The sequence below is a fragment of the Thermosynechococcus sp. B1 genome (assembly GCF_030322985.1).
Taxonomy (GTDB): Bacteria; Cyanobacteriota; Cyanobacteriia; order Thermosynechococcales; family Thermosynechococcaceae; genus Thermosynechococcus.
This window is the reverse complement of sequence record NZ_CP096573.1, coordinates 1,707,001-1,764,671: the sequence shown is the minus strand read 5'-3', so window position 1 is coordinate 1,764,671 and position 57,671 is coordinate 1,707,001. Positions and strand designations below refer to the sequence as shown.

Sequence of the window (57,671 nt, the reverse complement as noted above, 5' to 3'; positions counted from 1 at the left end):
AGAATACAGGTTGCTCTGCCTTGCGGTGTGTCTATGCCGACGATGACCCTCGCCATTTCCTGTCCCGATCAGCGGGGGCTAGTGGCCAAGTTGGCGCAGTTTGTCTATCGCTACAACGGGAACATTGTCCATGCCGACCACCACACCGATGCCGTTGCGGGCATTTTTCTCTCCCGCCTCGAGTGGGAACTAGAGGGCTTTGAAATCCCCCGCGATCAAATTGCCGCGACTTTCATCAACTATGCGCAGCGGGAAAAGGTCTTTGCCAGTTGGCAAGGGGTGCGCTGGCAGTTGCGGGCATCGGATATTCCCTATCGCTTGGCCATTTGGGTGAGCCGCCAAGATCATTGCCTGTGGGATTTGCTGCTGCGACAGCGGGCGGGAGATCTCTTTGCGGAAATTCCCCTGATTATCAGTAACCATGAACATTTGCATCCCATTGCCGAGCAGTTTGGCATTGACTTTCACTATATCCCTGTAACGCCAGAGACCAAGCCCCTTGCCGAAGCCAAGGAACTGCAACTCCTCAAGGACTACAAGATTGATCTGGTGGTGCTGGCCAAGTATATGCAGGTGCTCAGTCCAGAATTTATTGAGGCCTTTCCCCAAGTGATCAACATTCACCATTCATTTTTGCCTGCCTTTGCGGGGGCGAATCCCTACCACCGTGCCTATGAGCGGGGAGTAAAAATCATTGGTGCCACGGCCCACTATGCCACAGCGGATTTAGATGAAGGGCCGATTATTGAGCAGGCGATTGTGCACATTAGCCATCGCGATACGGTGGCGGATCTGATTCGCAAGGGCAAGGATTTAGAACGGGTGGTCTTGGCACGGGCAGTACGGCTGCATTTGCAAAATCGGATTCTGGTGTATGGCAATCGCACGGCAGTCTTTGCCTAGGAGCTGATTAGGGGGCAGTTGCCTTTTTGCTGAGGAGCTTGAACTTTGGAAGCTGTTGGACAATCTGGACCGTTTCGACGCTCACTCGCACCACGCGCTTCAGTAAGTCAATAATGTAGCGGGGATCTGCTGACCAGTCGTTGGGGTCATTGCGAATTTGGCTGTCTTTATCCACAGTGACTTGATAGTGATCCATCACCCACTCGATGGCAGGCTTGCCATTCACCACATAGTCATAGGCTTGAAGAGGAATCCCCGTTAGGGTGACATAACGGTTGTAAATAATCGTGGTCTTATCCACCTGCTGCCCTTTTTTGGCAAAGCGCATCTTTTCAACGCGATAGAAGGTTTTGGCATCAGTGGTCAGGGGGGCTGCCAACTCAGTGAGGGGGTAGGGGTCAATGGTTTCATAGTGGAGATGCCAGTGAGCCAACTCTCGGCCTGCCTTGCTAAAGCCCCAAAAATCTTCAACGTAGGGAATGCGCGGCAGCATCTTTTTCAGGTCATTGGCGTAGCGTTGGCGATAGTCAGGACTGTGCAAAATGCCATAAACGTAGTAGAAAATATCCTCTTTACCGATTTGGGTATCCCCGTAGGTGTCGCGAAAGACTTTGAGGATGGCATCATTGATATTCTCTTTCTGGCGATAGCCCGTTGATGTGTTGCTCTCAAATAACGATCCCTGTGGCGTGGCTTCAACTTTTTCATAGGTATAGAGGGGAAAACATTGGCTATTGGAAATTAACTCTAAGTCGGGTACTGATGCTTTTAGGGTCTGTATTGACAAAAGAAACAAAGTTTTCAAACTCTGGATTGCGAGCATTGATCCAATCTTACTGCTCATTGGGTGTAACCTCTTGCCAAGGTAGGGTTGTGTAGTCACCAAAGGTGGCAATCTTGCTTAGTTTCTCTTCCCGACTCAGATAATAGCCAATATCGTGATAGTAAATTTCATGATTGGTTTTGGCAGGATTCTTGATCAACAGGGTAATGGCAACTGTATTTGTACAACCTTGACCAAAAATTTGTCCCCCCTCTTTCTTAGCTCGCTCACCAGAAGTTTTCTGTCCTCTTAGTCCCCGCAGATTAAAGACATAGACACTGGTAAACTCATCAGCAAGACATTTGCGCAAGCCATCCATTGCATTGCTGTCAATAAAGGAGCCGTTTGTCACAAAGGCAATCACGCCTTTTCCCCTAGACGATCCGTTGCCCAGCGAATAGCACGAATATATGAGTCATAAAGACTTCTTTTTGAAGTCGCGTTAGAAAATTTTGCATAAGTCTCAGCAATCTTTTTATCAAGTCTCTGGTATTTTAGATTTTTGTTACTATCATTTTCGCTCTTTTGCCCTGCGGAATAGGGCGGATTGCCAATGATCACGGTGATCTTTTCTTGTTTCTGCGCTAAAACGCGGCGATTGTTTTCAGGGAAGAAGGCTTCATTGAGGGTGTCCTCGTGTTCATACATTTGAAACGTATCGGTGAGGACAATGCCGTTAAAGGCCGTTAAAGGGGGCGTAGTGTCCTGTAAGGCTAGCGTAGGCGGTTTCAATGTTGATGGCCGCAATGTAGTAGGGCAGTAGCAGAATTTCGTTGGCGTGGAGTTCGCGGCTGTACTTGGTGGGCAAGGCTTCGCGGGGAATCAAGCCACTCTGGAGCAACCGCACAATAAAGGTTCCCGTCCCCGTAAAAGGATCGAGGATATGCACATTCTCTGAGGCTAGACTGAGGCCAAATTCCTGCTGGAGCGCTGCATCGGCACTGCGGATGATGAAGTCCACAATTTCCACAGGGGTATAGACAATGCCCAACCGCTCTGCCATTTTCGGAAAGGCCAGCTTAAAGAATCCCTCATACAACTCAATGACAATTTTTTGCTTGCCCTGTAGGTTGTCAATGCCGCTGGCACGCAACTTGACGCTGGTATAAAAGTCCTCTAACTTGGCGGTTTCCTTGTCGAGAGCCTGCCCCTCTAGCACCGCAATCATCGTCTCCATCGCTGCCGAAACGGGGTTGTACTGGCTAAAGGCATAGTCGGCAAAGAGGGCATCAAAAACGGGTTTGGTAATGAGGTGCTGCGACAGCATCTCTATGGTGGCGGCTGCGGTAATGCTGGGGTTGATGATCTCCTGCAAACTGGCGACAAAGGCATCAAATTGGGCCCTAACGCTGGGATTTTTGGCGATGATGCCCTCCATGCGCGTGCGATGGTGATCGGCAAGGATGGCCACATCCTTGGCCCAGTCCTCCCAATACTGGCGATCGCCACACTTTATGCACCACCTTGGCGTAGAGGGCTTCTTTCCACTCCTCCAGTTCTGGCCAGTGAAACGCTAACTGCACGGGTGTGAGGTCGTTGTCAATTTCTTCACTGTCTTCACGGCCACCCCCAATCCCAATCACATCAATTTGCGGGGGTCGCTGCTGATTGAGTGCCAGCTTGTTGACAATGGCATTAAAGCGATCGTCGTGCGCCCGTACGGCCTCACCAAAGCCCAAGCGGTGCAGTTCCTTGCCATAGATGGCTTCCTCATCCATCGAGCAAAGGGTGATGTTTTCTTCTGTGGAGAAAATCACCGTCATCTTGTTGGTTGCTGCTGCCCCCTTGCGAATCTTCTCGCTATCGGTGGTTGCAGGAAAGGGTAGATCACTGGCTTTGAGGTCTTCGCTGTCTGTGCGCCGCCCCACCTTCACATCGGAGCAGACGGCAATGGGATGTAGGGGAATTTCTGCTTCGGCAGTCCACTCCCGCAAACTCTGAGACAGCAACGAAATCGAGGGCACCAGAAAAAGCACCCGTCCCCCTTTGCCCACCATCCGCTCAGCAATTTTCAAAGCCGTAAAGGTTTTGCCCGTGCCACAGGCCATGATCAGCTTGCCGCGATCGGCGGTTTGCAATCCTGCGATCACATTGTCAACGGCTATTTGCTGGTGGGGACGCAATTCCTTGCGGGGAAGGCGTTTGAGAGAATAGCTTCCCTTGGCATCTTGGAGCCGCTGGCTACCTGTGGGTATGGTGTCGCTAGAAAACTGCTCCCAATCAATGGGGCTATTGGCGAGGTCGTGTACCGTGAGGCGATGGACGGGGACTTTTTGATTGTCAAGAGTTTTGTTCAGATTCTCTGACCAGCGATCGGTGGTGGAGACCAAGAGCCGGTGACTAAATTCCGCCTTGCCCGAGGCTGCCAAAAAGGAATCCACATCACTTTTGCTGAGAGTATGCTCAGGATGGTAAAACTTGCACTGAATCGCCCAAAGCTCGCCACTGATCCGTTCTTTGGCCACCAAGTCAACGCCAATGTCGCCACTATTGCCCCGCTGCGGATACTCCCACCACAGCCACACATCGCTAAATAAATCCTGATAGTAAGGGTCAGTGCGAAAGTAAGCCTGCATCAACCGCTCAAAGCGATCGCCCAAGTGCCGTTTTGACTCTGCTGCTGCTCGAAACTCCGCCAAAATATCATTGAATCGTAGCCATGAGACTTGTTGCACTGCTAATTTTTTCTATAATACAGCCCTTTTCTCAAACAGGCGATCATCTCGCCCTAGGGGCTTTCAAGGTTTGAGGCCTCTTGCCTTCAAGAATTGCAGGAGGTCACTCCTTTGAATGTGATTGAGCACGACTTCAGTGCGTTGAAGCGAGCGCGGATGTATGCAGGGTCAAACAATTCTATTGATGAAGTGATTCGCAATTATTGTGCCGAATAGCGTCTCATTCTTTATTGGAATAGATATAATTCTAACGACGACCCAATTCACCCATGCCTAGTGATTAGACTATAAAGCATCAGGTGGCTTGAGGACAGTTTCATGGTGCAAGATGGGTTACGCTACTGGTCGCTGGGTATTGTCCTTCTTTTAGGGGTGGCTCTTGAACCGGTTAGAGCAGCAGAGATGTCCCTACCCCAAACGGGTGTAGCAGAGGAGGAGTTGATTGCTCTCATTAAAGAAGACCCCTTTGCCCAAGCTCGCCTGCCGCAATCTGAAGGCGCTGCTGTCGATCTATTGCCGCTGCCACCCCAGCCCCCCGCAGAAGTCGTTCCGCCTGTAGAATCCCCTGCCCCCCTACCCACGAGCACTGAGATCAAGGGTGATTCAGCAGCCCCCTCTGTGGAACCTGCACTAAGAACAACTGACAATTCTTCAGAAGCTCCAACAACAGTGGAACTGACAGCAGAGCAAGCCGCACAGGAGGCGCGTTTAGCACTTCTACGGGAGGGCGATCGCCACTGGCAATTGGGAGATACCGTCACAGCCCAAACCTATTACCAAAAGGCCAAGGCTGACCTAGATTTGCCACCGCCCCGTGTCACCCCCCCTGCCGTACTGGAAATTAGTCAACTGCCCCCCGCTGCCCAAGTCTATTGGCGAGAAGTTCAAGGGGGTTCCCAACTCTACAGTGCCCAAGCCGTGCCCCTGCGGCTGTTGGTGGAGCAATTCCCAGAGTTTATCCCCGGCCAAGTGCGCTTTGCTGAGTTTCTAGCGCAGCAGGGTTCCCTCAAAGAGGCCTATGCCCATCTCGAAAAAGCCGCCAGCCTCTATCCTGATCAACCCGATATTCAACGTAGCCTCGTCACCCTCTACGATCGCCAGCAACAGTGGCTAGAAGCCGCCCTTGCCGCCCAACGTTTTGCCCTACTGAATCCTGACCACCCCGCCACACCCGAATTTCAGCAACTAGCCGCAGAGCGAATGCAACGGTTCCGTCGTCGCCTTCAGGGACAACTGCGCGAAGGCATGATTGTCGGCGCCCTCACTGGACTGGTGGGTGTGGCACTCACGGGCAATCCCTTACTATCGTTGGACTCAATTCAAATGATGGCCTTGATGATGCAGGGAGAATCTGCCCTAGGCCGTTCAGCAGCACAGCAAATTAGCCGCCAAGTCAAGCTCCTTGAGGATCCTGAGGTTCAAGCCTATGTCAATGAAGTGGGGCAACGCCTCGCCAAAGTGGCCGGTCGCAATGAGTTTGAGTATGAGTTTTTTGTGATAAAAGATAATGATCTCAATGCCTTTGCCCTGCCAGGAGGCAAGATTTTTATCAATTCCGGTGCAATTCTCAAAGCCAATACCGAGGCAGAACTTGCTGGCTTACTGGCTCACGAAATTGCCCACGCGGTGCTCTCCCACGGTTTTCGCTTGGTCACCCAAGGCACGGCCACTGCCAACTTGACGCGGTTATTACCTGCTGGTGGCTATGTGACAGGGATTCTCGTGACTAGCTATAGTCGAGAAATGGAGCGAGAGGCGGATATTTTGGGCACACGGATTCTGGCGAGGGCAGGCTATGCCGCTGATGGCCTACTGAACCTCATGCACACCCTCAAGAAGGAATACCGTCATCAGGAGCCACCGTTACCATGGTTTTCTACCCACCCACCGACCAATGAGCGCATTCGCTATATCCGTGGTTTGATGCGCGATCGCGGGTACACCCCCTTTGCCTTTGAGGGGGTCGAACGCCATCAACAAATTCAAGCGCGCTTGCGTACCCTTGTGGATCCCCCCAATCCCAAAAAGTCCAAACGGGAAACTGCCAAGACGCCGCAATAGCTGAGTCCGCTTTGAATGTTCTGAATGTCTCGACATTGCTTTCAAAACCTTGAGTACGAACCCGCATTTCTCTCCCTAGGGGAAGAGTACTGGGACGAGGTACAGGCGGCAACCTTTCCGCAGCATATTCTGCGTTTTCGCAATGATGCCCTCTTACCCCTGATGGGTCTGAATCCCGCCAAGGTAACTGATGCTGACTTTATTGCGGCCTTTGGCCAGTTTCAGGGGCGTGAACCTTTTTTAGCAATGCGTTACCACGGCTACCAATTTGGGGAATACAATGCTCGCTTGGGGGATGGCCGAGGGTTTCTCTATGGCCAGTTTCGCGGTGTGGATGGTCAACTGTATGACCTTGGCACGAAAGGATCCGGCACCACACCCTATTCGCGGGGGGGAGATGGTCGCCTGACACTCAAAGGCGGTGTCCGTGAGGTTTTGGCCAGTGAACTGCTGCATCGCTTGGGGGTGAGCACCTTTCGCAGTCTCAGCTTGGTGGAAACGGGAGAATCCCTCTGGCGAGGGGATGAGCCATCGCCGACGCGATCGAGTGTCTTAGTGCGCCTTGGCCGTTCCCATATTCGCTTTGGTACCTTTGAGCGGCTCCACTATCTGCGGCGACCGGACTTGATTCGACGGTTGCTCGACCACGTCATTGACTACTACTACCCCCACTTGCTAGAGATCCCAAACCCCAAGGAACGGGATTGTGCCTTTTATCGTGAGCTAGTGGCACGCACAGCGGATCTGGCGGCGCAGTGGTTGGTGGCGGGGTTTTGCCACGGTGTTTTGAACACCGATAATATGGCCATTACGGGCGAGAGCTTCGACTATGGTCCCTATGTCTTTTTGGAGCACTATGATTTGGGGTTTACAGCCGCCTACTTTGACTACTATGGCCGCTACGCCTACGGCAATCAACCAGCAATTTGTGCTTGGAATTTGGAGAAGCTGCAAATCCCTCTGTCTTCAGTAATGCCCCTTGAGGAAATGCAAGCTGCCCTAAAGACCTTTGGCGATCGCTGCCAAACCACCTACTTGAAACTCATGCTCAAGCGCCTCGGTTGGGCAGATCTTCCTCTAGAAATTGGCCGTCCCTTAGTGGCAGAGACCCAAGCTTTTCTCAGCCGCAGCACCATCAGTTATCCCCAATTCTTTGTCAGCCTGCGGCAAGAATTCTCCCCTGAGTGGGCTGTAGATCCCAGTCATATCTTTCGTAACAGCTCAACCCTCACGCCAGCAGATCAGAAATTGCTAGAGGCTTGGAAAAGAACCTATTTTGAGCTACTTCAGCAAGCCACGCCGTTACAACAAGCCGCACTTCCCCAAACCCTAGCGGCTGCCAATCCCCTTTTTATCCTGACTCGTCCGCAGATTGAACACATTTGGCAGGCCATTGATCAGGCGGATGATTGGTCACGATTTACTACAGCCCTTGAGTTGATGCAGGCATGAAGCGACTCCTTTGCCTGAGTAATGGCCACGGTGAGGACGCGATCGCCAGCTCGATTTTGCAGGCCTTGCGGCAGCGGTGCCCACACTTAGACCTAATGGCGTTGCCCTTGGTGGGCTTAGGGTCTGCCTATACGCGGCTGGGAATTCCTGTATTGCAGCCCGGAAAAATACTCCCCTCTGGGGGCTTTATCTACATGGATCTGCGACAGCTATGGCGGGATCTTAGAGCAGGGCTGCTGGGACTGTTGGGGGCGCAGGTTCGTGCTATTCAGCGTTGGCAGCGATTCTCAGTAGGGCATCTCTTAGCGGTGGGGGATATTGTGCCTCTACTGCTGGCCTATGGCACAGGGGGAACCTATAGTTTTATCGGCACTGCTAAGTCTGACTATTACCTATATGACCCGACGGGGCGTCCCTATCGTTGGGGCATGGGCTGGGCGGGGAGTGACTACCTGCCTTGGGAACGATGGTTGTGGCGATCGCCCCGCTGTCGAGGCATTTTTGTCCGTGATGAGTTAACCGCTAAAGGGTTGCGGCAATTCGGTTACACGGTTCACTACTGTGGCAATCCCATGATGGACTTAGTGATGCCACCCCCTGAGCGATCGCCTTTTACGACTAGAACCATTGTGCTACTGCCGGGGTCTCGTGCCCCTGAGGCCTACCGCAATTGGCAGCAGATCCTACGGGTACTGGCGCCCTATGCCGATCAGCCGCTGACCTGTCTTGCCGCTGTCAGTCCCAGCCTTGATTTACGGATGCTTGAGCAAAGCCTTGAGGGTTGGCAACCCATCGCCAGTGCATTACCCCAGACCAGCGCATGGCAGTTGGGTCAGCAACAACTGATTTTAAGTTCACATCACTTTCGTGAATTTCTGCATTGGGCCGAAGGGGGCATTGCCCTCGCCGGCACAGCCACAGAGCAGTGTGTGGGCTTAGGGAAACCCGTGATCACCTTTGCGGGTGCAGGCCCCCAGTTTACCCGTGAGTTTGCTAGTCGCCAAAAACGCCTTCTCGGAGACTCGATTTTCCTACTCGATGATCCTCAAGGAGCCATCCCGACCCTTTGGCAGATTTGGGAAGATGCGACTTTACTTGCGCGAATTGCCGCCAATGGCAAAGAACGCATGGGCGACCCCGGAGCGAGCGATCGCATTGCTGAGCAACTGTTAAAAATACTCGGCAATTGAGTCCTGCTAAAAAAAAGACCCCCATCCGTAGATGGGAGCCAAGAAGGATTGAGTTTAGTTAGATGAAGTCAGTGACTCTAATCAAGGCTCGGCATCGAGAGTACGGGTTCAGACTCACGGTCAATCCCCTTCTCGAAACCAGCCGCCGCGGCACGGGCACGACCCGCATGCCACAGGTGACCCACTAGGAAGAAGAAGGCCAAGACAAAGTGGGACGTAGCCAGCCAAGAGCGGGGTGACACGAAGTTCACCGAGTTGATTTCCGTGGCCACACCACCCACGGAGTTCAAAGAACCCAGAGGTGCATGGGTCATGTACTCAGCGGCACGACGCTCTTGCCAAGGCTGAATGTCATTTTTGATCTTGTTGAGGTCAAGACCATTGGGACCGCGCAACGGCTCCAACCAAGGACCACGGAAATCCCAGAAGCGCATTGTTTCACCACCGAAGATGATTTCACCCGTGGGAGAGCGCATCAGGTATTTACCAAGACCGGTGGGGCCTTGAGCCGAACCGACGTTCGCACCCAATTTTTGGTCACGGATCAAGAAGGTCATTGCCTGAGCCTGAGAGGCCTCTGGACCCGTAGGACCATAGAATTCACTGGGATAGACCGTGTTGTTGAACCAGACAAAGCAGGTGGCAATGAAGCCCATCATGGACAGGGCGCCCAAGCTATAGGACAGATAGGCTTCCCCAGACCAGATAAAGGCACGGCGTGCCCAACCAAAGGGCGTCGTCAGAATGTGCCAGATACCACCAGCAATGCAGATCAAACCGATCCAAATGTGACCACCGACAACGTCCTCAAGATTGTTGACGCTGACGATCCAGCCCTCACCGCCAAAGGGAGACTTCAGCAGGTAGCCAAAGATCACCGTGGGGTCAAGGGTGGGGTTGGTAATGACGCGGACATCGCCACCGCCGGGTGCCCAAGTGTCATAGAGGCCACCAAAGAACATGGCTTTGGCCACCAACAGCAGGGCACCAATACCGAGGACGATCAGGTGGAAACCGAGGATCGTCGTCATTTTGTTTTTATCTTTCCAGTCGTAGCCAAAGAAGGAGGAGTATTCCTCAAGGGTTTCAGGGCCACGAATGGCATGGTAAACCCCACCAAAGCCGAGAACAGCAGAGGAAATCAGGTGCACCACCCCGACCACAAAGAAGGGGAAGGTGTCCACGACTTCACCCCCAGGGCCAACGCCCCAACCAAGGGTGGCAATGTGGGGAATGAGGATCAGCCCTTGCTCGTACATTGGCTTCTCAGGAATGAAGTGAGCCAACTCGAACAGGGTCATGGCACCGGCCCAGAAAACGATCAGGCCAGCGTGGGCGACGTGAGCACCCAAGAGTTTGCCGGAGAGATTAATCAGACGAGCATTACCGGCCCACCACGCGAAACCGGAGGATTCTTGGTCGCGATTGGTGGCAAAAATCGAGTTACTAGAGAGCGTTACCACGGGGGAGTACCTCTTCTGGGAAGACAAAGTTTTCATGGGGTTGGTCTTGGGGCGCCATCCAAGCGCGGATGCCCTCGTTCAACAGCAGGTTCTTCGTGTAGAACGTCTCAAACTCAGGGTCTTCCGCGGCCCGAATCTCCTGGGAAATAAAGTCGTAAGACCGCAGGTTCAACGCCAGACCCACCACGCCAATCGCACTCATCCACAGCCCCGTTACGGGCACAAACAACATGAAAAAGTGCAACCAGCGCTTGTTCGAGAAGGCAATCCCAAAAATTTGGCTCCAGAACCGGTTCGCCGTCACCATCGAGTAGGTCTCTTCCGATTGGGTGGGGCTAAAGGCACGGAAAGTGCTGGCGCCTTCGCCATCTTGGAAGAGGGTGTTCTCCACTGTGGCACCGTGGATGGCACACAACAGGGCACCGCCGAGCACACCGGCCACCCCCATCATGTGGAAGGGGTTCAAAGTCCAGTTGTGGAACCCTTGGAAGAACAGCAGGAAGCGGAAGATGGCAGCCACCCCAAAGCTGGGGGCAAAGAACCAACTGGATTGCCCCAGGGGATAGATCAAAAAGACGCTGACAAAGACGGCAATGGGGGCACTGAAGGCAATGGCGTTGTAGGGACGGATGCCCACCAAGCGAGCAATTTCAAATTGCCGCAGCATGAAGCCAATGAGGCCAAAGGCGCCGTGGAGGGCGATAAAGGTCCACAGACCACCGAGTTGGCACCAGCGGGTGAAGTCCCCTTGGGCTTCGGGACCCCAAAGGAGAAGAAGGGAGTGCCCCATGCTGTTGGCGGGGGTGGAAACGGCAACGGTGAGGAAGTTGCAGCCTTCGAGGTAGCTGGAGGCGAGGCCGTGGGTGTACCAAGAGGTCACAAAGGTGGTACCGGTCAGCCAGCCACCGAGGGCAAGGTAGGCGCAGGGAAACAGCAGGATGCCTGACCAGCCGACAAAGACAAATCTGTCACGTTTGAGCCAGTCGTCGAGGATGTCAAACCATCCCCGTTCTGCTGGCGCTCGTCCAATTGCGATCGTCATGGAATTAAATCCTCTTGCAGATATAGATGCCAGATTTAGAACCTTACAGTTGCTGGTAGGGCGTGATCGGCTCTCTAAAACTTAGGAGCGATCGCTCCAGCATCCTGTTAATTTGGCTTCATAAATAAGAAACCCATCCCTCGCTAACGCTTGAGCTAGTAGGTGGTTTTACCTAGTTGCTGTTGGCGTTCACCAAGGGTAGGTTAAGCTTCCCATCAGCATTTGCTGCGGGAGAACTATATTAACGTGATAGCGGAATTCTTACGAAATATCAAGGTGATTGTTGCCTAGTTTCTCAGCTTTCTCATTTTTGAGCAGGGGTGGCAATCTAGCAAGAGAGCAGGAAATTCAGTCCTCAACTTGCAGAGAACGTCAGCAAGAAATGTTAACTTTTGTAACACTACTGCCAGCGGTTGCTGCCATAAAAGTCTTGAGCGATCGCCCGCCAACCAGAAACAGAGGGATAGCTGTCTTGATAAGATAGGAGAGTTGCAGGATAGTCTTTGCCAACAACCGAGAAAAGGAGGCCCGCCATGGCGACCGAACGACGGGTGGCACGGGTAGCAGAATTAATCAAACGGGAAGTAAGCCAGTTGTTAATGTATGAAATCCGCGATGAGCGCGTGGGGGCGGGCATGGTCAGTGTCACCGATGTGGAAGTTTCCGGTGATTTGCAGCACGCCAAGATCTTCGTCAGTATCTACAGCACCGACGAGGTACGCCGCTCAACGATGGCTGGATTGAAGGCGGCTTCAGGCTTTGTGCGACGGGAATTGGGGCAACGCATTCGCCTGCGGCGGACACCGGAGGTCGTCTTTATTGAGGATCGATCGCTGGAACGGGGCAGTCGCGTTCTTTCGCTACTCAATCAAATTGGGCAACAGCAGAGTGCTGCAGAGACTCCTGAAACAGAGTCTTAGGTGCGGCTTGGTCTTGCGGGAACCGATGCAGTAAGGTAGTGCCTCGGCGGTAGGGAGGAACTTTTGCTGCGCTGGGGAGGTGCCAGTAGGGTTTTCAGGATCACAAAGGCCGCAATGCCAATTAAGAAGTAACCAAAGCCCTGCTGCAGTCGCTTGGCAGAAATGCGGTGACTGAGATAGCTACCGATAACAGAACCACCCGCAGAGGCTAAGGTGAGCGTCAGGGTCAAGCGTGGATCCAAACTCACTGTGCCCAGATAGCCCCAAACCGCAGCCACGGAATTGGCGGCAATAATCAACAGGGAGGTGCCGATCGCCTGCCGCATTGGAATTTTGCCCAATAAAACAAGGGCAGGCACAATGGCAAATCCCCCACCCACTCCCACCAACCCCGTCAGAATACCCACACCAATGCCTTCGGTGGGTAGCCACAGCCAACAGTACTTACAGACTGGGGGGGCATAAAGCTGGCTTTCAAGAGAACTTTCCGGCGGGGTGAGTTCAGGGGCAGGGGGACGCTGTTGCCGCCGAATCATTAAAATAGCCGCCACCATCATGGCAACGGCAAAGAGTAAGAGTTGCACCGTATCGGTAATCCAAGGCAAGGCTGCCAGTCGCGCCCCGAGATAGGCACCCATCATGGTTGCGGAACCAAAAATCAGTGCTAGACGCAAATTAACGTAGCCGCGCCGCCACTGGGGAATCACTGCCAGTAAACTGACGCTGCCGACAATCACAAGCGTCATCGGGATCGCGACCTTGGTTTCAATGCCCATGACATAGACCAGCACTGGCAGGGCAAGGACAGAACCGCCGCCCCCCAATAGACCCAGACTCAAGCCGATGGCGATCGCCAGACCATGCCCTATCCAGTAGCTCAGCATGGGTTACAGCCCTTTTCACTAAGATTTATCACGCTCACCACTTTGCAAGCTAGGGTAGGAGAGGATCTCATCTCTCTGTTTTTCATGCTTCAGAAAAGGGCTGTTATTTCACCTGTGGGCGATTGAAGGGCAGCAGCGCCAACAGCCGCGCCAGGGTACAGACTCCTGTGACACCGGCAAAGACCAAGCCAGCACCGACAAAACCTGCTAGGAAGAAGAACCCCGGATGAACGGCAAAGCCGAGAATCACCCCGCTGAGAATCAGACTACCAGCCACAATTTGCACCTGCCGCATCAGGCTGATGGGGGCACCAACTGCACCCGTGATCGGATAGCCCCCCTGTTTCCAGCGTTGAATGCCCCCTTCAAGGTTTTTCAGGTTTTTGAAGCCCCGACTGGCAAGGGTTTCGCAGGCCATGCGCGATCGCCGGCCAGATTCACAATAGAGCACCACCGGGGTGTCAGAATTACAGGGGGGTTCAAGTTCCTTCACATTGGCCAAAGGACAGAGCAGCGCTCCCGGAATGTGGGCATTGTTGTATTCGCTTGGCTCCCGCACATCAATGAGCAGTACCTGCTGGCGTTGCAGGGCATCGTGCAGTTCAGCCGCAGAAATGAGGGGAGACTCAGTCGTTGTTGTGGTCATCGTCGTTGGTTCTCCAGTGGTTACTCAGGGTTGGCTAGACAGGGGCGATCAGGGGTCAAAGGACTAGACGGCAGCGGCAACCATGCCACACTGTTGGTTAGCGGGCACCGCTTCCATAATTTTCTTAGGATCCGGCAGGTTCAGGTTGGCCATGAACTCAATGAACTGCTGGCGATCGCGACCGACAAAGCGGGGATTAAAGCGTTTTTCTTCACCAATGGTGGAAACGGTGTGACCGCGATAGTCATGGCCGGGATAGACCAATGTGGTGTCTGGGAGCGTAAAGAGCCGCTGTGTTACCGCATCGTACATTGCGCCTGCATCGCCACTTTGGAAATCAGTGCGGCCACAGCCACGGATAAAGAGGGAATCCCCCGTCAATAGGTGGGTGCCATTCACGAGGAAGGCCATGTGGCTATCGGTGTGCCCCAAGGTGGCGATCGCCTGAATCGGAATACTACCGACGTGAATCACTTCACCGTCTTTAATATAGCCATCGGCGCAGTCCACATGGGCATTTTCGGGCACAAGGGTTTTGCAGCCTGTGCGTTCGCGGACTTTGCCCGCCCCGGTAATGTGGTCGGCGTGGACATGGGTTTCGAGGCAGTAGCGCAGTTTCAACCCCAATTGCTCAATTAACTGCACATCGCGATCCACCTGCTCAAGGACACTATCCACCAAGGCGGCCTCACCCGTGGCTTCATCGGCAATCAGGTAAGAATAGGTCCAAGTGTCGTAGTCAAAGAGTTGGCGAAATAGCATAGCGGACTCCTTTATGGGGTAAAGCGTGAGGGGACTCATTCAGCCTGAAAGCTAGACTTAAAACGGTTACTACTTCAGCTTAGTGATCCTAAATATAATTTTATAACTATTCAGTAAAGAAATGTCAAATCCCCCCTGCCCCCATTTTTCCAAGGGGGAGCCAATTTAGGATAAAAGAAGGCAGTTTCAGAGCACTGGGGATGTCCACACTACAGCAAATTACCCCTTGGCAGCGGGTCACAGAGGAGCTAACAGCCATTGTCGGCAAGGGGAGCGTCATCAGTGATGCAGCAGAAGCCCTTGTGTATGAGTGCGATGGGCTATCCATGTATCGGCAACGACCCAAACTGGTCGTGCTACCGCAAACCACTGCCCAAGTCTCTGCCATCCTCAAGGTGTGCGATCGCTATCGGATTCCCTTTGTTGCCCGTGGCTCAGGGACGGGGCTATCGGGGGGAGCCTTACCCCACACCGAGGGGATTCTCATCGTCACTTCTCGCATGAACCAGATTTTAGACATTGATCTGGCCAATCAGCAGGTGGTGGTGCAGCCGGGGGTGATTAATGCGTGGGTCACTCAAGCGGTAGCCGATCAGGGGTTTTACTATGCCCCCGATCCCTCGAGTCAAATTATTTGCTCCATTGGCGGCAATGTCGCCGAGAACTCCGGCGGTGTCCATTGCCTGAAGTATGGCGTGACCACGAATCATGTGCTGGGACTGACGGTGGTGTTGCCCAATGGTGAGATTGTTGAACTGGGGGGTGCGGCGCCAGAAATGCCCGGCTATGATCTTATGGGGGTTTTTGTCGGGTCTGAGGGCACTCTCGGGATTGCCACGGAAATTCGGCTGCGCATTCTCAAACAGGCGGAGGCAATCGCTGTGCTATTGGCGGACTTCACCACCATTGAAGCGGCCGGGGAAACAGTTTCCGCCATTATCCGTGCCGGTATCATTCCCGCTGGCATGGAAATTATGGACAACCTGAGTATCAATGCCGTTGAGGACGTGGTGGCCACCAATTGCTACCCCCGCGATGCCGGCGCGGTCTTGCTGGTGGAAGTCGATGGCTTGGAGTCAGAAGTACCGATTTTGCAGGAGCGAGTCACACGTATTTGCTATGAACAGGGGGCACGCCATGTAACCGTTGCTACAGAAGCTGAAGATCGCCTCCGCCTTTGGAAAGGGCGCAAAGCGGCTTTTGCGGCTGCTGGTCGTCTCAGTCCCAATTATTTTGTCCAAGATGGGGTGATTCCCCGCAGTCAACTGGCCACCGTCCTCAGGGAAATTGAACAACTGAGTCAGCGCAGTGGCTATCGCATTGCCAATGTCTTCCATGCTGGGGATGGCAATCTGCATCCCTTGATTCTCTACGATCAGGCAGTACCGGGCGCGCTTGCGGAGGTGGAGGCCTTGGGGGGGGAAATTCTCAAGCTCTGTGTGCGCTTGGGGGGCAGTATTTCTGGGGAACATGGCATTGGTAGTGATAAGGCCTGTTTCATGGGTGAGATGTTTAGCCCAGCAGATTTAGAAACGATGCAGCAGGTGCGCTGCGCCTTTGATCCCAAACGTCTGGCCAACCCTGAAAAAGTGTTTCCGACACCGCGAACCTGTGGGGAAGCGGCTCATCAACTCAAAGACTTTCCCAACATTGAGGCATTTTAATGAGTGCAAAAATCCCAGTCACGATTATTACCGGCTTTCTTGGTAGTGGTAAGACGACCCTGATTCGGCAGTTGCTTCAGAAGGCAGCGGGCAGGCGCATTGCTGTGATTGTGAATGAGTTTGGCGATGTCGGTATTGATGGCGAGTTGTTGCAGTCCTGTTGCGATCGCACAGCGGGCATTTGGGAACTCACCAACGGCTGTCTGTGTTGCACAGTGCAGGAGGAATTTTTGCCAACGATGCAGACCCTCTTGGCACGGCGGCAGGAGATTGATCACATTGTGATTGAAACCTCTGGACTCGCCTTACCCAAGCCGCTCGTGATGGCTTTTCGTTGGCCGCAGGTGCGCCATGCGGCAACCGTTGATGGGGTGGTGACAGTGGTGGATGGCGTTGCCTTAGCAGCTGGTCAAGTGAGTGCTGATCTGGAGGCGCTCTTTGCTCAGAAAGATGCAGATCCCAACTTGCAGCATGAGGACACCCCCCTTGAGGAACTCTTTAATGATCAACTGGCCTGTGCCGACTTGGTCATCCTCAGCAAGGCGGATCAACTGACTCCCGATCAGGCAGAGCTGCTCATCGCTGAACTGCGCACTCAATTGCCCCCACGGATTAAGCTGCTGGCGGCTCACCAAGGACAGGTGCCGGCGGATCTGCTGCTGGGATTTAATGCAGCGGTGGAGGAGAATTTGGGGCAGCGACCCAGCCATCATGACTTTGAGGAGGAGCATGACCACGACGCGGAGATTCAAGCGGTTTGTTTAGAGCTGGGGGCTTGGGATCTGCAACGCCTACGTCAATCCCTCGAGCGATTGCTGCAAGTACCTGACATTTACCGCGTTAAGGGCTTTGCGGCCATTGAGGGCAAGCCGATGCGTCTGGTGGTGCAAGGGGTGGGTCAACGGTTAGACTTGTTTTACGATCGCCCGTGGCAAGCGGCAGAGTCACGCCAAACTCGTGTGGTGGTGATTGGTCGTCAGTTGGATCCACAGGAGTTGCTGTCCCATTTTGGCTAGGAGGCTATGGCCAGCCTTGAGGATGTCATTGACCGCCAACTGCGCCAACTGTTGGGCAGCAAGGCCACTTGGTTCATTGATATCGGCGATCGCCACCTCAGCATCTGGGTTGAATCGACAACTTTAGAGCCAACAGATTTAGATCGCCTATCTAGGTGGGGCAAGACCCTTTGGCAGCAGTGGCAACGGGGTAGTGTTCTTATTTTTGCTGCTGAGCCTCGTCAACCGTTTCCCTACTGGTGGACATCCTGGTCTGTTGCCTCAGCCACACCGCAGGCCACTCAAATAGGTGAAACGACTGCGGGCGATCGCTTTATTATCTGCGGCCTTGGCAGTTTGGGGCAATTTTGTATCCAAAGTCTGCGCCGCTTTGCAGGTGAGCATTTGACCCTAGAGATTCGTGCCATTGAACGCCACGCCAACATTGAGTGGGAAATTCCGCAGTTGACGGAGTTGCTCAGTGAACCTGTGATCATCGGTGATTGCCGGCAAGAGGCGGTTCTGAAAGCGGCTGGGATTGATCGCTGTCGTACCTTATTAGCAGTTACGAGTGATGAGGCCACCAATATTGCCACGGCGATTGTGGCTCGGCGCTTAAATCCCGATGTCCATCTTGTGGTGCGCTCTAGTCGCGATAATCTCAACGCCCTTCTAGAGAAAAAACTGGGGAGCTTTGTGGCGCTCAATCCCACGGAACTACCAGCTCCTGCCTTCGCCCTTGCAGCCCTTGAGGAAAATATCCTTGCTGCGTTTACGATTGAGGGTCAGCAGTTTCGGGTGTTGCAACAAACGATTACCGCTGAGAGTCCCCTCGTGGGTACGCCTGCCCACCGCTGGCAGCGCCGTCACCAACGCCTGATTAGTATTCGCGCCTGCCATTCCCAATCCTCAATCTTCCAGCCGACTCGTCCCCACCGCCTTTTTAACCATTGGCCACCGGATTTGCTCTTTGAGGTGGGCGATCGCCCGATTTGGATTGAACGGGTAGAAGTGGTGAAATCCTTGCCCATCCCTGACCCCAATCCCATCCAGCGCCTCATTCAGCAGGTGCGCCAACTGCCTGAGCAGGTAGAACAATTCTGGCAGTGGATCCATGGCGATCGCTCTCGTGAGTTGATCTTCAATGGCCTTTGGATGGGCAGTGGTCTGTGGCTTGTGACCGCGATCCTGCTGCGCTACAACGTCCCCGAACTCACATGGCAAAAGGCCTTTGCTGCCGGCTTTATTCTCCTTTTGGGGGGCTTTGGCGATGTCTTTGGCGGGCTAGAAAACGATCCGATTCCCCCTTGGCTGCTGGTGGTCTGTATTTTGGTGGCGATCGTTAGTCTCCTCTTTATTGTCGGTGTCTTGGGACTTTTGGCGGAAAAGCTGCTGCAAGCGCGGTTTGACTTTCTCAAGAAACGTCCCCCCCTGCCCACGGCGGATCACGTGATTGTTGTTGGCTTAGATCGCATTGGTCAACAGGTGGTGCAAATCCTACGTGCCTTCCGTCAACCCCTCGTGCTACTGGTGGACAACCCAGAGCAAACTCAGCTTTTTGAAGACCTGCCCATGCTCCTTGGCAACATTCCAGAAAAGCTCCCCCAAGCCCATTTGGAGACCGCCAAAAGTGTGGTTCTCACCACTGCTGATGAAATGTTGAATCTAGAGGCAGCCCTAATTGCCCGCCAAGCCACGGAGCAGCGGGAATCCCCCATTGGGTTGGTCATTGGCATCTATGATCCCAGCCTTACTAATGATCTGCGGGATCTCCTACCCCGTGCCCGCCCCCTCTGTGCCTATGCCCTTGCTGCTGAGGCCTTTGCCGGTGCCGCCTTTGGCGAAACAATGTTGGGTCTGTTTCAAATTGATCAGCAGACGGTACTGATTGCCGATTACACCGTTACTGCCGGCGACACCCTTGAGGGCAAGTTGATTGGCGAGGTGGCCTATGGTTATGCAGTCATCCCCATTTTCTACAATCGCCATGAGCAGTTCCTCGGCGGTGAGATCAGTCATCAGTTTTTGCCCAGTGATACGCTGCAACTCACGGTGGGCGATCGCCTGATTGTTTTAGCAACCATTGATGGCCTACGGCGCATTGAACAGGGCAAAATGGCGCCCCGCCGTCTCTGGCGGCTTTGGGTCGGTCATCCTCGCAACGCGGAAGCTGCCCTAGAAATTGGCAATCTGATCACCAAGATTACGGGTCTGCCCCTGCTGCGATCGCGCACCTTTATCCAGCAACTGCCTGCGACATTGACCCTCGCACTTTACGAACCCCAAGCCTTTCGCCTCGGTCAACAACTGCAAGCCCTAGCCCCTGTGCGCCTCTTTCCTTTGGTGGCTCAGGAAACCGCGTAGGTGAAAATCGGCCTCACCTATCGCTCTACATTATCGAACAGATCGAATAAATTGCGAATAAATTGATTTTGGCATTATGACACAGAGTGCTAGTCTGATTATTTAGAACGATAAATGTTCTATCTAAATAATAGGGGTCGGAGTTTTGCGCTCCACGTTTAGGTTCTAGTTCCTGATGTTGAGAGGGGATGATTGTTGCCCTTAGCTTTTGTAGTATCTTTGGGAATTCTAGCCCTCAGGCTAAGATATTGATTAGCAATCGTCAATTAATCTAAGTTGTTCCCATGAGTGGTAACCGTGAGCACCATCTACTCAACATTGAGGATGAAACGGGTAAGCGCACGATCCCTTTAGATGCGGCAACCTACTCCATTGGCCGCGATGTCACCAATGCGATCGTGATTCATGGTCATACGGTTTCACGGCAACACGCCCTGCTGCTGCGGATTCCCTCACCAAATGGCTATCGCTATCGCGTCGTGGATGGGAATGCCGATGGTAAGCCCAGTGCCAACGGTATCCTAGTGAATGGCCAGCGGGTGCAAAGCCATGAGCTAAAAGATGGAGATGAAATTAACTTTGGCGGATCCGTTAAGGCGCACTATGCCACTGTGTCCATGGGCGAGGCGGAGTTTATTAAGTATTTGAAGAGCGTCAACTATCACAGCATTAAGGCCGTGCCCATGACCTCAACGATTACCCAAGCTGAGGAAGGTGCAGAAGAAGAAACGGAATTTAATGCCACGCCCCCATCGCTGCCAGCCAATGCTACCCCAGAGTCAGCACCCGCCCCTAAATCCTCTCCCCCTTGGTTACTGATTGTTGGCGGCATCGTCATTGTCCTTTTGATCACGGGAATTGGCGTTGTGACCATGAACCGACCACCTGCCCCCCAACCAGAGCCCCCCACGCAAACCCAGTGATGGCCTATTCCCAAAACTTAGCTGCTGCCTTGCACTCAATGTGGCAACCCCAACCCACAGCAGACGGCTCTTTTACGTTTTATTCTCCAGAGTTTGGCGAAACGTTCCATAGTCTTGGGGGAGCGCGTCAGGAAGCCTTTGAAAAGTTCGCGATCGCCACCGATCTGCCCCGCAAAGCCCAAGCTTCTCATCTGCGCCTTTTGGACATCTGCTATGGTTTGGGCTACAACACAGCCGCTGCGTTAGAGGTTATTTGGCAGCACAATCCCACCTGTCAGGTCACCGTCATCGGTCTAGAACTGGATCTGGGCGTTCCCCAAGCAGCTTTAGCGGTCATGCCCCCTTGGCCAGCATCGGTTCAAGGGATTCTTGAGGGACTCGCTCAGCAACAGCAGGTGACCACCCCCTCCTGTGAGGCACGGCTTTTAATTGGTGATGCCCGCCAAACCATTCAAGACCTTGTTCGCCAAGGATTCCAAGCAGATGCGATTTTTCTTGATCCCTTTTCACCGCAGCGCTGTCCGCAACTCTGGACGGTAGAATTTTTGCGTCTAGTGGCTCAGTGTTTGGCGCCTGCGGGGCATTTGGCCACCTATTGTCGTGCTGCTGCCGTTCGTGCCGCTTTGCAGGCGGCGGGTTTACACCTTGGGACGCTGCCGATTGTTGCCCCCCAGCACAGCCATGAATGGGCACAGGGAACCGTGGCTCGCTGGCAAGCCGATCAGCTTATTCCCCTGTCGCTGATGGAGCAGGAACATTTGCAAACCCGCGCGGGTATTCCCTACCGCGATCCGCACCTGCGGGATAGTGCGGAGATGATTCGATCGCGCCGCCAAGCGGAGCAACAAACCGCTAACCGTGAATCCACCAGTCGTTGGCGACACCGCTGGGGCATTACTTAGACCGGGTATAGGCCACCTTGAGACTCCACAGCAGCAACCCCAAGGTCATCACAGAAATCAGCGCCCCCCACAGCCAATAGGGGAGCCAGAGGTACTGTTGGAGAAGCCCTGTATCGGAAAGCTGCCCCCCCGGCATGGCATAGGTAAAGAGGTAGTCCACCTGCTGAAATGTGCTAATACAGGCCTGCACCCCAAGGAATTGAATCGAAATGCCCTTGAGCCAGCGATTGCCGCGATAGGCCACCAGCAGAACGGCAATCCCCACCAACGTCATGAAGACAATGCCAAAGAGCGATCGCACCCACAGCAGCACTGAGGCGAGAATCATTATTCCTAGGGCTTTGAGGCAAATATCTGTGGCGCGATGAGAGCGGCTCGACAAAATAAAGACACTGCCAGCGATCGCCGGTCCTAGAGGTCCGCCAATGGCGACTAAGCCATGTCCCAAATTGCCCAGCAGCACCTCGCCCCCATAGCGCGCAAATCCTGAACCACTGGGATAGATGACTAATTCGCGAAAGTAGCCCCCCAACAGAATCGCCGTCAGGCCATGCCCCATCTCGTGGAACCATGTGGCCAAGATTGTAAAGGGATACAGCAGATAGTTCCCCAAGGGAATCTGCCAAAGAAGAATCGTGACAAGGGCGGCGATCGCTAGCAGCAGTGCCGAACGGGGTTTCTCATGGTCTGAAATATCCAGCGGGGTAGATTTGGAGTCTGGACGAAAGCCAAACATACGCCCCCCAGCATTGATTACCGCTTCGGTGCCAAAAACATGATCATATTGCGCCCCTCTTGCTTTGGTGCCTGCTGCACTTCGGCCACCGCTTGCAGGTCATTGGCCATGCGGTTGAGGAGTTCTTCTGCCAAATGGGAGTGTTGAATTTCCCGCCCTCGGAAGGTCACAGTGGCCTTCACCTTGTCTCCAGCCTTAAGGAAACGCTCGGCGCGGTTGATGCAAACGTTGTAATCGTGTTCTTCGATTTTGTAGCGCATCTTCACCTCTTTGACATCGGAGGTGTGCTGCTTTTTGCGGGCTTCCCGCGCCTTCTTTTCCTGCTCAAAGCGAAACTTGCCGTAGTCAATAATTTTGCAAACGGGTGGATCTGCCTTGTCACTGACGAGAACAAGATCAAGTTCCTTTTCACGGGCGATCGCGATCGCCTCTTGGGACGACATAATCCCCAATTGGGAACCATCACTATCCACCACCCGCACCCGAGGAAAACGGATGCGCTCATTAATCATGGGTTGTTCTTGCTGTGTTTTCTTGGTAAGAGCCACTGGTACCTGTACTGTCGTTGATAAAGGTTGGCGCAAGGACTGTCCTAGCCTCTAAGGTGAGCCAGCAATGACCCCCTGCCCCTTGCTCTACATCTTAGCGGAGGAGTGCCAATAGGAGCTATTCTCTATTTCGCCTAGATACACAGAAACTAATTATTAAAGCAGCACTCGCCATAGGCGCCCCTAGGCTAGACTGAGGATATTTATTGCCCACTCTGGGTGACATTTAAGGTCTGAGGTATGGTGCAACGGCAACTGTTCACGTCAGCTCTCCTAGGCAGTCTTTGCTTCCTCGCTACCGCCTGTGGCCAACCAAAGGCAACGGCTCCCCCACCAGCGGCACGGGTGAAACTTGCGGCGGTTCAAACGGAAACCCTTTCGCAAACCGCTGTTTACAATGCCTCTTTGCAATCCCGTGAGTCGATCACGCTACAACCCCAAGTTTCCGGTCGAATTGCGCAAATCAATGTTCAAAACGGCCAGTTTGTCACTCAAGGTCAGCCCCTCCTTCTCATTGACCCCTCAGAACAGCAAGCCGTTGTGGCCAGCAACTTAGCTGCGATTCAATCCGCCCAAGCCAATGTAGAGAATGCCCGCTCGATCCTCCGCGCCCTTGAAGCCCAGCGCCGCTCCAATCTGGCCACCGTAGAGTTCAATCGGATTCAAGCGGAACGCTATACAGCACTCTTTGAAGAAGGGGCTGTTTCCAAAGACCAAGCGCAATCCTTCATCACCAGCTTTCGCACTGCCCAAGCAGCACTCCAACAAACCGAGGCGGATATTCGTGCCCAACAGGCTACCATTGCCCAGTTAGAAAAAGTCCTCTTGGCTGCCCAAGCCAATGCCCAGCAGCAGGCCGTTGTCCTGAATTGGTTTCAGGTGCGTGCTCCCTTTAGTGGTGTTGTCGGCAATATTCCCCCCAAAGTGGGCGATTTTGTAACGCCCCAAACCGACCTCCTCACCCTGACCTCAAATCAACCCCTAGAAGTCTATATCCAAGTGCCCATTGAGCAAATCCCCCGCATTCGGATGGGGACGCCAGTGGAATTAATAGACATGAATGGCAATGTCGTCGGTACGAGTTCCGTCTTTTTCATTGCCCCCAATACCACAAACAATACCCAAACCATTTTAGTGAAAGCGCTCTACGACAATACGCGGAATAATCTCCGTGCCGATCAACAAATTCAAGCCCGCATTATTCTCGATCAGCAACCGGGGATTTTGGTGCCGACCACGGCTGTCTCCAATCTTGCCGGCCAAAACTTTGTCTTTGTTGCCGAAAAAGACGCCGAGGGCAAAATGATTGCTAAACAAAAGCCCATTCAAGTGGGGGCAATCCAAGGAAATAGATATCAAGTTTTTGAAGGCCTCAAACCGGGAGAGCAAATTGTTGTCTCGGGAATTCAGCGCCTGCGCGATGGTGTGCCTATTACTCCTGAGTCTTAAAAGAGCATGATTAGCGATTTTTTTATTAAGCGCCCGGTTTTTGCCACGGTTTGTTCTCTGCTGATTATTCTGGTGGGGACGATCGCGCTGCCAACGCTGCCCATTGAGTATTACCCTAACGTTACACCGCCAACAATTCAGGTGTCTGCTAACTATGCAGGTGCCAACGCTGAAACCGTTGAAACGAATGTCACCACGATCTTAGAAACGCAAATTAATGGCGTGAAGGGGATGGATTACATTGACTCCAGCAGTAACAGCTTTGGCAACAGCAATATCACGATCACCTTCACTGAGGGCTATGACGAAAATATTGCTGCTGTTGATGTCAATAACTTAGTGGCATCAGTCACCTCCCAACTGCCACCAGAGGTCATCAACACTGGGGTAAATGTCAGCAAATCCACAAATCAGATTGTTTTGGCCTTAGCCCTATACCCAGAGGAGGGATACAACTACGACGCCACATTCATTAGTAACTACGCGACCCTCTACGTGGTGCAACCCCTGCAACGTCTGAAGGGGGTAGGGCAGGTTCAGGTCTTTGGTCAACGCACCTATGCCATGCGGATTTGGCTTGATCCCAATCGCTTAGCCAGTCGCGGTCTGACGGCTCAGGATGTGGTGCGTGCCCTCTCCGATCAAAATGTCCAGGTGGGAGCCGGGATTATTGGTGCCCCCCCAGCACCAGAGGGACAGGAGTTTCAAATTTCCATTCAAGCCCAAAGTCGCTTGGCCTCAGAAGAAGAGTTTGCCGACATTATTATTCAGCGCGGCGACGATGGTTCCGTGATTCGCATTCGCGATGTCGGTCGCACCGAGCTAGGGGCACAAAACTACAACACCAACTTTCAGTTTGATGGCCGTGACGCCGTTGGGATTGGTATCTATCAACTCAGTGGTGCCAATGCTCTCGACATTGCCCGCGCTGTCGCAGCGGAGATGGCTGTTTTAGCTGAGAAATTTCCCCCCGGTCTGAAATGGAGTGTGGGCTTTAGCACCACCGACGCAGTGCAGGAGTCGATCAAAGAGGTGGTCATTACGCTGATTGTGGCCATCATCCTTGTGATTGCCGTGATCTTTTTATTCCTGCAGGATTGGCGTGCCACGATTATTCCGTCGGTAACGATCCCTGTCTCCTTGGTGGGCACCTTTGCCTTTATGAAGGCTTTTGACTTCTCAATCAATAGCTTGACCATGTTTGGTCTGGTGCTGGCCACGGGGCTGGTGGTGGATGATGCCATTGTGGTCGTGGAAAATGTCACCCGTCTCATGGAAGACGAGGGCATGACCCCCCAAGAAGCCGCCAGTCGCTCGATGGAGGAAGTGACAGGGGCATTGATTGCCACCTCGTTGGTGATGATGGCGGTCTTTATCCCTGTGGCCTTTTTTCCGGGGGTCACTGGGCGGCTCTATCAGCAGTTTGCTTTGACAATCGTCTTTGCGATCGCCCTTTCTACGTTTAATGCTTTAACCCTCTCTCCCCCTTTGTGCGCCCTGCTCCTGCGGCGGGAACGTCCCCCGATGGCGAACTTTATTTTGTTTCGCTGGATTAACCGCTTTCTCGATACAATGCGACGGGGCTATGAACGCAACCTGACTGTGGTCGTGCGCCTAAAATACTGGGTGCTGGCAGGCTTTGTGGCACTGCTGGGGGTGACCTACGGGCTGTTTCAGATTGTCCCCGCTGGCTTTGTCCCCGAAGAGGATCAGGGCTATTTTGTCACCCTCGTACAATCGCCCCAAGGGGTCTCCCTAGAATACACGAGTAATATCGTCTTCAAAGCAGCGGACGCGATCGCCCAAAATCCAGCGGTCGAACATACCTTTGCCATTGGCGGTTTTAGCTTCTTCGGCACAGGTTCAGACAAGGGGATTATCTTTACGAGTCTCAAGCCTTGGTCACAACGGCCAACCCTTGATCAGTTGCTGCCCCAGTTTCAGAAGGCCGTCGTGGGTGAACTCGGAGCAGTGGTGTTTGCATCCAATGTGCCGACCATTAACCTTGGTGGCAGCGGCCTTGGCGGCTTTGATATGCAGGTGATGGATCAGCAGGGTCTCGGCCTTGAAGCCCTTGCGAGTTCAGTGAACGAGCTAATCCTCAAAGCCAATGCAACCCCCGGCCTTGTGTCAGTGAATACCCCCTTTGCCATTAATGCCCCCCAGTTAAATGTAACGGTCGATCGCACCCGCGCCCTTGCCTTGGGGATTCCCCTCAAGGACATTTTTAATGCCATGCAGATTTACTTGGGGTCGTTATACGTTAACCAATTTACGATTTTTGCCCGCAGTTACCAAGTGATTGTGCAGGCGGATAAGCAGTTTCGCTCGAATCCCGATGACATCAACCGCATCTATGTACGCTCGGAGCAAAATGCGCTCATTCCCCTCAGTAATCTCGTCACGATTGAACAGGTCTCGGCACCGCCGATTATTTATCACCATAACTTGTTCCGTTCGGCGGAGGTGACTGGTCAAAATGTGCCACCCCTCAGTGATAGTCAAGCGATGATGACAATGGCATCCTTGGCTCAGGAGGTTCTCCCCAATGGCATCGGCTATAGCTGGACGGGGTTATCCCTAGAGTCCACCCGCTCCGCAGGCCAAGCACCGTTGATTTTTGGCCTTGGTCTCGTGTTTGTGTTCCTCGTGCTCTCGGCGCAGTACGAAAGCTATATTGACCCCTTGATCATTATCCTTTCGGTGCCTTTGGCGATCATGGGCGCTTTGTTGGCACAGTGGTTGCGGGGGCTGAGTAATGATGTATTTTGCCAAATTGGTTTGGTGATGCTGATTGGCCTCGCCAGTAAGAATGCGATTTTGATTGTGGAGTTTGCCAACCAAATTCGCGAAAGCAAGGGCACGTCCATTGTCAAGTCGGTGATCAATGCCGCCGAGGAACGGCTGCGCCCCATTTTGATGACGGCCATCTCCTTTATTCTGGGCATTTTCCCGCTGGTCATTGCTACGGGTGCTGGGGCAAAATCCCGTCACTCCTTGGGAACAAGTGTCACAGGTGGCATGCTTGCAGCCACATTTCTCAGTTTCTTTGTGGTGCCGATCATTTACATCCTCATTAAGGAACTAGTGGCGCGGCTGACCAAGGAGAAGCTTGAGGAAGCAACCCCAACGGAGTCTTAACTTACTTTACAATTCGCAAAACTCTTGTATCGTGGGGAATGATCCTTTGGCTCGTTCGTGATCATGCCCAAACAACTGGATTTGCTGACCTCTGGACAGGTGATCCCAACACCACTGCACAGTGAAATGCAACGCTCCTATCTGGAGTACGCCATGAGTGTGATTGTGGGGCGGGCACTACCAGATGTGCGGGATGGGCTAAAACCAGTGCATCGGCGGATTCTCTATGCCATGTATGAGTTGGGGTTGACGCCCGATCGCCCCTTTCGCAAGTGTGCACGGGTGGTGGGGGATGTGCTGGGGAAATATCACCCCCACGGGGATCAAGCGGTCTATGAGGCACTGGTGCGCTTGGTGCAGCCCTTTAGCAGTCGCTACCCCCTCTTGGCAGGGCATGGCAATTTTGGCTCCATTGATGATGATCCTGCGGCGGCAATGCGCTACACGGAAACGCGCTTGGCAGCGATCGCCCACCGCACGCTACTGGAGAATATCAGCGACGCCATTGTGGATTTTGTCCCCAACTTTGACAGTTCCCAAGAGGAGCCCTTGGTGCTGCCGGCGCAACTGCCAATTTTGCTGTTGAATGGCGCAACGGGAATTGCTGTGGGCATGGCCACAAACATTCCACCCCACAATCTGGGGGAAGTGGTGGATGCTCTGATTGCGCTTATTGACCGTCCCCATCTCTGCCTAGAAGAACTGCTCACCCACCTGCCGGGACCGGACTTTCCCACGGGGGGTGTGATTGTGGATGGGGCAGAATTGCTGCGCGCCTACGCCACGGGTCGAGGGACGATCACCCTGCGGGGGGTGGCCACCCTTGAGGATATTCAGCCCGGACGCGGCCGCCACCGTCGCCAAGCAATTGTGGTGACAGAGCTACCCTATCAGGTGAATAAGGCGGCATGGATTGAGAAGGTGGCGGATTTGGTGAATCAAGGTCGCCTTGAGGGCATTGCCGATCTGCGGGATGAGAGCGATCGCGAGGGGCTGCGGGTGGTCATTGAACTGAAGCGGGATGCCTCAGCGGCACAACTCTTGGAGCAACTCTACCGCCTAACCGCACTACAAGTGACCTATGGCATCAACTTGATGGCACTGGTGGGCAATCAACCCCGCCAACTCTCCCTTAAGGAGATTCTCAGTGAGTTTCTTCAATTTCGCGAGCAGACCCTGCTACGGCAATATCGCCATGATCTCGAAACGGCTCAAGCCCGCCAGCATGTGGTGACGGGACTCTTAATTGGCCTCAATGCCGTGGATCAGGTGATTGAGATTTTGCGATCGGCAGCGGATGGCAGTACTGCCCAGCGGGAATTGATGACCCGCTTGGGTTTGAGCGATCGCCAAGCCAGTGCCCTGATTGCCATGCCCCTACGCCGCCTCACTCAACAGGAGCGCCAAGACCTGGAACGGGAACAGGCGGAGCTACAAGCGCGGATTGCCCAGTTGGAAACCCTGATTAGCCAGCGTCCTGAGCGCCTCAAGGCACTGAAGAAAGAATTGCGGCAGTTAAAGAAAGCCTTTGCCGATCCCCGCCGCACTCAAATCCTCACGGCAGCGCCGCTGCTCCCCACCCCCGTGGAGACCAATGATCGTGACGATACGCCCCTCTGGGTCGAAGTGAACCATCGCGGTTACGGGCGCTGTCTGTCCCAGCGCAGTCGGGGGAGTCTCCAATTGCAAACGTGGCTACCGTGGTCAGAGCCATTGCCTTTGGCCTTCTCGGTACAGGCCAAGGATCGCCTGTGGGTGTTTACGGAAAGTGGCAAGGTCTATCCGCTGCCCTTAGAGCGATTACCCGTTAGCAGCCGCCGTGAGAGCGATCGCGGTCAACCCCTACTGACTCTCTTGCCGGAGTCGGCGCAAGGGGAAACCCTCCTGACGGTCTTGCCCAGTCAAGCCCCAGCAGAGAAGCTGATTTTGCTGACGCGCCAAGGCCGCATTAAGGTCATTCCAATCTCAGATCTGCAAGACCTGAGCGGGCGCGGTCTGCAACTGATGAAACTCAAGGCGGGGGATGCCCTCGGTTGGGTACTGCCTGCAGATACGGATCACTTAGTGTTGGCCACCTCGCGGGGGCGGGTCTTTCACTTTTTCATCCCCGACATTCCCGCTTTGGGGCGGCTGAATCTAGGTCAAGCGGCGGTGCGCCTCAGTGGGCAAGAAACCTTGGTGGGGGCGATCGCCCTGTCGGAACCGGAGAATGTGATCCTCATTACTGCTTCAGGCCTTGGTAAACAAGTGCCGCTGCCCCTAATGGAAGTTGTGCCCCTTGGTCATTTAGGCCAGTTGGCGATGCCCCTGCGGCAAAAAGCGGATCGCTTGGCGGGCATTGGCCGTGGCGGTAGCCCCCTGGCACTGGTGACGAACCAAGAGCGAGCCTGGATCACCAACGGCGAAGAGATCCCCATCCTCAATAAAGAGGCGGTGGGGGTGGCGATCGCTCCCCTTGATCCGCAGGAACAGATTCAGGCGGTGGTGCCGTTGGCCTGATCAGTTCAAGCCACTGACCACAGACCCGCAGGTGGTACCCCCCCGGCAGCGTTGAGGTTTGGCTGCCATTACCTGCCGTGATCAGAGGACGCACCGCTTCAATTAGGCTGAAATCAATGCCCCGTTTCAGGTGCTGACGCAAAAATCGCTGGATCAAGCGGCGTTGCAGCGCAAGGGGCAATTCCCGTAGGCGCAGCCGCTCCAAGGCAGGGGGATGCTCGCGGATCACGGTGGGGGCAAGACGCTCCACCTCAGCCTCGAAATAGGCGCGATCGCTAGCCAGCAGTTCAGCGGTTTGGGCAAGCACCTCTTCCACATTCGGATTAAAGTGCGCTTGCAGATAGGGAATTAACTCCAAACGCAGCCGATTGCGGCGATAGTTGAGATGGTGGTTCGTTGCATCCTGCCAGACGGGTAACCCGTAGGTTTGGCAAAAGGCAGCCGTTTCCGCTCGCGTCATCCCTAGGAGTGGACGTACTAACTGAATCGCACCCAAAGCACGGCTAGGTAAGAGGGTGGCTAGGCCATCGGGGCTGGTGCCGCGCAGTAGATGTAGTAGGAGACTTTCGGCGCGATCGCTCTGGGTGTGGGCGGTCACCACATGGGTACAATTCAGAGCCTTGGCCACGGTCTCAAAGACTTGGTAACGCCATGAACGGGCTGCGGCCTCAGTTTTCGGCAGCGGCGGCGCACTCACCACCTCACAGGGCAGGTGCCATTGCTGCGCTAGCGCTTGGACGAAATTTGCATTGGCAGCGCTATCTGCCCGCCAGCGGTGATCACAGTGGACAGCCACCAAAAACCACTGCCAGTGGAGCTGTAGATCCAGTAGCAGGCGCGTTAAACAAACGGAGTCTTGACCCCCCGACAGAGCAATGAGGATGCGTGACCCCACAGGGAGCCATTGTTGGGTTTTTAAGGTGGTATGCAGGCGGGCGTGGTAGATGCCCCACACTTGCAATAACCGACTAGAAGAACCAACCGTAGGAGTGTAGGCCTTTCCCCAGTAGGTTCACCCCTAAGTAGCAGACCCAGACCACCCCAAAACCAACGGTAGCGAGAATCGCGGGCTTGCGTCCCTGCCAATCGCGGGTCATGCGGGCATGGAGATAAGCTGCATACACCAGCCAGACAATCAGTGCCCAAGTTTCTTTGGGATCCCAACTCCAAGGGGCACCCCAAGCCTCATTTGCCCAGACCGCACCGGAGATAATGCCGATGGTCAGCAGTGGGAAGCCAAGACCAATCATGCGGTAGCTCAAGTTATCGAGGGTTTCAGCTAAGGTGAGGCGTTGCAAACTCAATTGCAGGGTGGGTTGGGTGAGTACCGTGGTGCCGCCGCCCCCAGTCGAGGGTTCTAAGGAAGGTTCTGGCGTGCGACTGCGGAAGCTGCCTGTGCCCACGGAGCTGCCCTTAAGGCTGACGGGTTTGCCCCATGTGACCACTAGGAAGGCGATCGCCAGCAGTGACCCCACCATCAAGGTGGCATAGCTGAGCATCATCACACTGACGTGCATCATTAACCAGTTGGACTTCAGGGCAGGCACCAGAGGCGCTGACTGTTGCATTTCCGGGGGGAGCGAGAGAGCCGCAAAAGCCGTAATTCCCATGGCAACGGGTGCAGTAACAACCCCCACAAGGCGCTGGCCACTGATGGACTCGGCGACAAAGTGCATGGCTGTCAAACCCCAGCACAGGAAAAAGAGGGATTCATAGAGATTGCTGATGGGAAAGTAGCCCCCCTCAATCCAACGCGCCGCCAGCAGGCCCGTAATACAGAGATTGGCGATCGCCATCCCCGTGCGACCCGCAGCCGTGAGAACAGGCCATTGGGGAAACGCTGCCCCACACCAGTAGAGCAACATCGTGATCAAAAGCACCGCAAAGGCCGTGTTATCGAGCCAACCTTCTAGGGTTAATAAATCCATAGCTTTTTATTTTGCCAGCCTGCTACTCTTTTGTATTGTACTGTCCGAACCGTGCTTTTCTGGGATAGTGGCGCATCTCCCATTCTTGTGAAAAGGGTTGTACCACAATTTCAGCCTGAATCCCTATAATCAGGGGTGAAGAATCATCATGTTCTATTGTGCTGCTGCTGGAGCGAGAACCCCATGAACGAGCTACGGGCTGCGCTGGAATTGGCGACGGAGGAGGAGTTGCAAGACCTAACCGAAATTTTGTTTCGTCGTCGGCTCAATCCCTTGGACTATCTCACAACGCCGGATCCCATTGCCGTCCAAGCTCAGGATCGCCAAGCATGGCTGGATGATATTGAGGAGCGGTTTCGCTTTTTGGCGGCAGATGGTCTGACGGTGCTCAAGGGCAAAGCACAGCAAATCAGCTATCGGCAAACGTTGATGCGGGTCTGTCGCTATCTGAAAATTAAGTTTTCCCCCAGTTGGACAGTCCCCGAACTGGAAATGGAAATCTTCTTGAATGTGTTGCAGCGGATGTGGAAAAAGCTGGGGGATGAGGATCGCAAGGTCTTGGCTGCCCAAATCCAAGATAGCTTGCCCGAACTGCGCAACGGCCACCCGATTTCCATGGAAACTGTACGCCTGATCCTAGAGGGAGGCGCGGCGATCGCCATCAGTTCTGTTGTCCGCTCCATGGTGGTGCAGCAGGTGGCTCGTCAATTTGCCATTCACTTTGCTGGGTACAAGCTCTCCATCACTCCCTTGGTGTCTCGGGGCGCTGCCGTGGGAGCCGCTAAATTTGCCCTCGGTCGCAGCGTCTTAGCCTTTGCCAGTACAGCTTTGTGGGTGTGGTTTATTGCCGACTTGGGTTGGCGTGCCATTTCCACCAACTATGCGCGCATTATTCCCACCATTTTCGCGATCGCCCAAATTCGCCTCCTACGCGGTGAGCAGGCATCCCAGTGGGCAATGGCCTAGAGTGTGATCACCCGCTCTTTGTCCAGGGTGAGCAGTTGCCGCAGTTGATCGAGATTGAGTTCGGTTAACCACTGTTCGCCACTGCCCACAATCATGTCCGCAAGCGCTTTTTTCTGCTCAATTTGCTCGTGGATCTTTTCTTCAAGGGTACCCGTGCAGACAAATTTGTGGATTTGGACAGTGCGGGCTTGGCCAATGCGGAAGGCGCGATCGCTGGCCTGATTTTCAACGGCAGGGTTCCACCAGCGATCGTAGTGAAAGACATGATTGGCACGGGTGAGATTTAAGCCCACGCCCCCCGCTTTTAAGGAAAGAATAAAGACCGTGGGTGCCTCAGGATCGTGCTGAAAGCGTTCCACCATGAGTTCTCGCTGGGCTTTGGGGGTGCGTCCCGACAGGAAAAAGACCTCCATCTGTAGCGCCTTTTCGAGATAGGTTTTCAGGTGGGTGCCAAATTCGGCAAATTGGGTAAAGACAAGGGCGCGATCGCCCACTTCCTGAAGCTCTTGCAGCATTTCTATGAGGCGTTGCAATTTACCCGAGCGATCGGGGGCATAGTCTTCCTGCTTGAGATACTGCGCCGGGTGGTTACAGATTTGCTTGAGTTTGGTCAGCGTAGCCAAGATATGGCCGCGCCGCTGGATACCTTCACTATTTTCAATGGCAGCAAGGGAGTCTGCCACCACCGCAGTGTAAAGCTGCATCTGTTCTAGGGTGAGACCGCAATAGACCAGCATCTCCTGTTTTTCGGGCAGGTCTTGGATAATGCTGCGGTCAGTTTTCAGGCGCCGTAGAATGAAGGGCTGAACATAGGTGCGCAGGGCGTTGAGGGAGGTGGTGTCGCCATAGCGTTCAATGGGTCGCACATAGCGGTGCTGAAAGTAGGTGCGATTGCCCAAGTACCCCGGATGCAGAAAGTCCATAATCGACCAGAGTTCAAGGAGACGATTCTCTAGGGGGGTTCCCGTCAGGGCAATGCGAAACTGGGCGGAGAGTTCCCGTGCCGCTTGGGACTGCTGGGTGTTGGCATTCTTGATGTTTTGGGCTTCATCGAGGACCAGATGCTGCCATGACACCTGTTGCAAGGTGGTGCGATCGCGCTGGAGAAGGGCATAACTGGTGAGAATCAGATCGTGAGTTTCCACTTTTTTCAGAAATGCCTTGCCCTTGGGGCGATCGCTGCCGTGGTGGACGTAGGCACGCAATGTCGGTGCAAATTTTTGGCACTCCCGTAGCCAGTTGCCCAGTACTGAGGTGGGACAGATCAACAGTGTCGGTCGGTAGGCACGTCCTGCTTCCTTGAGATGGAGCAAAAAGGCCAACAGTTGAATCGTTTTCCCTAAGCCCATATCATCGGCCAAGCAAGCCCCCAACCGCCAGCGTTCCAAGAAACTCAACCACGCCACCCCTCGCGCTTGGTAGGGACGCAGTTCCCCACAAAATTCCTGCGGTGTCGGCACTGGATCAAGGGTTTGTTTACCCGTGAGGCCATCGAGTAGTGCCTGAAGAGCATCATTGGCGTCTAGGCCGAGAATGGGTAACTTGGCCACCGTCACCGTATCCCCGGTGGCAATGCGCAGCGTATCGGCAAGGGAGAGCTGGGTCTTTTGGGGAGACTGGAGAAACTCTTGAGCGGCCTTCACCTCGTGGGGACGCAGCAGCACCCACTCACCATTGAGATAAACAAGGGGACTCTCTTGGCGGCGCAGTTGCTCAAAATCTGCTTCCGAGAGGGGATGCTGCCCCAACTGTAATTGCCACTGAAACTGCATCAAGCTCTCAATACTCAAGCCGCTGGTGGCGGTGGGCGGCAATGAAGCAATCATCCTCAGACCCAAGCGATGCTGGGCGCTATTGCGGCGCAAACTCGGCGGCACAATAATTGCAACCCCCTGCTGCTCAAGGAGCGGAATGGCACTTTGCAAGAAGGCATAAACTTCCGTGGTTTGCAGCGTCAGACCCACAGGGGAGGGTTCTTGGAGACTGCGATCGAGGGGACGATAAATGCGTGAGGCCAAACCCAGTCCCCGCAGCAGGGTTTCTTGGGGCTGCCAGAGCACTTGTCCGTGATAGAGGAGGGACTCTTGCGTACATTGCCAAATCTCTGCCGCCGCCAGCATCGTTTCCGTTTCGCCCTCCGTTTGTAGGCCAAAGGCCAAGCGCCAATCACCCTCGGCAGTATCTGGGGGCACCAGTTGCAGTGCCAAGCGCCATTGGGGGCGCAGATCCAACTGCTCGCGGTAGGGTTCTTGCCAACGCTGGAGCCGTTCCACAAAAGAAGGCGGCAGTTCCGTTGCTTGCCCTGTTTTGAGGAAAGTCAGCCAGTGGCTGTGGGCTTTGGCTAAGCCCACTTTGGGCAGCTCTAGGGAGGCGAGGACAGCGTGGAGATAGCCCTGCAACGTGTGGTGTAAAAAATCCGCCAATAGATCGGTGGCATGGGGCGGAAACCGCAGCGCCGTGGCATCCCCTTGGTAACAACGACACAGATGCGGCATCCGTTGGCTAAATTGGCGAAAGCGATCGCGATCGCCCCCGTGGGTGAGCAGAATCCGCCACCCTTCAGCCGTAGGCAAGTATTGGCCGCGCACAATTAAATCCAGTAACCAGCGACTAACGTGCAGCCAATAGCGCAGATCATCGCCAATAGCAGCGCTTTCGCGACCCTGAAGACCCAGTTGATGTAGTTGCTCTAAAACCCCTGAGGCAGGAATCGCCCAACCCGGCACCTGCCAGAGAAACAGCGGTTCGCCGTTGACTTCCGCTAGGGGAGGCGGTAACAGGTGATGCTCCTGAATCTGTGCGGGCAAAGCAGCATAGGCAACACTCGGATCGGCATTGACAAGCGGAGGGGTCTTCAGTTGGGTGGCATAGGGATAAACAGGCACAGCAGTCGGAACCCAAGGCGTGATTGCCTGAGTGAGCGATCGCCATTCTTCTGCCCATACAAAAAAGCGCGGCGTCGGCGTTGCCAGCCACGTCCCACGGAAAACAGCCATGCCAATATTTTAGTGGGCTTTCAGGAGGGATGCGAGGGCTTCAGCAGGCATGGGTCGGGCAAAGAGATACCCTTGACCATAATCACACCCCAGTCGCTGCAGGATGTGCAGTTGCTCGTGGGTTTCAATCCCTTCGGCAATGACGCGGTAGCCCAACTCCTGAGCAAGGACTAAAATCATCTTGGTAATTTTGAGGTTGCGTTGGTTGTTTTCCAATTGCTGGACAAAGGCGCGATCCACCTTTAGATGGTGAATCGGTAGGCTGTGGAGATAGCTCAGGCAGGAATAGCCCGTTCCAAAATCGTCAATACTAATTTCAATGTGGCGCTCCCGCAATGATTCTAGGAGGTTGAGCATTTCACTGCCCAACTCAAGGGCGATGCTTTCGGTGAGTTCTAGAACCAACTGTCCTCTGCCCAGGGGATACTGTTGCTGAACGCGGCTAAGGTGGTGGCGGAAACTGGGATGCTTCAGGGTCTTGGCCGAGACATTCACACTCAGGATCGCGTTGGCTGCTACTTGGGACTGCTGTTGCCACAACCAAAACTGTCGACAAGCCTGCTCCAGAACCCACTTGTCAAGGTCAACAATCAGCCCCGTATCCTCAGCAATTGAAATGAAAGCACCCGGCAGAATCAGTCCCCGTTCAGGATGTTGCCAACGCACCAAGGCTTCCATGCCCACCAGTTGTTGATCCGCCAAATTAAAAAAGGGCTGATAAAACAGCTGCAGTTCTCCATGGCTGAGGGCATGGCGCAGATCGTGTTCAAGGTGGAGGCGCTCTAGCACCTGTTCGTACATCTGGGCATTAAAGATGGCGTAGCGTCTTGTGGGATGAGCCTTGGCTTGATACAGGGCAATATCGGCATCCCTGAGGACAGCAAAAGCCGTTTCATAGTCGTTTTGGGCAAAGACCACACCAATACTACTGCTGAGGAAAATTTGCCGCTCCTCTACGACCAAGGGTTCCTGGAGGCAACGGGTAATTTGCTCGCAAAGGGCAATGGCACTCTCCAAGTGAGGTAAAGCGGTTGCCAAAATCACAAACTCATCTCCGCCGAGGCGAGCCACAATATGCCTATTTTCGATGAGACGCCGCAGCAAAGTGGCAAAGGCAATGAGCAGGCGATCGCCCACTGCATGGCCGAGGCTGTCATTGATCACCTTAAAGCGATCCACATCCAAAAACAGCACCGCATAGTGAAGCTCAGGATTGCTTTGAGCTGCGGCAATTGTGGCTGCCAACTGCTCCATGAAGTAGAGGCGGTTGGGCAACCCTGTCAGGGGATCGTGATAGGCCTCATGCTCTAGCTGAAATTGCACCTGTACCCGACTGGTGACATCGCGGGAACTGGTCTGCAACTGTTGCAATTGTCCCTGACTGTCGTAGCGGGGCTTGAAGAGGGTTTCTAGCCAGAGCAACTCCCGATTCGCTGTCCAAGCTCGATGGGTGATGGGCCAAAACCGCTGCTGCTGAATCATCTGTTGCAGTTCCTGCTTGACCCGCGATCGCTCTTGGGGATGGCACAATTGCGTAAAATGCTGACTAATGAGCCTCCCAGAAGACCAACCCAAGAGGGTTTCATAGGAGGGACTAACATACAAACACCGACCCTCGCGATCTAAAAGGCACACAATATCGGTCATGTTTTCCGCCAGCAGTCGATAGCGTTCTTCGCTTTCGCGCAGCGCCAGTTCAGCAGCTTTGCGTTCGGTAATATCAATATGGGTACCCACCACCTTAGAGGGGCGACCCTGGGCATCCCGAATTAACACGGCATTGCTGTGGAACCAGCGGTAGCTACCATCCCGGTGGCGCAGGCGAAAATCAATGTCATAGTCCGCTTCACCGCGCAGAAATTGCTCGTAGGCCGCAAGGGCGCGATCGCGATCCTCGGGGTGGAGTTGCTCCTGCCAATCTGCACAACTGAACGCTTCAGTCCTAGGCAGGTCGCCCAGCTGGGCTCTGTGGGCTGGCGAAACAAGCATGGTTCCCGTAGAGAGGTCATGAAAATAAAAGCCAATCTTGGAAGCACGGATAGCCACCTCTAACTGGGCCTGCTGCTCCTTGAGGCGCTCTTCGGCCAAATGGCGCTCAGTGACATCCAAGATCACGGTGTACCAGACCACGGCCCCATTAGCCGCCGCTGTGGGCTGTCCGGCGCCCTCTAGCCAGCGCACTTCACCGCTGGTGGGATGAATAATGCGCCATTGCCAAAACCATGGCGTCAAATTTGCCGCAGAACAGAGAACCGATTGCCATGTGGCTTCCCGATCCTCTGGATGCACCAGCTGCCACAAACTTTCACCATCCTCAGCGGCCACCGCCGCGGGGATGCCCCAAAGACGTTCGCACATTGGATTCAGATAAAATACCCGATTGCGACCATCGGGGTACTGTTCATAGCGAAACAGGGCACCAGGGAGGTGAAGAGCCGTCAAGCGAAACCGTTCTTCACTCTTGCGCAATGCCGCAGCCAGACGGGAACGTTTAGCCAGTTCTTTGCGGGCTTGGGCGTATAGATTGGCCTGGTAAACCGCCACCTCCAGTTGGGTGGCAATGGTACGCATAAAATTGATTTCCACTTCTGACCACGTATGGGTTTGGTGCGGCATAAACAAACTCAGGCTGCCCCAAGGGCGCTCTTTAACAATCAAAGGCACCAGTAACCATGCCCCCGGCAATTGTTCCGCAAGGGCTCGATTCACTGCATCGGTCAGTTGGCAGGTGTCGGCGATGGCAACCACTTCTCCTGCCTTCAGCCGTGTGGCCAAGGGATTGTCCTGATCTGGGATTTCAAAGCCAAGAAACCGCGGCGCATTGGCATCGCTGTGATATTCGGCAACCGGCTGCCACACCTGCCTTTCCGGAAGGTAGCGAACCACACAGGCATCCCATCCCAGCCCTATTTCCACAATTTCCCGCACAGCGGTGCCAAAGATGGTTTCAAGGTCAAGGGAATTGCGCAGGGCTTGGATGACCCGATTGAGAGCCTGCTCACGCAGTAATTGATTTTTGAGCGCAGTAACATCTCGGCCGACGGATTGAATCCCACTGAGGGAACCATCAGCCGTAAAAACCCCTGAATTCAGCCACTGGATCCAGCGACTCCCTTTTTGGGGATGAGGTAGGCAACTTTCGCAGGTAAATAGGGGCGCAGTGGGTGTAAGCTGCATCACCTGTGCTTGGAAACAGACGGCATCTTCACAGCAGACCAACTCCCCTAAGGGGCGACCAATGACTTCAGCAGCAGAACAGTTAAAGAAGCGACAGAAGGCCTCATTGGCAAATAGGATGGTGGTATCTGGGTACAGGAATAAAAGAAAATCACCTTGGTCTTGGAAGATGCCGGAGTCACACTGCCCAGAATCGGGCTGCTGCTGACGAGAACAGGCAAGCCCTTGGGGCTGTGTTTCCTGAGGTTGGCGCCCAGTAATGTCCTGAAACGTGAGCACAATACACTGCAGATTGCTGCTGGGATCAAAGATGGGGCGGGCTTGGATTGCTAGGGTTAATCGCCGATCGCTCAACAGCAGATCTACGTCCACAGAACAGGGTTCTAAACGCTGGTGGACTTGCCTATTGGGCAACTCTTCCTTGGGATAGGGGCGATCGCTACCGCAGTAATAAACCTGCAGATTTGCCCAAATGTCAGCTGCCGCCACTTGGGGATCCGTCACCGCCAAGAGCCTTCGGCCAAAGGGGTTAATGTAGCAAATTTCCCCCGCAGGATCAGCAAGAGCCACAGCAATCGGTAACGCCCCTAGGATTGCTGTTAGGTAGGGCTCCCCATCACTTTCCCCCATTCCACCTAATAGGTCGATCATTGGAGCTGCACCGCCACTGGCATTGGGGGTGGCAGGCCTTAGGAAAGTGGGGAACAAACTATCCATAGGATTAATCGTAGGAAGTTACTGGGGCTCCTGACTAAAGCTAACCGCAGCAGCTTTCGGATTAGACATTATAATTACGATGATACTTGCTATTATTTTTTTTTTTTTGACATATAACTGATTTATAACTGATTTTCTTAAGAAGTATAAAGTAATTTCCTATTCTCCTTCCTTGGTTTTGAGTGTGGCTTCCTGCTGAGCCAGCCAGCGCGCATACAGATCTGGGCGGCGTTGGTGAGTGCGTTCAATTTGCTGTGCCCGCCGCCAAGCCGCAATTTCCCCATGGTGACCAGAAAGTAAGACCGGCGGTACCGTCCACCCCCGAAACTCTGCGGGTCGAGTGTAGTGGGGATAGTCCAATAGACCGTCCTCAAAACTGTCTTGATGCAGGGAAGCCGCTTTGCCCACCGTGCCGGGCAGCAGTCGCAGCACACCATTGAGAATCACCAGAGCTGGAATTTCCCCACAGGTCAGGACAAAATCGCCAATGGAGATTTCTTGGGTCACCAAATGCTCGACGACCCGCTCATCCACGCCCTCATAGTGACCACAGAGAATCACTAGTTGATCTCGCTCCTGCGACCAATGCCAGAGGTGCTGTTGGGTCAGGGGTTGCCCTTGGGGGGTGACATAGATCACTTCACGGCGGGGCAAGGAGGGCAGCGATTCCACCGCCGCAAAGAGGGGTTCAGGCTTCATCACCATGCCCACACCCCCCCCGTAGGGTTCATCATCCACCCGCTGGTGCTTATCAGTACTAAAGTCACGCGGATTGGTCAGGACGACCTCGGCAATCCCCCGTGCCAAGGCTTTGGCCATTAAGCCACTGCTGAGGGGGGAGGCAAAGAACTCTGGAAAGAGGGTAATAATATCGAAACGCATCACTGGGGACGGCACGACAGGGAACCATAGTAGGCAAGGGCGCGCAATTGGCTGAGGGCACACAGTTGCTCTTGTTTCCACACCTGCTGGGTTTCTGGTGCTGGGGGAGGTGACTGAATGCCAAAGAGTTGATTGATCAAAGGGGAGCGATCGCGCCGAAAACCTACGACCGCATACTCTCCTTCCTTGAGCTTGGCAGCACTAGCAAGGGCACTGAGGGTGTCTGGACGGCTGCGGGTGCCATCAATGAGGCGATAGCGCTGCGCCTGCTCGTTACTGAAAATCATCGCACCCATTTCGTTGCGAATAACGCTGGGATCAATGCCCCGTGCCTGCGCCACATGATTAATAAACTTGCTGTACTCCTGTTCAAGGCCGGCTTGGAAGACCTCAATTTCTTGGGGGGTGAGGCGACGGAAGGGATTGCCAATATCTTTGCTACGACCGGCGCTCAGTGTCCGTTCTTCAATACTGTTGGCAGTAACGCCTCCCATCAATAGGCCATTATCGAGACTGGTGGGGCGATCGTAGTAGAAAACACTAGGGCCGAGAATGCCAATACTGCCAATCATGCTGCCGTGATCGGCGTAGATCCGATCCGCTGTCACCATAGCCCAAACGCCACCGGAGGCAGAAATGCCCTCAATAAAGGCATAGACCGGTTTTTGGGTGGCTGCGCGGTAGCTCCTAATACCTTCGGCGATCGCCTGGGAGCCAAAGATCGTGCCGCCGGGAGTGCTGATATTAACAAAGACGGCCTTAATCGTTTCGTCCTTAGCGGCCTCTGCCAACTGCTGCTGCACTTCATAGCCGTAGGTGACACCGACAAGGGGCGCAAAGAAGCTATCTTCTTCGTTTTGCGGGCTACCGAGAATTGGCCCAGTAATGTCAATTCTGAGAATGCGATCGCGACTGCTCTCCTTGCCGCTGACGTGCTCGTAGGGACTGGTTTCACTAGCAGGTGCCAACAAGACTCCGAGGAGGGCAAAGAAGATCGTGGCACTGAAGCCCACCACCCCCAACGTGAAAAAAAACGTCAGCGTGCCAAAAAAGATCACACCACAGCGGTGAAACACACTGGGCCAAAAGGGGGGAAGGGAGCGCGTCATAGAGGAGGAAAGGGTTTAGTATGATCTGAAAAGTTTTCAGTTAAATGTTTTACTTATTTTAGCCGCCACTTGCGGTTTTCTTCTGTTTTTGCCCCTCACAAGCCACCCTTGCCGTGTTGACCTGTCACGATCCTTTTGCGAGGTAGATTCTCTCTACTAATGAAACCCTCGATGACCGCTGAGCAGTATCTCAATCACCCCACCTTTGGCTTGCTTTATGGGGTGTGCCCTATTGATGAGCATCGGCAACTCTTTACAACGTTGTATGCCCAGCGGCTTTTCTTTATCGTCAACCAGCGGCCGACGGGGATGGCGTTTGAATCGATTAGTCGAACTGATGCGCGCATGCTCATTGAACAGCGGTTGCGATCGCTGCGCCGTCTTGGCAAAACTGCTGAATACCAAGCCCTACAAGCGATTCATCGCCAAGCCTTCATGTAACCCGATCCAGATTTCGCTAGACTGAGGCTAGGTTTTGGGGAGCAAGGATGAGCTACGACTATGACCTATTTGTGATTGGTGCCGGCTCCGGTGGCTTGGCGGCCTCAAAGCGGGCAGCTTCCTACGGCGCTAGGGTGGCCATTGCCGAAGGGGATAAAGTTGGCGGTACCTGTGTGATTCGGGGGTGTGTCCCTAAAAAGCTCATGGTCTATGGCTCCAAGTTTAGCCACCTCTTTGAAGACGCTGTCGGCTATGGCTGGCGCCCCGTTGAAGCCAAGTTGAACTGGGAGCGACTGATTCAAGCAGTGAACCAAGAGGTAAATCGTCTCAGCCAACTGCACATTAGCTACCTTGCCAAAGCCGGGGTCGAACTGCTGCCCTTTTTTGCCCGCTTTGCTGACCCCCACACCCTAGAACTCGTGGATCGCCAAGGACAGGTACAGCAGCGAGTGACAGCGGCGAAAATCTTGATTGCCGTCGGGGGGGAAGCGATTAAGCCCAATGTGCCGGGCATTGAACACAGCATTACCTCGCGGGAGATGTTTTTGTTGCCCAAGCAGCCAAAGCGCATGGCTATCCTTGGGGGCGGCTACATCAGTGTTGAGTTTGCCGGCATTATGCAGGGACTCGGCACGGAAGTCATTCACTTTCTGCGGGGCGATCGCCCCCTGCGCGGCTTTGATCAAGACATTCAAGATGGTGTCTATGAGGGGATGCTTCGCCACGGCATTGATGTCCGTCCCCAGTGCCACATTACAGGCTTGAAGCTTACCAAGAAGGGCAATATCCGCATTCGCTACGAACAGCAGGGGCAAGCCTGTGAAACTAAAGTTGATACGGTGCTGTGTGCCGTGGGGCGTGCGCCCAACTTGCAGGGGCTGGGTCTTGATCAGGCGGGGGTGCATCTTACGGCCAATAGTCAAGGGATTGTCGCCATTGCTGTGGATGAATACTACCGCACCAATCAAGAACACATTTTTGCTGTGGGGGACTGCACTAACCGCGTCAACCTCACTCCCATAGCCATTGCCGAAGGACGCGCCTTTGCTGATACGCAATTTGGTAATCTACCGCGCACCTTGAGCTATGAGAATATTCCCTCGGCGGTGTTTTCCCAGCCGGAGGCGGCTTCGGTGGGGCTGTCTGAGGCGCAGGCCAAGGCGAAATTGGGGGAAGAGAATGTGAAAATCTACCGTGCGGCCTTTCGCCCGATGTACCACAGTCTCACGGGTCGAGATGAAAAGGTGATCGTCAAATTGGTGGTGGAGAAAAATACGGAGTGGGTGCTCGGTGCCCACATGGTGGGGGACAATGCTGCTGAGATTATTCAAGGGATCGCGATCGCCCTCAAAATGGGCGCCACCAAGAAGGACTTTGATGCCACGATGGCCATTCATCCCTCGACGGCGGAGGAGTTTGTCACCCTGCGTTAGCAGCGACTTGAACCGGACTGTGGAGCAGCTCTAGGGCCGCCAGATATTGGGGATCTGCTGCTGTACCCATGGCCACCAGACTCTCGGGAGCATCGAGAACCCGCCAATCTGGCTCAATCCCCACTTTGTTGATGTTGTGGTGATTAGGGGTTTCGTAGTGGGCAATGGTAACCGCAAGACCAGCGCCATCACTGAGGTTAAAGAGGGACTGAATCGAGCCTTTGCCAAAGGTGCGATCGCCCACCAGTCGAGCACGGCCATGATCTTGCAGGGCAGCGGCTAAAATCTCACTGGCACTGGCGGTTCCGCCATTCACGAGGACGACGAGCGGGTCATGGGTGAGGGCACCGCCATTGGCATTGAGGCTATCAATGATCCCTTGGCGATCGACGGTATAGACAATGACCCCCGAATCCAACCACAGTTGAGCAATTTCCACCCCCGCCTGCAACAGTCCCCCCGGATTATTGCGCAGATCAAGAATGTACTCCTCCACTCCCTGCTGCTCTAGCATTTGAATGGCTTTGCGCATCTCTGTGACCGCCATAGCGCTAAATTGACCAAGGCGAATATAGCCAACGGTGTGCCCCTGCACTTGGCGAACCTCAGCCATGACCGGATTAATCTCAATGTGTCCCCGTTTCAGGGTGATTTCTTGAGGAGCTTCACTGCCCCGTTGTAACAACAAATGCACAGCAGAACCGGCGGCTCCCCGCATTCTTTCGGCGGCTTCATCAAGGCTGAGCTGGGTGGTGGAGACGCCATCAATGGCAAGAATGCGATCGCGGGGTTGAATCCCCGCTTCAGCAGCAGGGGAGCCATCAATCGGGGCAATGACTTCGAGGATACCGGTTTCAGGGTCAGTGCTAATTTGCAAGCCGACACCAGTGAGTTCCCCAGCTGTGGTGGTTTGCAGGCTACGAAATTGGGCGGGGCGCAGCAGCCGTGTAAAGGGATCCTCTAAACTCGCCAACATGGCTTGAATGGCCTCATAGGTCGCCTCGCGATTGGGTAGGGGACGTTTCAGCGCCTTTTCGCGCACCAGCCACCAGTTTTGGCCATTAAAAGAGGGATCCACGTAGGCTTGGTTGACAATGCGCCATGCCTCATTAAAGAGTTTTTGTTCCTCCGTTAGGGCGATCGCCGAGTCAGTGGGGAAAATGCCCCAGACTCCCACCAAGACCACTAAACAACAAATGAGACGTTGCAGCCAACGAACCCCCATTCCTTCACCTGCTGATTGCTTCTTTTTCCTAAGCTAGCACTAGAAAAATGTTTCGGAAGACACCGTTATGCCTTGAGAACCACCTTAGGATGCAGGCGATCGCCCCCACTCACCCCGATTCCCACACAGGTAGTGGCAAAGGTGACGCCCACGAAACTCTCCGCCGGCGGTAGCCCCTCACCAATCACGGCGCGGCCATGATACCAGTCGTTGAGTTGTACTGCATTGAGTTCAAGCCACGGTAGATGTGAGAGAACCGCTTGGGGCGGGCGCAGTGGTAAATGCTCTGGCGAAATGCTTTCTAGGGAATGGCTCTCCTCAATCCTCAGGCCACCACTTTCAATCCGTTGCAGGGCTGCCAGCGTTCCCCCTACCCCCAGTGCCGCCCCCAAATCGCGGGCAAGGGCGCGAATATAGGTGCCACCGCCACAGGTAATGCGCAGGGTCAATTCTGGGTAGCATCCTGCTTGCCAATCTAAGACATCAATGCTGTACACCTCAACGATCCGCGGCGGCACGCTCACGGCTTCACCCGCACGGGCACGGGCATAGAGCCGCTGACCATCCACTTGAATCGCACTATAGGCGGGGGGATATTGCTCAATCTCGCCAATGAATTGGGGAAGCTGTTCCTCAATGGCCTCAAGGGTGAGGTAACTGGCAGATTGTTCTTGGCAAATGTCACCCGTAATGTCATCCGTGGTTGTGGTGATGCCAAAGCGCACCGTGCCAATATAGGCCTTGCGATCGCTTAAATAGGGTAGGAGTCGCGTCGCTGCACCAAGGGCGATCGGCAGTACCCCTGTAGCCATCGGATCCAAGGTGCCCCCATGACCGATGCGTTTGAGCCGCAGCCGCTTTCGCAGTTCGTTAATGCAGTCGTGGGAAGTGCAGCCAGCAGGTTTATTCAGATTCAAAAAACCAAACATCAAGGCGTTGCCGTCAAGGGTAAGCCACTCACAAAGCGTTGCAGGGCAGCGATCGCTCGGTTGTAGTCAATGGTAGAACTCAACAGATTGCTCTGGGCTTGAATCAGAGCCGTTTCTGCATTGCTCACCTCCGCTTGGGTGCCAATCCCTGCTTGGAAGCGCAGACGGGCAAGGCGGAGTCCCTCCGTGGCTTGGCGCACCGCCACTTCATTGGTGCGGATATTTTCTTGGCTGGATTTGAGCGTGTAGTAGGCCTGCTCCACTTGGAAACGAATCAAATTCCGAAAGGCCGCATACTGAGCTTCAGCGATCGCGGCAGCGCTTTCCTGCTGGGCAGCACTGGCACGGGAGACCCCGCCATCAAAGAGGGTCAGGTTCATTTGACCCCCAACGGTATATCCCCAACGGGGTGCCCTCCCATCTGTGAGGCTATCAAGGGTGTTAAAACTTCCGCCGGCCACCAACTGCGGTCCTAGATTCCCCAAGGCCACCCGGCGCTGCTGCAGTGCTGCATTCCGTTGGGTCAGTTGTTGTTCCAGTTCCACGCGATTGCGAAAGGCGAGGGCAATGCTCTCCTCAAGGGAGAGTTTCCATTCTCCAACTACCCGAATGGGGTCAGCCGCCCGCACATTGGCTTTGTCATTGAGACTGAGCAGCTGTGCCAGTTGGCGTTGAGCCGTTTGCAGTTGGCTTTGGGCTTGCACGAGTTGCTGTTGGTTATTGGCCAGTTGCACCTGTGCTGTGAGGACATCAAATTGCGTGCCTAAGCCAGCCCGTTCGCGGGCGATCGCATCCCGTAGACTAATTTGCGAGTTTTGTACCGCTGCTTCGCCAATGCGCACCAGCGCCTCCGCCTGTTGAATGTTGTAGTAGGCATTGGTGACATCCTGCCGCAGTTGTTCAAATTCTCGCTGCAGATCCAGTTCGGCATTGCGCACCTGTTCCTGTGCTGCTTTGATACTGCCATCCCGTTGGCCAGAGGTGAAAATGTTGTAGCCCAGTTGCACCGTGCTGGTCCAAGTATTGCTGGTGGGGTTGGTTCGCAAGGGGGGTGGTAGTTGGGCATTTTGCAGGCGAATCGCCGCTGAATCCGTGCGACTAATCCCCAATTGCAAGGAGATGCTGGGATAGAGAGCCGCCGCCGCTTGGCGCAGAACGGCCCGACTTTGTTGCAGTTGTGCCTCAAGGATTTGCAGTTGGCGGTTATTCCGCCGCGCCAGTTCAATCGCTTCGTTGAGGGTAATGGGGCGATCCAAATCAATTTTTACTTGATCGGGACGACTGGGGAGATGGAGGGGATCGGGATTGGGATTGAAGGGCAGGAGATCGGTGGCCGTAGGGTTGGGTTGGGCGATCGCCCCCCCGCTCATGGTGATCAAGACCCCCACAAGGCTCCCCAGCAGCAGACTGCTTTGTTGGCAGATGGATTGTTGACCCATGCTCACTCCCGACACCGTTACAACTACGGATTCTCGCTACCACATAAGACTATAACAGTCCTTTCTCAAGGAATCGTTGCCAAAAAGGCGGTACACTGACACTCAACTGGTTCCAATTCTGCAAAATTCAAGGCTTGATCCAGCGCTGTGGCAACCATTTTACGCACTTGGAGCTATCAATATCCGTGGCTCTACGACACCATTAGTGCCCTCGCAGCAATAACGGTCGGGGGGAGCGATCGCCTGCATCGGTTGGCTTGGCAAGATTTGGACTTACCCCGCAGTGCCGTGGTTTTAGATCTCTGCTGTGCCCATGGCGTTGTCACTCAAGCCTTAACTCAAGCCTTTGATCAGGTCACTGGTTTAGATGCTTCACCGCGGGCGATCGCCCGTGCTCGGCAGCGCGTGCCCCAAGCCACCTATGTGGAAGCCTTTGCGGAGAAGATGCCCTTTGCCGATGCCACCTTTGATCTGGTACACACCAGCATGGCGCTGCATGAAATGACTGCGGAACAACTGCGTGCCATTGTGGCGGAAGTGTGGCGGGTTCTCAAGCCCGGTGGCTGGTTTGCCCTGATTGATTTTCATCGTCCCCAAGTGCCTCTCTTTTGGCCGGGGATGGCTCTCTTTTTCTGGCTCTTTGAAACGGAAACCGCTTGGCAACTGCTGCAAACGGACTTAGCTGAGCAGCTACGGTTACAGGGCTTCACTGTCGAGCGGCAGACCTACCACCTCGGGCGCAGCTTGCAGGTTCTCCATGCCCGCAAACCCTGCCCAAAGAATTAAGATATATGAACGATTTACAACACGAGTGCGATAGCGATGGTGGTATCAATTTATCTGAAGATAATGCTAGTATAACCCTTTTCAGGAGAATTGAACTTTCTCAGAAAGGTCAAAGGCTCTGTATAATATAATCAACACTATTTTAGGAAGGTCTATAAATATCTATGAAAACCCATTCTTATTGTTTACTTTGTCAATCTTCTAACATTCAAAAAATGAGAAGATACTACACTACACACAGACTTATAAAGTGCCAAGAATGTGGTTTTATTTTTATGGAGAGGGTTCCATCAGAGAATGAACTGAAAGAATACTATTCTACATATAGCTACGCAGAAGACAGGCCAATTTCACCAATTACGCTTAAACGATATCAAGAGCTTCTCAAAGAATTTGAAATTTATCGTCAGAGTAATCGAATTCTTGAGGTGGGATGTGGCAAGGGTGATTTCTTGATAGAAGCAAAGAAAAATGGTTGGGAAGTAGAAGGCACTGAACTTTCAGAAAAGGGAGTAGAATGGTGCATTCGCAAAGGAATCAAAGCTCAATACACTGATTTGAATGAAAGACTGTTTCCTCGCGATTATTTTGATATCATCATTGCTATAGAGGTAATTGAGCATATCAATAAGCCTAGAGAGTTTGCTCGTCAGATTGCTAGTTTTTTACGCCTAGGGGGTCTTTTCTACTGCACCACTCCTAACTTTAATTCGTTGGCAAGGTATTTTCTTCAGGAGAACTATTCAGTAATTCATTATCCAGAACACTTATGTTACTACACGCCAAAGACTCTTAAAAAGCTAATGTCTGAACATTCTCTTTTTCCTAAAAAAATAAAAACAACAGGAATTGACTTTGATAGACTATTTCCAAGAAAGGAAGCAACACCTCTAAAGTTTGATAATGAAACTATTAGACACCACACGGAAAGTAGTTGGATTCTGAAGATGACCAAACGAACCGCTAATTTTATGTTAAATATCACACGCTTAGGTGCGACAATTAGAGGCTACTTTATAAAATCCTACAGTTCAGAATAGATTTTAATCATAAAATACTTTGAGATACAATAAAAACCGTGAAAATCTATCGTACAGCGATCTTATCCATTTTAATGTGTTTAATTCATGGGAAAAAGGCTGTGACATACGTTTGAAGCAGACCTACCACCTCAGGCGCAGCTTGCAGGTTCTCCATGCCCGCAAACCCTGCTCAAAGAATTAAGATATATGAACGATTTACAACACGAGTGCGATAGCGATGGTTAGTTCACTGCCCCAACTGGAGATCAACTTAGAGACCGATGCCGAATTTGTCGCGCGGCACATTGGTATCACGCCCAACGATCTTCCCAAAATGTTGAGCCTGTTGGGGTATGGCAGCCTCAAGGAGCTGATCACTGCCGTCATTCCCCCGGAAATTCGCTTGCAACGCCCTCTCGCTCTGGGTGAAGGTCTCAGTGAAACAGCAGCCCTGCAAAAATTACGCACCCTTGCCCAGCAAAACCAAGTTTGGCGCAGCTACATCGGCATGGGCTATTACAACTGCATTACGCCGGCGGTGATTCAGCGCAACATTCTGGAAAACCCCGGCTGGTACACCCAGTACACCCCTTACCAAGCGGAAATTGCCCAAGGACGCCTCGAAGCCCTCCTCAACTTTCAAACCCTTGTCAGCGATCTAACGGGCTTGCCCATTGCCAATGCCTCTCTCCTTGATGAGGCGACGGCTGCCGCCGAAGCCATGACGCTGAGCTTGAATGCCTGCCGTCAAAAGGGAGCCAACCGCTTCTTGGTGGCGCAGGATTGCCATCCCCAAACCCTAGCAGTTCTGCGCACCCGTGCCCTGCCCCTTGGCATTGAGATTGTGCCCATTGACCCGATCGCCAGTGAATTGCCTTGGAACAACGCCTTTGGTCTGCTCTTGCAATATCCCGCCAGCGATGGTGCGGTGCGATCGCCCGAAGCCCTGATTGCCGCTGCCCATAAACGGGGACTCTTGGTGACGGTAGCCACCGATTTGCTAGCCTTGACACTGCTGACACCGCCGGGAGAATTGGGGGCGGATATTGCCGTCGGCAGCTCTCAGCGTTTTGGTGTGCCCTTGGGCTATGGGGGGCCCCATGCCGCCTTCTTTGCCACCCGTGAAGAATTTAAGCGACAATTACCCGGACGACTAGTGGGGGTTTCCCACGATGCCTTGGGTCAAAAAGCATTGCGCCTTGCCCTGCAAACCCGTGAGCAGCATATCCGCCGCGAAAAGGCCACCAGTAACATCTGCACTGCCCAAGTTCTCCTCGCAGTTGTTGCCAGTATGTACGCCGTCTATCATGGAGCCGCGGGGCTGCGGCAAATCGCTGAGCGCATCCATCAACGGGCAGTGACCCTAGCAGCAGGCTTAGCAGCAGCGGGCTATCCACTCTACCATTCTGAGTTTTTTGACACCCTACGCATTGGCTTGGGGAACCTGCCAGTACAGGTGCTCAAGGAGCGGGCAGCAGCGGCGCAAATCAACCTGCGTTACTTTGACGATGGCAGTGTCGGCATCAGTTTGGATGAGACCACCACCGAAAAAGATGGGGCGGATTTACTGGCGCTCTTTGGCACAAGTCCTGTGGCAGTTGCCGCGGGCGATCGCCTGCCGCCAACGCTGAAACGCCAATCTGCTTACCTGCAGCACCCCGTCTTTCAGGACTACCACAGCGAACACGCCCTGCTGCGCTACATTCACCGCCTTCAGGCCAAGGATCTCTCCCTCACCACCTCGATGATTCCCCTTGGCTCCTGCACCATGAAGCTCAATGCCACTGCGGAAATGCTGCCCATCAGTTGGCCAGAATTCAATCAACTGCATCCCTTTGCCCCGGCTGAGCAAGCCCAAGGCTATCAGCAGCTGTTCCGTGAGCTAGAGGCAATGCTGGCAGAAATTACCGGCTTTGATGCCATTTCCCTACAACCCAATGCCGGTTCCCAAGGGGAATATGCCGGACTCTTGGTGATTCGCCAATACCACCACAGCCGCGGCGAAAGCCAGCGCAATGTGTGTTTGATTCCCACCTCTGCCCATGGCACCAACCCTGCCAGTGCGGTCATGGCTGGCATGCAGGTGGTGGCAGTCAATTGCGATGCCCAGGGCAATATTGATGTGGCGGATCTGGCGGCCAAGGCGGAAACCTATAGCGATCGCCTAGGGGCCTTGATGATCACCTATCCCTCGACCCACGGCGTCTTTGAAACGGGAATTCGCCAAATTTGTGAGATCATCCATCGCTACGGCGGTCAAGTCTATATGGATGGTGCCAATATGAATGCCCAAGTGGGGCTGTGCCGTCCGGCGGACTTTGGTGCCGATGTCTGCCATCTCAACCTCCACAAAACCTTTTGTATTCCCCACGGCGGCGGTGGGCCGGGGGTGGGACCCATCGGGGTCAAGGCGCATTTAGCCCCCTTCTTGCCAACCACACAGCTGATTCCCCAAGGATCGGAAATTGGCCCGGTGACTGCCGCCCCTTGGGGCAGTGCCAGTATTTTGCCGATTTCGTGGATGTACATTACCCTGATGGGGGGGGTGGGGTTGACACGCGCCACCGCAATTGCCATCCTCAATGCTAACTACATTGCCAAACGCCTTGAACCCTACTACCCGGTTCTCTACAAAGGTGCCCACGGTTTGGTGGCCCACGAGTGCATTCTTGATCTGCGTCCGCTGAAAAAATCCGCGGGAATTGAGGTGGAAGATATTGCCAAGCGGCTGATGGACTATGGCTTCCATGCCCCCACCATTTCTTGGCCGGTGCCGGGCACGCTAATGATTGAACCCACTGAAAGTGAAACCAAGGCGGAATTGGATCGCTTTTGTGAGGCGATGATTGCCATTCGCGCCGAAATTGCTGAAATTGAGGCCGGCGTCAGCGATCGCCAGCAAAATCCCCTGAAAAATGCCCCCCATCCCGCCCTGATGCTGGCCACAGAGCCATGGCCTTACCCCTATTCACGGCAAGTGGCCGCCTACCCCGCCCCTTGGCTGCGGGAGTACAAATTCTGGCCAGCGGTAGCCCGCATTGACAATGCCTATGGCGATCGCCACCTTCTATGTACCTGTGCAGTGCCCATGACCACTGCCGACTCTTAAGCAAAGCTGAAATTTTTGCGGCAGTTGCCGATTTGCCTTGTCGAAGCCAAAAAGGGGTTGCTAAAAGTAAGGCAGATCAACCCCTAGGGTGGTGTTATGACCTTGGCTAGTCTCGATACCGTTGTTCTCTCCCGTTGGCAATTTGCCCTCACAGCCATTTTCCATATGCTCTGGCCCGTCCTCACCACGGGGATGAGCATTTATCTCGTGGTCATTGAGGGACTGTGGCTAAAAACCAAAAACCTGACCTACTATCACCATGCTCGCTTTTGGTCAAAGCTGTATATCCTCAACTTCGGGATTGGCGTGGCTTCCGGGTTGCCCATGGCCTTTCAATTTGGCCTCAACTGGGCACCCTTCTCAGAAGCAGTGGGGGATTTCTTCGGTACCGTCTTGGGGTTTGAGGGCACCATGGCCTTCATGCTGGAAGCCAGCTTCTTGGGCATTATGATTTTTGGCTGGCAACGGGTACCGCCAGTGATGCACTGGATTTCGACCATCTGTGTCGCCTTTGGTGCCAATCTCTCCACCTTCTGGATTCTCTCGGCCAACTCATGGCTGCAAACCCCTGCGGGGGGCGTCTTTGTCGAGGGTAAGTTCCGCGTTCAAGACTACTTCCAAGCCATTGCCAACCCCTTCATGGTCAAGAGTTTTTTCCACATGTTCTTTGCCACCCTAGAAACCTCGCTGTTTGTTATTGGCGGCATTAGTGCTTGGTATCTACTGCAAAACCGCCTGCCCAATTTCTTCACGAAATCCCTGAAGGTGGTGTTGGTGATGGCCTTGGTGATTGCCCCCCTACAGGTGTTTGTCGGTCACCTCAGTGCTGAGCAGGTCTATCACTACCAACCCGCCAAATTAGCCGCCATGGAAGCCCTGTGGGAAACGGTACCAGCGGGTACACCTGCGGACTGGAGTGTGATTGCCTTACCCAATGAGGCCGCCCAAGCAAATAGCTTGGAAGTGAAAATTCCCGGCCTGCTGAGCTACCTACTGGAGTTGAAACCGCAGTTAGACACACCGATCTTGGGCTTGAAGGAGTGGAACGCTAGCGATCGCCCCCATTTGATTGGCCTGATTTACTATTCCTTTCGCCTGATGGTGGCCATTGGTCTGTACCTCGCGGCTCTCGTGATCCTCACTGTTTTTGTCTGGTGGCGCACTGGCCTCGAGGGCGATCGCCTACGCAATTACCAGTGGCTCTGGTGGGGCTGGATCTTTGCAGGACCCTTGGGATACCTTGCCGTCGAAGCCGGTTGGATTGTCCGCTGTGTCGGGCGTCAACCGTGGATTGTCTATGGCCAGTTGCGGACAGCAGAAGCGGCCTCCAATTTACCGCCCCAAGTGGTGCTTTTTTCCCTTAGTGGCTTGGTTGCCCTGTACACCATTTTCTTCTTTGCGGCTCTTTTCTTTGGCAGTCGCATCATCCAAAAAGGCCCCAATGTTGCCTTGCCGGTGCCGGGGCTGCACAATGCTGAACAACTGGAAATCCGCATCAAACTAGCAGAGCACCAACCGGATCGCCGTCCCCTAGAAACTCAACAATAAGGGAGTACACCATGGAACCGAATCCCCTTGCACCCTTGGAGCACTTTTTGCCGCAGGTATGGTTTTTTATCCTAGGGTTGTTCCTCTTTCTCTACATTCTCCTAGATGGCTTTGACCTAGGCATTGGCATTCTCTCCCTCACCAGTAGCGATGAACGGCGCCGCAATATCCTCATGACCAGCCTTGGCAATGTTTGGGATGCCAATGAGACGTGGTTGGTGCTGATGGGTGGGTCGCTCTTTGGTGCTTTTCCCTTGGCCTATGCCACCATCCTCAATGCCCTTTACCTACCCGCAGTGATTATGGTGGTGGGGCTAATTTTGCGGGCAGTGTCCTTTGAGTTTCGCGAGAATGCCAATAATAAACGGGTGTGGAACCTTGCCTTTGGCATTGGCAGTTTTTTGGCCGCCTTGGGGCAGGGCTTTGCGGTGGGCACTGTTTTTGAGGGCATCAAAGTAGATGCTGCGGGTCACTTTGCGGGCGGCATGTGGGATTGGCTGACGTGGCACTCGGTGTTGGTGGCACTGACGCTGATTCAGGGCTATGTGCTGATTGGGTCAACCTATCTGATTTACAAAACCACAGGTGAGTTGCAGCAAACCCACTACCGCACGGCCACGATTGCAGCTTGGACAACGTTTATCGGTGCTGTGTTGATTACCATTAGCGCCCCCATTTTCCATGAGCACCTGCGTGCCCAACTGTTTCAGCCACCGTTATTCTACATTTTTGCCGCGATTCCCATTTTGGGGGTGTTGCTGATTTTTCTATTGCTGCGTAGTTTACAAAAGCGTGAAGAAGTCATGCCCTTGGTGTGGACGTTTTTACTGTTTCTCCTGTCATTTATTGGCTTGGGCTTTGTGATTTTTCCGAACATCATTCCCCCCAGCGTCACCATTTACGAAGCTTCAGCCTCTCCCAGTGCCCAAGTCTTTATGCTGATTTTCGTCGCTTTCTTAATCCCGATTATGCTGGCTTATAACCTCTATAATTACCTCGTCTTTCGTGGCAAAGTTGTGGCCTAGGTATAGAAGGAATTCAGGCCTAAAACACCCTAGCCGAGGAGGCAAAACAAGGCACAATAGCAACAGATAGCCTTTTTCTCTCGCTTGAGGACGCATCAACAGAATTAGCGGCAAGCTGAGCGGCTTTCAATGGTTGTGAAAAGGCTGTTAACTTCCTTTGCTGCTCATTTCCGTCCATGTCCTGTTGGCAAGTTGACCTTTACCGTCGGCCTTTGCGTACCCCCAGTGGCCTTGATCTGTGGGAACTCGTGATTTGTGACCCTGAGGAAAATTTTTACTACACGGCTTTTTGCCCAGAACCCCTCGTGAGCAGTTCATGGCTGGCCACAGAGTTCAAAAGTTGCGGGCAGCCCCTACCGCAGCGGGTACAGGTTTTTCGTCCCCAGAGTTTAGGCCTCGTGGAAGTGGTTTGCCAAGAACTCAACCTTCCCCTCGAAGCCACCCGCCGCACCCCGGCTCTAAAGCACTACCTGTGCCAACGTGCTCAGGCGTATCCCAGTCTAAAAACCTACACCGGTGAAGCCTACGATCCATTGGCCATTGAGCAGCCGCCGCCATTGCCCCTGCCCGAGGATATTTGGGGAGATTCTTGGCAGTTTGCAGCAATTACTCCCCCCGACTTGGCACAACTGATGCAATATCCGCTGCGGATTCTGGCCTTTGAAATGGCAATGTTGCCAGAGGCTTTGGGCTTGGCTCCCGATACGTTGATTCCGGGAATTATTCTCTATGGCGGTCGCAAGTCCCTGAAGCTGGCGCGGTGGTTCCAAGAGCAACTGCCCTATCGCTTAGAGTTTGTGCCGGGGCGACCCTGTGGGGTGGTGTTGCACAGCGGCTTGCGCGATCGCTGGGTCTTTTTGACGTTTGACAATGCTGAGATTTCCCAAGCGGGAGAACTCTTTCGCGATCGCCTGCGCGCCACTCAGGGTCTGCACTTTCTCCTCATCCAACCGACTCCCAATGACACCACCTACACGGCTCTCTGGCTGCTCCAACCCCTTGAATAGCCTAAGGTTTGAGCCGTCCCTGTTCTAAGCTTTCCTGCAGGGCACGGGTTTCATCCAAAACCGTTTCAATGCCTTCAAGGTGGGTCTGCCGCACAAAATTAATTTTGATTTCCTCTAGCCACACCACCAGCAGATCTTGAATCACCTTGCCCACCTGTTCCTCTTGGAGTTCGGCGCTGAGGGTTTGGCCAAATTTTTGCGCCAGTTGACTCACCAGTAATGCCCCTTCGCGGGGTGGATTGCCTTGGTTTTTGCTCGCTTGCTCCAATAGCAGAAAGAGGCGATCGCTAATCTCCTTGGCAAGGGATTGGTGCCAGTGGCGGGGTAAGGCCTCAAGGGATGGAATTTCCAATAACCGCCGATAGGGGGGCGCTTGCCGCAGCACTTGATCGACACTGTAGGCCACTAAGCCTTCCACTTCTGGTCGCAGTTGGGGGATCACGCGGTAAATCACCACCTGCCCAACCAAGGCTGCCAGTTCCCCCAGTTCATCAATGTCATTGAGCGTCTTGCTCCCTTGGCCGCCAGAGACACGCGGTAGCCAGCGACTCAATTGGCCGCGACGGATTGCTTTTTGCAGTTGGGTGAGGACTTGCAGGACAACCACTTCCGAAATATCGGTGGCGATCGCTGCCACTAAGCCCTGAGAGGCCTGCCGTTCAAGACTATCAAGGCAAATAATATCCGCTTGATCAAGGCGAATCGTGACCGGGATAATCCGTAGCCACGCCCAAGTGGGTGCCAGCCACCAAAAGGGGAAAAAGAGCAGCACATCGTACCAGCGCCAGAACATAGCATCCCGCCAGCGGGCACCGCGATATTGGCGACTCAGCCAAAACGTGCGTCCCAAGAATTCCACAAAGAAGAGGAGATTAAAGGGAATATCAATGGCATCAAAGTGGTCAATAAAATCCCCATCTTCACCGTAGCGGCGCCAATAATTGGTAGCCATCAGGGGAATGATCTGCGCCTCAAACCAAGCAAGGTTGGTCTGCCAGTCCCGCTCATTGATGTACTCGTCACTCCAAAAACGCTCAAAGGACTGTTTAGAGGAGGCATTGCGATCGCCAAAGACCCGCAGCCGCATCAGGTTCTTGATCCGCTCAAGGGTGCCAGTCTTATTGGCAAGGGCAAAGGGGTTAGTATCCACCATGGTTTTGCTCTGCTTGCGCAACTCAGCCAAGAGTGCTTGAGTAGCTGGCGCATCGACCCCTTCAGCGGCAATGGTTCGCCGGAGTTGGTTGACCGTGTTGATGTACTGCTGGGTTGCCCGGTGGGGTTCGATGCCTTTGATGGGGTCATAGAGAGGGGTAATCGGCAAAGGCTGGGGCAGATAAATCAACCGCTGAATCAGGGGAATGCGGACTGTTCCCAAAAGCCAGAAGTCCCGTAGGGGAATATAGGTGAGATCAAAGAGCACCAACAGAAAATTGGCGCTGGCAATGGCCACCATGATCCGCTCATAGGTTCGATTCAATGGTTTATCAAACATCTGGCTCCCCTAGCGCAAGCGGACATAGCCGGCTTTTTCAATTGTGGCTTGACCCTGATCCGTTAATAACAGGGCTGCATAGGCACGACCGGCTTGGGCATCCGGGCTATTGTCATCCTTGGCAATGACAAACAGGCGACGGGTAATGGGGTAACTGCCCTCCTGAAAGGCACGATAGTTCAATGTATTCCGCCGCTGTGGACATTGGGCAGAATCCACATAGGGTTCCTGATAGGGAGGAACGTACTGATTGGGCTGCCGCCCCAAAGGCAAGGGTCGCACACTGCACTGACCAACAATTTCCGGTGCCGAGGCATAGTAAATGCCGCCGGAGGTTGCCCCCACCCGCCGTAGGGCATCTGTGGTATCCCGCACCATCACCACCTTGGGACTGAATG

General features: G+C 53.9%; 46 protein-coding genes and 1 pseudogene (1 of these 47 running past the window's edge). 23 read left to right on the top strand and 24 right to left on the bottom strand.

Features of this window, described 5'->3' with window-relative positions:
- Nucleotides 1-27: 27 nt before the first annotated feature.
- Nucleotides 28-903 (top strand): formyltetrahydrofolate deformylase, encoded by an 876-nt coding sequence (gene purU, locus M0644_RS08790; RefSeq protein WP_315862997.1) that lies wholly within the window; start codon nt 28-30, stop codon nt 901-903.
- A gap of 7 nt (nt 904-910) precedes the next feature.
- Here purU and M0644_RS08785 read toward each other — a convergent pair whose 3' ends face one another.
- The 5 genes from M0644_RS08785 to M0644_RS08765 are packed head-to-tail and all read right to left on the bottom strand — an operon-like array spanning nt 911 to nt 4,401.
- Nucleotides 911-1,708: a type ISP restriction/modification enzyme gene (locus M0644_RS08785; RefSeq protein ID WP_286625385.1), complete on the bottom strand. Its 798-nt coding sequence runs from the start codon at nt 1,706-1,708 to the stop codon at nt 911-913.
- A gap of 28 nt (nt 1,709-1,736) precedes the next feature.
- Nucleotides 1,737-2,090, bottom strand: coding sequence for a hypothetical protein (locus M0644_RS08780; protein ID WP_226971929.1), 354 nt, complete (start codon nt 2,088-2,090; stop codon nt 1,737-1,739).
- Nucleotides 2,087-2,374, bottom strand: a complete 288-nt coding sequence (locus M0644_RS08775) for an Eco57I restriction-modification methylase domain-containing protein (protein WP_226971928.1) — start codon at nt 2,372-2,374, stop codon at nt 2,087-2,089. The genes M0644_RS08780 and M0644_RS08775 overlap by 4 nt, the downstream gene beginning before the upstream one ends.
- A gap of 28 nt (nt 2,375-2,402) precedes the next feature.
- Nucleotides 2,403-3,137, bottom strand: a complete 735-nt coding sequence (locus M0644_RS08770; RefSeq protein ID WP_286625383.1) for a hypothetical protein — start codon at nt 3,135-3,137, stop codon at nt 2,403-2,405.
- Complete coding sequence (locus M0644_RS08765) at nt 3,070-4,401, bottom strand: DEAD/DEAH box helicase family protein (protein ID WP_286625382.1); 1,332 nt, start codon at nt 4,399-4,401, stop codon at nt 3,070-3,072. The genes M0644_RS08770 and M0644_RS08765 overlap by 68 nt, the downstream gene beginning before the upstream one ends.
- Before the next feature lie 111 nt (nt 4,402-4,512).
- On the opposite strand from M0644_RS08765, the pseudogene M0644_RS13205 reads away from it, so the two are divergent.
- The 4 genes and pseudogenes from M0644_RS13205 to M0644_RS08750 form a co-directional block, all read left to right on the top strand.
- A pseudogene (locus M0644_RS13205) lies at nt 4,513-4,617 on the top strand (IS630 family transposase); the annotation flags it as partial.
- A 102-nt stretch (nt 4,618-4,719) separates the two neighbouring features.
- Nucleotides 4,720-6,462, top strand: a complete 1,743-nt coding sequence (locus M0644_RS08760) for a M48 family metalloprotease (RefSeq protein ID WP_286625380.1) — start codon at nt 4,720-4,722, stop codon at nt 6,460-6,462.
- Nucleotides 6,463-6,486: 24 nt separating this feature from the next.
- Complete coding sequence (locus tag M0644_RS08755) at nt 6,487-7,914, top strand: YdiU family protein (RefSeq protein WP_149820022.1); 1,428 nt, start codon at nt 6,487-6,489, stop codon at nt 7,912-7,914.
- The gene (locus M0644_RS08750) at nt 7,911-9,104 is read left to right on the top strand and encodes a lipid-A-disaccharide synthase-related protein (RefSeq protein ID WP_149820020.1); all 1,194 of its coding nucleotides are present in this window, start codon (nt 7,911-7,913) and stop codon (nt 9,102-9,104) included. The genes M0644_RS08755 and M0644_RS08750 overlap by 4 nt, the downstream gene beginning before the upstream one ends.
- A 77-nt stretch (nt 9,105-9,181) precedes the next feature.
- Here the strand turns inward: M0644_RS08750 and psbC are convergent, their stop codons facing one another.
- The 3 genes from psbC to M0644_RS08735 all read right to left on the bottom strand — a co-directional run bounded on the left by psbC (nt 9,182) and on the right by M0644_RS08735 (nt 12,144).
- A complete protein-coding gene (gene psbC, locus M0644_RS08745) occupies nt 9,182-10,567 on the bottom strand; it encodes a photosystem II reaction center protein CP43 (RefSeq protein ID WP_190278038.1) in 1,386 nt (461 codons plus the stop codon).
- On the bottom strand, nt 10,551-11,609 hold the full coding sequence (gene psbD / locus M0644_RS08740) for a photosystem II D2 protein (photosystem q(a) protein) (protein WP_149818344.1): 1,059 nt from the start codon (nt 11,607-11,609) through the stop codon (nt 10,551-10,553). Before psbD ends, psbC begins: the two co-directional genes overlap by 17 nt.
- A 400-nt stretch (nt 11,610-12,009) precedes the next feature.
- Nucleotides 12,010-12,144: a hypothetical protein gene (locus tag M0644_RS08735; RefSeq protein WP_255451641.1), complete on the bottom strand. Its 135-nt coding sequence runs from the start codon at nt 12,142-12,144 to the stop codon at nt 12,010-12,012.
- Here M0644_RS08735 and rbfA point away from each other — a divergent pair.
- Complete coding sequence (gene rbfA, locus M0644_RS08730) at nt 12,143-12,529, top strand: 30S ribosome-binding factor RbfA (RefSeq protein ID WP_286625378.1); 387 nt, start codon at nt 12,143-12,145, stop codon at nt 12,527-12,529. The genes M0644_RS08735 and rbfA overlap by 2 nt on opposite strands.
- On the opposite strand, the gene M0644_RS08725 is transcribed toward rbfA, so the two are convergent.
- From M0644_RS08725 to M0644_RS08715, 3 genes are all read right to left on the bottom strand, one after another.
- Nucleotides 12,526-13,413: a sulfite exporter TauE/SafE family protein gene (locus M0644_RS08725; RefSeq protein ID WP_149820014.1), complete on the bottom strand. Its 888-nt coding sequence runs from the start codon at nt 13,411-13,413 to the stop codon at nt 12,526-12,528. The genes rbfA and M0644_RS08725 overlap by 4 nt on opposite strands.
- A gap of 103 nt (nt 13,414-13,516) precedes the next feature.
- The gene (locus M0644_RS08720; RefSeq protein ID WP_286625377.1) at nt 13,517-14,059 is read right to left on the bottom strand and encodes a rhodanese-like domain-containing protein; all 543 of its coding nucleotides are present in this window, start codon (nt 14,057-14,059) and stop codon (nt 13,517-13,519) included.
- A 63-nt stretch (nt 14,060-14,122) separates the two neighbouring features.
- Nucleotides 14,123-14,821, bottom strand: a complete 699-nt coding sequence (locus M0644_RS08715; protein WP_024124642.1) for an MBL fold metallo-hydrolase — start codon at nt 14,819-14,821, stop codon at nt 14,123-14,125.
- Between the two features lie 200 nt (nt 14,822-15,021).
- Here M0644_RS08715 and M0644_RS08710 point away from each other — a divergent pair, with 200 nt between their 5' ends.
- The 5 genes from M0644_RS08710 (at nt 15,022) to M0644_RS08690 (ending at nt 21,669) form a co-directional block, all read left to right on the top strand.
- The gene (locus M0644_RS08710; RefSeq protein ID WP_149820010.1) at nt 15,022-16,485 is read left to right on the top strand and encodes an FAD-linked oxidase C-terminal domain-containing protein; all 1,464 of its coding nucleotides are present in this window, start codon (nt 15,022-15,024) and stop codon (nt 16,483-16,485) included.
- Entirely contained in the window at nt 16,485-17,501 is a 1,017-nt protein-coding gene (gene cobW / locus M0644_RS08705; protein WP_286625372.1) for a cobalamin biosynthesis protein CobW, read from the top strand. The genes M0644_RS08710 and cobW overlap by 1 nt, the downstream gene beginning before the upstream one ends.
- 6 nt (nt 17,502-17,507) lie before the next feature.
- On the top strand, nt 17,508-19,844 hold the full coding sequence (locus M0644_RS08700; protein ID WP_286625371.1) for an NAD-binding protein: 2,337 nt from the start codon (nt 17,508-17,510) through the stop codon (nt 19,842-19,844).
- Nucleotides 19,845-20,128: 284 nt separating this feature from the next.
- Nucleotides 20,129-20,767, top strand: a complete 639-nt coding sequence (locus tag M0644_RS08695) for an FHA domain-containing protein (protein ID WP_149820004.1) — start codon at nt 20,129-20,131, stop codon at nt 20,765-20,767.
- A gap of 38 nt (nt 20,768-20,805) precedes the next feature.
- Complete coding sequence (locus tag M0644_RS08690) at nt 20,806-21,669, top strand: tRNA (5-methylaminomethyl-2-thiouridine)(34)-methyltransferase MnmD (RefSeq protein ID WP_286625370.1); 864 nt, start codon at nt 20,806-20,808, stop codon at nt 21,667-21,669.
- Here the strand turns inward: M0644_RS08690 and M0644_RS08685 are convergent.
- Together M0644_RS08685 and infC are read right to left on the bottom strand one after the other, a co-directional pair.
- Nucleotides 21,662-22,405, bottom strand: a complete 744-nt coding sequence (locus tag M0644_RS08685; protein WP_286625369.1) for a M50 family metallopeptidase — start codon at nt 22,403-22,405, stop codon at nt 21,662-21,664. The two genes, M0644_RS08690 and M0644_RS08685, sit on opposite strands and share 8 nt — an antisense overlap.
- 17 nt (nt 22,406-22,422) lie before the next feature.
- On the bottom strand, nt 22,423-22,917 hold the full coding sequence (gene infC, locus M0644_RS08680) for a translation initiation factor IF-3 (protein ID WP_220131114.1): 495 nt from the start codon (nt 22,915-22,917) through the stop codon (nt 22,423-22,425).
- 276 nt (nt 22,918-23,193) lie between these two features.
- Between infC and M0644_RS08675 the strand changes: the two genes are divergently transcribed.
- The 3 genes from M0644_RS08675 (at nt 23,194) to M0644_RS08665 (ending at nt 30,042) form a co-directional block, all read left to right on the top strand.
- Nucleotides 23,194-24,402, top strand: a complete 1,209-nt coding sequence (locus tag M0644_RS08675; protein ID WP_286625366.1) for an efflux RND transporter periplasmic adaptor subunit — start codon at nt 23,194-23,196, stop codon at nt 24,400-24,402.
- A 6-nt stretch (nt 24,403-24,408) separates the two neighbouring features.
- The gene (locus M0644_RS08670) at nt 24,409-27,543 is read left to right on the top strand and encodes an efflux RND transporter permease subunit (protein WP_286625364.1); all 3,135 of its coding nucleotides are present in this window, start codon (nt 24,409-24,411) and stop codon (nt 27,541-27,543) included.
- 63 nt (nt 27,544-27,606) lie between these two features.
- Entirely contained in the window at nt 27,607-30,042 is a 2,436-nt protein-coding gene (locus M0644_RS08665; protein ID WP_286625362.1) for a DNA topoisomerase (ATP-hydrolyzing) subunit A, read from the top strand.
- Here the strand turns inward: M0644_RS08665 and tilS are convergent.
- Both tilS and ccsB read right to left on the bottom strand, forming a co-directional pair.
- On the bottom strand, nt 29,963-30,997 hold the full coding sequence (tilS, locus tag M0644_RS08660; RefSeq protein ID WP_149819992.1) for a tRNA lysidine(34) synthetase TilS: 1,035 nt from the start codon (nt 30,995-30,997) through the stop codon (nt 29,963-29,965). The genes M0644_RS08665 and tilS overlap by 80 nt on opposite strands.
- Nucleotides 30,998-31,010: 13 nt before the next feature.
- Nucleotides 31,011-31,970 (bottom strand): c-type cytochrome biogenesis protein CcsB, encoded by a 960-nt coding sequence (gene ccsB / locus M0644_RS08655; RefSeq protein ID WP_149819990.1) that lies wholly within the window; start codon nt 31,968-31,970, stop codon nt 31,011-31,013.
- A gap of 183 nt (nt 31,971-32,153) precedes the next feature.
- Between ccsB and M0644_RS08650 the strand changes: the two genes are divergently transcribed.
- Complete coding sequence (locus tag M0644_RS08650) at nt 32,154-32,936, top strand: YaaW family protein (protein WP_190278036.1); 783 nt, start codon at nt 32,154-32,156, stop codon at nt 32,934-32,936.
- Here the strand turns inward: M0644_RS08650 and M0644_RS08645 are convergent.
- The 4 genes from M0644_RS08645 to M0644_RS08630 form a co-directional block, all read right to left on the bottom strand.
- The gene (locus M0644_RS08645; protein ID WP_286625358.1) at nt 32,933-35,932 is read right to left on the bottom strand and encodes a DEAD/DEAH box helicase; all 3,000 of its coding nucleotides are present in this window, start codon (nt 35,930-35,932) and stop codon (nt 32,933-32,935) included. The two genes, M0644_RS08650 and M0644_RS08645, sit on opposite strands and share 4 nt — an antisense overlap.
- Nucleotides 35,933-35,941: 9 nt before the next feature.
- Complete coding sequence (locus M0644_RS08640) at nt 35,942-39,760, bottom strand: EAL domain-containing protein (protein ID WP_286625357.1); 3,819 nt, start codon at nt 39,758-39,760, stop codon at nt 35,942-35,944.
- Between the two features lie 225 nt (nt 39,761-39,985).
- Nucleotides 39,986-40,708 carry a tRNA (guanosine(37)-N1)-methyltransferase TrmD gene (trmD, locus tag M0644_RS08635; protein WP_149819981.1) on the bottom strand — a complete coding sequence of 241 codons (723 nt, stop codon included), beginning with the start codon at nt 40,706-40,708 and terminating at the stop codon, nt 39,986-39,988.
- Nucleotides 40,708-41,817 carry a S49 family peptidase gene (locus M0644_RS08630; protein ID WP_286625356.1) on the bottom strand — a complete coding sequence of 370 codons (1,110 nt, stop codon included), beginning with the start codon at nt 41,815-41,817 and terminating at the stop codon, nt 40,708-40,710. Before M0644_RS08630 ends, trmD begins: the two co-directional genes overlap by 1 nt.
- Before the next feature lie 171 nt (nt 41,818-41,988).
- On the opposite strand from M0644_RS08630, the gene pipX reads away from it, so the two are divergent.
- Both pipX and gor read left to right on the top strand, forming a co-directional pair.
- Nucleotides 41,989-42,258, top strand: a complete 270-nt coding sequence (pipX, locus tag M0644_RS08625) for a transcriptional coactivator PipX (protein ID WP_190278331.1) — start codon at nt 41,989-41,991, stop codon at nt 42,256-42,258.
- A 47-nt stretch (nt 42,259-42,305) separates the two neighbouring features.
- Nucleotides 42,306-43,691, top strand: coding sequence for a glutathione-disulfide reductase (gene gor / locus M0644_RS08620; protein WP_286625355.1), 1,386 nt, complete (start codon nt 42,306-42,308; stop codon nt 43,689-43,691).
- Here gor and ctpA read toward each other — a convergent pair.
- From ctpA to M0644_RS08605, 3 genes are all read right to left on the bottom strand, one after another.
- Nucleotides 43,678-44,916 carry a carboxyl-terminal processing protease CtpA gene (gene ctpA, locus M0644_RS08615; protein WP_286625354.1) on the bottom strand — a complete coding sequence of 413 codons (1,239 nt, stop codon included), beginning with the start codon at nt 44,914-44,916 and terminating at the stop codon, nt 43,678-43,680. The two genes, gor and ctpA, sit on opposite strands and share 14 nt — an antisense overlap.
- Nucleotides 44,917-44,981: 65 nt before the next feature.
- Entirely contained in the window at nt 44,982-45,845 is an 864-nt protein-coding gene (truB, locus tag M0644_RS08610) for a tRNA pseudouridine(55) synthase TruB (RefSeq protein ID WP_149819972.1), read from the bottom strand.
- Nucleotides 45,845-47,284, bottom strand: coding sequence for a TolC family protein (locus tag M0644_RS08605; protein WP_286625352.1), 1,440 nt, complete (start codon nt 47,282-47,284; stop codon nt 45,845-45,847). Before M0644_RS08605 ends, truB begins: the two co-directional genes overlap by 1 nt.
- 147 nt (nt 47,285-47,431) lie before the next feature.
- Here M0644_RS08605 and M0644_RS08600 point away from each other — a divergent pair, with 147 nt between their 5' ends.
- From M0644_RS08600 to M0644_RS08575, 6 genes are all read left to right on the top strand, one after another.
- Nucleotides 47,432-48,070, top strand: coding sequence for a class I SAM-dependent methyltransferase (locus M0644_RS08600; protein ID WP_286625351.1), 639 nt, complete (start codon nt 47,432-47,434; stop codon nt 48,068-48,070).
- A 164-nt stretch (nt 48,071-48,234) separates the two neighbouring features.
- The gene (locus tag M0644_RS08595) at nt 48,235-49,110 is read left to right on the top strand and encodes a class I SAM-dependent methyltransferase (protein WP_286625350.1); all 876 of its coding nucleotides are present in this window, start codon (nt 48,235-48,237) and stop codon (nt 49,108-49,110) included.
- A 220-nt stretch (nt 49,111-49,330) separates the two neighbouring features.
- Nucleotides 49,331-52,201 (top strand): aminomethyl-transferring glycine dehydrogenase, encoded by a 2,871-nt coding sequence (gcvP, locus tag M0644_RS08590; RefSeq protein ID WP_286625348.1) that lies wholly within the window; start codon nt 49,331-49,333, stop codon nt 52,199-52,201.
- Between the two features lie 96 nt (nt 52,202-52,297).
- Nucleotides 52,298-53,749, top strand: coding sequence for a cytochrome ubiquinol oxidase subunit I (locus tag M0644_RS08585; RefSeq protein WP_286625347.1), 1,452 nt, complete (start codon nt 52,298-52,300; stop codon nt 53,747-53,749).
- 11 nt (nt 53,750-53,760) lie between these two features.
- Nucleotides 53,761-54,774, top strand: coding sequence for a cytochrome d ubiquinol oxidase subunit II (gene cydB, locus M0644_RS08580; RefSeq protein ID WP_149819962.1), 1,014 nt, complete (start codon nt 53,761-53,763; stop codon nt 54,772-54,774).
- A 176-nt stretch (nt 54,775-54,950) separates the two neighbouring features.
- Nucleotides 54,951-55,781 (top strand): Tab2/Atab2 family RNA-binding protein, encoded by an 831-nt coding sequence (locus M0644_RS08575; RefSeq protein WP_149819960.1) that lies wholly within the window; start codon nt 54,951-54,953, stop codon nt 55,779-55,781.
- Nucleotide 55,782: 1 nt separating this feature from the next.
- Here the strand turns inward: M0644_RS08575 and M0644_RS08570 are convergent, their stop codons facing one another.
- Together M0644_RS08570 and M0644_RS08565 are read right to left on the bottom strand one after the other, a co-directional pair.
- Nucleotides 55,783-57,273 carry a hypothetical protein gene (locus tag M0644_RS08570; RefSeq protein ID WP_286625343.1) on the bottom strand — a complete coding sequence of 497 codons (1,491 nt, stop codon included), beginning with the start codon at nt 57,271-57,273 and terminating at the stop codon, nt 55,783-55,785.
- A gap of 9 nt (nt 57,274-57,282) precedes the next feature.
- Nucleotides 57,283-57,671, bottom strand: partial view of a PstS family phosphate ABC transporter substrate-binding protein gene (locus M0644_RS08565; protein WP_286625342.1) — the end only. It continues 658 nt past the right edge of the window; 389 of the gene's 1,047 nt are visible here — the last part of the coding sequence; its start codon lies beyond the right edge, outside the window; the stop codon is at nt 57,283-57,285.

Excerpts from the sequence above, each read along its gene's own strand:
- M0644_RS08755 (WP_149820022.1), top strand. The coding sequence starts at position 6,487 with ATGTCTCGACATTGCTTTCAAAACCTTGAGTACGAACCCGCATTTCTC.
- M0644_RS08645 (WP_286625358.1), bottom strand. The coding sequence starts at position 35,932 with ATGGCTGTTTTCCGTGGGACGTGGCTGGCAACGCCGACGCCGCGCTTT.
- M0644_RS08725 (WP_149820014.1), bottom strand. The coding sequence starts at position 13,413 with ATGCTGAGCTACTGGATAGGGCATGGTCTGGCGATCGCCATCGGCTTG.
- M0644_RS08665 (WP_286625362.1), top strand. The coding sequence starts at position 27,607 with ATGCCCAAACAACTGGATTTGCTGACCTCTGGACAGGTGATCCCAACA.
- psbD (WP_149818344.1), bottom strand. The coding sequence starts at position 11,609 with ATGACGATCGCAATTGGACGAGCGCCAGCAGAACGGGGATGGTTTGAC.
- M0644_RS08670 (WP_286625364.1), top strand. The coding sequence starts at position 24,409 with ATGATTAGCGATTTTTTTATTAAGCGCCCGGTTTTTGCCACGGTTTGT.
- infC (WP_220131114.1), bottom strand. The coding sequence starts at position 22,917 with ATGATTAATGAGCGCATCCGTTTTCCTCGGGTGCGGGTGGTGGATAGT.
- trmD (WP_149819981.1), bottom strand. The coding sequence starts at position 40,708 with ATGCGTTTCGATATTATTACCCTCTTTCCAGAGTTCTTTGCCTCCCCC.
- gcvP (WP_286625348.1), top strand. The coding sequence starts at position 49,331 with ATGGTTAGTTCACTGCCCCAACTGGAGATCAACTTAGAGACCGATGCC.
- M0644_RS08570 (WP_286625343.1), bottom strand. The coding sequence starts at position 57,273 with ATGTTTGATAAACCATTGAATCGAACCTATGAGCGGATCATGGTGGCC.
- M0644_RS08695 (WP_149820004.1), top strand. The coding sequence starts at position 20,129 with ATGAGTGGTAACCGTGAGCACCATCTACTCAACATTGAGGATGAAACG.
- gor (WP_286625355.1), top strand. The coding sequence starts at position 42,306 with ATGAGCTACGACTATGACCTATTTGTGATTGGTGCCGGCTCCGGTGGC.
- M0644_RS08700 (WP_286625371.1), top strand. The coding sequence starts at position 17,508 with ATGGCCAGCCTTGAGGATGTCATTGACCGCCAACTGCGCCAACTGTTG.
- M0644_RS08750 (WP_149820020.1), top strand. The coding sequence starts at position 7,911 with ATGAAGCGACTCCTTTGCCTGAGTAATGGCCACGGTGAGGACGCGATC.
- ctpA (WP_286625354.1), bottom strand. The coding sequence starts at position 44,916 with ATGGGGGTTCGTTGGCTGCAACGTCTCATTTGTTGTTTAGTGGTCTTG.
- M0644_RS08630 (WP_286625356.1), bottom strand. The coding sequence starts at position 41,817 with ATGACGCGCTCCCTTCCCCCCTTTTGGCCCAGTGTGTTTCACCGCTGT.
- truB (WP_149819972.1), bottom strand. The coding sequence starts at position 45,845 with ATGTTTGGTTTTTTGAATCTGAATAAACCTGCTGGCTGCACTTCCCAC.
- M0644_RS08650 (WP_190278036.1), top strand. The coding sequence starts at position 32,154 with ATGAACGAGCTACGGGCTGCGCTGGAATTGGCGACGGAGGAGGAGTTG.
- M0644_RS08585 (WP_286625347.1), top strand. The coding sequence starts at position 52,298 with ATGACCTTGGCTAGTCTCGATACCGTTGTTCTCTCCCGTTGGCAATTT.
- M0644_RS08605 (WP_286625352.1), bottom strand. The coding sequence starts at position 47,284 with ATGGGTCAACAATCCATCTGCCAACAAAGCAGTCTGCTGCTGGGGAGC.
- pipX (WP_190278331.1), top strand. The coding sequence starts at position 41,989 with ATGACCGCTGAGCAGTATCTCAATCACCCCACCTTTGGCTTGCTTTAT.
- cobW (WP_286625372.1), top strand. The coding sequence starts at position 16,485 with ATGAGTGCAAAAATCCCAGTCACGATTATTACCGGCTTTCTTGGTAGT.
- ccsB (WP_149819990.1), bottom strand. The coding sequence starts at position 31,970 with ATGGATTTATTAACCCTAGAAGGTTGGCTCGATAACACGGCCTTTGCG.
- rbfA (WP_286625378.1), top strand. The coding sequence starts at position 12,143 with ATGGCGACCGAACGACGGGTGGCACGGGTAGCAGAATTAATCAAACGG.
- M0644_RS08715 (WP_024124642.1), bottom strand. The coding sequence starts at position 14,821 with ATGCTATTTCGCCAACTCTTTGACTACGACACTTGGACCTATTCTTAC.
- M0644_RS08720 (WP_286625377.1), bottom strand. The coding sequence starts at position 14,059 with ATGACCACAACAACGACTGAGTCTCCCCTCATTTCTGCGGCTGAACTG.
- cydB (WP_149819962.1), top strand. The coding sequence starts at position 53,761 with ATGGAACCGAATCCCCTTGCACCCTTGGAGCACTTTTTGCCGCAGGTA.
- M0644_RS08735 (WP_255451641.1), bottom strand. The coding sequence starts at position 12,144 with ATGGCGGGCCTCCTTTTCTCGGTTGTTGGCAAAGACTATCCTGCAACT.
- M0644_RS08690 (WP_286625370.1), top strand. The coding sequence starts at position 20,806 with ATGTGGCAACCCCAACCCACAGCAGACGGCTCTTTTACGTTTTATTCT.
- M0644_RS08685 (WP_286625369.1), bottom strand. The coding sequence starts at position 22,405 with ATGTTTGGCTTTCGTCCAGACTCCAAATCTACCCCGCTGGATATTTCA.
- M0644_RS08710 (WP_149820010.1), top strand. The coding sequence starts at position 15,022 with ATGTCCACACTACAGCAAATTACCCCTTGGCAGCGGGTCACAGAGGAG.
- M0644_RS08640 (WP_286625357.1), bottom strand. The coding sequence starts at position 39,760 with ATGATCGACCTATTAGGTGGAATGGGGGAAAGTGATGGGGAGCCCTAC.
- M0644_RS08760 (WP_286625380.1), top strand. The coding sequence starts at position 4,720 with ATGGTGCAAGATGGGTTACGCTACTGGTCGCTGGGTATTGTCCTTCTT.
- M0644_RS08595 (WP_286625350.1), top strand. The coding sequence starts at position 48,235 with ATGAAAACCCATTCTTATTGTTTACTTTGTCAATCTTCTAACATTCAA.
- M0644_RS08775 (WP_226971928.1), bottom strand. The coding sequence starts at position 2,374 with ATGTATGAACACGAGGACACCCTCAATGAAGCCTTCTTCCCTGAAAAC.
- M0644_RS08675 (WP_286625366.1), top strand. The coding sequence starts at position 23,194 with ATGGTGCAACGGCAACTGTTCACGTCAGCTCTCCTAGGCAGTCTTTGC.
- M0644_RS08575 (WP_149819960.1), top strand. The coding sequence starts at position 54,951 with ATGTCCTGTTGGCAAGTTGACCTTTACCGTCGGCCTTTGCGTACCCCC.